The 53,051-nt window shown below is 65.2% G+C and carries 60 protein-coding genes and 1 pseudogene (1 of these 61 cut by a window edge); 28 read left to right on the forward strand and 33 right to left on the reverse strand.

Annotation, left to right across the window (positions count from 1 at the left end):
- Positions 1 to 13: 13 nt before the first annotated feature.
- Entirely contained in the window at positions 14 to 1,237 is a 1,224-nt protein-coding gene (chrA, locus tag ACVMB0_RS24480; RefSeq protein WP_461347944.1) for a chromate efflux transporter, read from the reverse strand.
- A 369-nt stretch (positions 1,238 to 1,606) separates the two neighbouring features.
- Positions 1,607 to 2,101 carry a YciE/YciF ferroxidase family protein gene (locus tag ACVMB0_RS24485; protein ID WP_461347945.1) on the reverse strand — a complete coding sequence of 165 codons (495 nt, stop codon included), beginning with the start codon at positions 2,099 to 2,101 and terminating at the stop codon, positions 1,607 to 1,609.
- Between the two features lie 394 nt (positions 2,102 to 2,495).
- Here ACVMB0_RS24485 and ACVMB0_RS24490 point away from each other — a divergent pair, with 394 nt between their 5' ends.
- Complete coding sequence (locus tag ACVMB0_RS24490) at positions 2,496 to 3,182, forward strand: hypothetical protein (protein ID WP_461347946.1); 687 nt, start codon at positions 2,496 to 2,498, stop codon at positions 3,180 to 3,182.
- 41 nt (positions 3,183 to 3,223) lie between these two features.
- Here ACVMB0_RS24490 and ACVMB0_RS24495 read toward each other — a convergent pair whose 3' ends face one another.
- Positions 3,224 to 4,696 (reverse strand): protein adenylyltransferase SelO, encoded by a 1,473-nt coding sequence (locus tag ACVMB0_RS24495; protein ID WP_461347947.1) that lies wholly within the window; start codon positions 4,694 to 4,696, stop codon positions 3,224 to 3,226.
- 195 nt (positions 4,697 to 4,891) lie between these two features.
- On the opposite strand from ACVMB0_RS24495, the gene aspS reads away from it, so the two are divergent.
- Positions 4,892 to 6,667 carry an aspartate--tRNA ligase gene (gene aspS / locus ACVMB0_RS24500; RefSeq protein ID WP_461347948.1) on the forward strand — a complete coding sequence of 592 codons (1,776 nt, stop codon included), beginning with the start codon at positions 4,892 to 4,894 and terminating at the stop codon, positions 6,665 to 6,667.
- Positions 6,668 to 6,780: 113 nt separating this feature from the next.
- On the opposite strand, the gene ACVMB0_RS24505 is transcribed toward aspS, so the two are convergent.
- The gene (locus tag ACVMB0_RS24505) at positions 6,781 to 8,796 is read right to left on the reverse strand and encodes a hypothetical protein (RefSeq protein ID WP_461347949.1); all 2,016 of its coding nucleotides are present in this window, start codon (positions 8,794 to 8,796) and stop codon (positions 6,781 to 6,783) included.
- Between the two features lie 223 nt (positions 8,797 to 9,019).
- Between ACVMB0_RS24505 and ACVMB0_RS24510 the strand changes: the two genes are divergently transcribed.
- Positions 9,020 to 11,329, forward strand: coding sequence for an NADP-dependent malic enzyme (locus tag ACVMB0_RS24510; protein WP_456755149.1), 2,310 nt, complete (start codon positions 9,020 to 9,022; stop codon positions 11,327 to 11,329).
- Between the two features lie 154 nt (positions 11,330 to 11,483).
- Positions 11,484 to 11,936 (forward strand): DoxX family protein, encoded by a 453-nt coding sequence (locus ACVMB0_RS24515; protein ID WP_461347950.1) that lies wholly within the window; start codon positions 11,484 to 11,486, stop codon positions 11,934 to 11,936.
- Positions 11,937 to 12,049: 113 nt separating this feature from the next.
- Here ACVMB0_RS24515 and ACVMB0_RS24520 read toward each other — a convergent pair whose 3' ends face one another.
- The 4 genes from ACVMB0_RS24520 to ACVMB0_RS24535 all read right to left on the reverse strand — a co-directional run bounded on the left by ACVMB0_RS24520 (position 12,050) and on the right by ACVMB0_RS24535 (position 16,393).
- Entirely contained in the window at positions 12,050 to 12,607 is a 558-nt protein-coding gene (locus ACVMB0_RS24520) for a dihydrofolate reductase (protein ID WP_461347951.1), read from the reverse strand.
- Between the two features lie 81 nt (positions 12,608 to 12,688).
- Entirely contained in the window at positions 12,689 to 13,693 is a 1,005-nt protein-coding gene (locus ACVMB0_RS24525) for a polysaccharide deacetylase family protein (protein WP_461347952.1), read from the reverse strand.
- A gap of 163 nt (positions 13,694 to 13,856) precedes the next feature.
- Positions 13,857 to 14,426, reverse strand: a complete 570-nt coding sequence (locus ACVMB0_RS24530) for a glutathione peroxidase (protein WP_456755145.1) — start codon at positions 14,424 to 14,426, stop codon at positions 13,857 to 13,859.
- 218 nt (positions 14,427 to 14,644) lie between these two features.
- Positions 14,645 to 16,393 (reverse strand): L,D-transpeptidase, encoded by a 1,749-nt coding sequence (locus ACVMB0_RS24535; protein WP_461347953.1) that lies wholly within the window; start codon positions 16,391 to 16,393, stop codon positions 14,645 to 14,647.
- Between the two features lie 223 nt (positions 16,394 to 16,616).
- Here ACVMB0_RS24535 and ACVMB0_RS24540 point away from each other — a divergent pair, with 223 nt between their 5' ends.
- Positions 16,617 to 17,177, forward strand: coding sequence for a CreA family protein (locus ACVMB0_RS24540; RefSeq protein ID WP_461347954.1), 561 nt, complete (start codon positions 16,617 to 16,619; stop codon positions 17,175 to 17,177).
- A gap of 43 nt (positions 17,178 to 17,220) precedes the next feature.
- On the opposite strand, the gene ACVMB0_RS24545 is transcribed toward ACVMB0_RS24540, so the two are convergent.
- The gene (locus tag ACVMB0_RS24545) at positions 17,221 to 17,439 is read right to left on the reverse strand and encodes a hypothetical protein (RefSeq protein ID WP_456755143.1); all 219 of its coding nucleotides are present in this window, start codon (positions 17,437 to 17,439) and stop codon (positions 17,221 to 17,223) included.
- Positions 17,440 to 17,874: 435 nt separating this feature from the next.
- Here ACVMB0_RS24545 and ACVMB0_RS24550 point away from each other — a divergent pair, with 435 nt between their 5' ends.
- Together ACVMB0_RS24550 and ACVMB0_RS24555 are read left to right on the forward strand one after the other, a co-directional pair.
- On the forward strand, positions 17,875 to 18,033 hold the full coding sequence (locus ACVMB0_RS24550) for a hypothetical protein (RefSeq protein WP_461347955.1): 159 nt from the start codon (positions 17,875 to 17,877) through the stop codon (positions 18,031 to 18,033).
- A gap of 39 nt (positions 18,034 to 18,072) precedes the next feature.
- The gene (locus tag ACVMB0_RS24555) at positions 18,073 to 18,468 is read left to right on the forward strand and encodes a hypothetical protein (protein WP_456755141.1); all 396 of its coding nucleotides are present in this window, start codon (positions 18,073 to 18,075) and stop codon (positions 18,466 to 18,468) included.
- 54 nt (positions 18,469 to 18,522) lie between these two features.
- Here the strand turns inward: ACVMB0_RS24555 and ACVMB0_RS24560 are convergent, their stop codons facing one another.
- The 3 genes from ACVMB0_RS24560 to pdxR are packed head-to-tail and all read right to left on the reverse strand — an operon-like array spanning position 18,523 to position 20,479.
- Positions 18,523 to 18,756, reverse strand: a complete 234-nt coding sequence (locus ACVMB0_RS24560) for a DUF6719 family protein (RefSeq protein WP_461347956.1) — start codon at positions 18,754 to 18,756, stop codon at positions 18,523 to 18,525.
- Between the two features lie 11 nt (positions 18,757 to 18,767).
- On the reverse strand, positions 18,768 to 18,917 hold the full coding sequence (locus ACVMB0_RS24565; protein WP_456755139.1) for a hypothetical protein: 150 nt from the start codon (positions 18,915 to 18,917) through the stop codon (positions 18,768 to 18,770).
- 47 nt (positions 18,918 to 18,964) lie between these two features.
- On the reverse strand, positions 18,965 to 20,479 hold the full coding sequence (gene pdxR / locus ACVMB0_RS24570; protein WP_461347957.1) for a MocR-like pyridoxine biosynthesis transcription factor PdxR: 1,515 nt from the start codon (positions 20,477 to 20,479) through the stop codon (positions 18,965 to 18,967).
- A gap of 73 nt (positions 20,480 to 20,552) precedes the next feature.
- Between pdxR and ACVMB0_RS24575 the strand changes: the two genes are divergently transcribed.
- On the forward strand, positions 20,553 to 21,278 hold the full coding sequence (locus ACVMB0_RS24575; RefSeq protein ID WP_461347958.1) for a pyridoxamine 5'-phosphate oxidase family protein: 726 nt from the start codon (positions 20,553 to 20,555) through the stop codon (positions 21,276 to 21,278).
- A gap of 54 nt (positions 21,279 to 21,332) precedes the next feature.
- On the forward strand, positions 21,333 to 22,610 hold the full coding sequence (locus tag ACVMB0_RS24580) for an ArgE/DapE family deacylase (RefSeq protein ID WP_461347959.1): 1,278 nt from the start codon (positions 21,333 to 21,335) through the stop codon (positions 22,608 to 22,610).
- 16 nt (positions 22,611 to 22,626) lie between these two features.
- Here the strand turns inward: ACVMB0_RS24580 and ACVMB0_RS24585 are convergent, their stop codons facing one another.
- Positions 22,627 to 22,854 carry a hypothetical protein gene (locus tag ACVMB0_RS24585; protein ID WP_456755135.1) on the reverse strand — a complete coding sequence of 76 codons (228 nt, stop codon included), beginning with the start codon at positions 22,852 to 22,854 and terminating at the stop codon, positions 22,627 to 22,629.
- Here ACVMB0_RS24585 and ACVMB0_RS24590 point away from each other — a divergent pair.
- Both ACVMB0_RS24590 and ACVMB0_RS24595 read left to right on the forward strand, forming a co-directional pair.
- On the forward strand, positions 22,853 to 23,251 hold the full coding sequence (locus ACVMB0_RS24590) for a PaaI family thioesterase (RefSeq protein WP_456755134.1): 399 nt from the start codon (positions 22,853 to 22,855) through the stop codon (positions 23,249 to 23,251). The genes ACVMB0_RS24585 and ACVMB0_RS24590 overlap by 2 nt on opposite strands.
- Before the next feature lie 140 nt (positions 23,252 to 23,391).
- Positions 23,392 to 24,015 carry a GNAT family N-acetyltransferase gene (locus ACVMB0_RS24595; RefSeq protein ID WP_461347960.1) on the forward strand — a complete coding sequence of 208 codons (624 nt, stop codon included), beginning with the start codon at positions 23,392 to 23,394 and terminating at the stop codon, positions 24,013 to 24,015.
- 81 nt (positions 24,016 to 24,096) lie between these two features.
- On the opposite strand, the gene ACVMB0_RS24600 is transcribed toward ACVMB0_RS24595, so the two are convergent.
- The 3 genes from ACVMB0_RS24600 to ACVMB0_RS24610 form a co-directional block, all read right to left on the reverse strand.
- Positions 24,097 to 24,405, reverse strand: a complete 309-nt coding sequence (locus ACVMB0_RS24600; RefSeq protein ID WP_461347961.1) for a hypothetical protein — start codon at positions 24,403 to 24,405, stop codon at positions 24,097 to 24,099.
- An 89-nt stretch (positions 24,406 to 24,494) separates the two neighbouring features.
- Positions 24,495 to 24,794 (reverse strand): putative quinol monooxygenase, encoded by a 300-nt coding sequence (locus ACVMB0_RS24605; RefSeq protein WP_461347962.1) that lies wholly within the window; start codon positions 24,792 to 24,794, stop codon positions 24,495 to 24,497.
- 16 nt (positions 24,795 to 24,810) lie between these two features.
- Positions 24,811 to 25,494 carry a DUF2161 domain-containing phosphodiesterase gene (locus ACVMB0_RS24610; RefSeq protein WP_456755130.1) on the reverse strand — a complete coding sequence of 228 codons (684 nt, stop codon included), beginning with the start codon at positions 25,492 to 25,494 and terminating at the stop codon, positions 24,811 to 24,813.
- A 143-nt stretch (positions 25,495 to 25,637) separates the two neighbouring features.
- Here ACVMB0_RS24610 and ACVMB0_RS24615 point away from each other — a divergent pair, with 143 nt between their 5' ends.
- Positions 25,638 to 25,982, forward strand: a complete 345-nt coding sequence (locus ACVMB0_RS24615) for a GrlR family regulatory protein (protein WP_050401415.1) — start codon at positions 25,638 to 25,640, stop codon at positions 25,980 to 25,982.
- Here ACVMB0_RS24615 and fabG read toward each other — a convergent pair.
- Positions 25,979 to 26,609: pseudogene (fabG, locus tag ACVMB0_RS24620) on the reverse strand (3-oxoacyl-ACP reductase FabG). The gene ACVMB0_RS24615 and the pseudogene fabG overlap by 4 nt on opposite strands.
- Here fabG and ACVMB0_RS24625 point away from each other — a divergent pair.
- The 3 genes from ACVMB0_RS24625 to ACVMB0_RS24635 all read left to right on the forward strand — a co-directional run bounded on the left by ACVMB0_RS24625 (position 26,556) and on the right by ACVMB0_RS24635 (position 27,820).
- Entirely contained in the window at positions 26,556 to 26,690 is a 135-nt protein-coding gene (locus ACVMB0_RS24625; protein WP_461349800.1) for a hypothetical protein, read from the forward strand. The pseudogene fabG and the gene ACVMB0_RS24625 overlap by 54 nt on opposite strands.
- A gap of 97 nt (positions 26,691 to 26,787) precedes the next feature.
- Positions 26,788 to 27,483: an SGNH/GDSL hydrolase family protein gene (locus ACVMB0_RS24630; RefSeq protein ID WP_461347963.1), complete on the forward strand. Its 696-nt coding sequence runs from the start codon at positions 26,788 to 26,790 to the stop codon at positions 27,481 to 27,483.
- A 130-nt stretch (positions 27,484 to 27,613) separates the two neighbouring features.
- Positions 27,614 to 27,820: a hypothetical protein gene (locus tag ACVMB0_RS24635; protein ID WP_035634033.1), complete on the forward strand. Its 207-nt coding sequence runs from the start codon at positions 27,614 to 27,616 to the stop codon at positions 27,818 to 27,820.
- A 41-nt stretch (positions 27,821 to 27,861) separates the two neighbouring features.
- On the opposite strand, the gene ACVMB0_RS24640 is transcribed toward ACVMB0_RS24635, so the two are convergent.
- Positions 27,862 to 28,605, reverse strand: a complete 744-nt coding sequence (locus ACVMB0_RS24640) for a tyrosine-protein phosphatase (protein WP_456798180.1) — start codon at positions 28,603 to 28,605, stop codon at positions 27,862 to 27,864.
- Positions 28,606 to 28,702: 97 nt separating this feature from the next.
- Between ACVMB0_RS24640 and ACVMB0_RS24645 the strand changes: the two genes are divergently transcribed.
- Positions 28,703 to 29,014, forward strand: a complete 312-nt coding sequence (locus tag ACVMB0_RS24645) for an MliC family protein (RefSeq protein ID WP_461347964.1) — start codon at positions 28,703 to 28,705, stop codon at positions 29,012 to 29,014.
- A gap of 104 nt (positions 29,015 to 29,118) precedes the next feature.
- Here the strand turns inward: ACVMB0_RS24645 and ACVMB0_RS24650 are convergent, their stop codons facing one another.
- Entirely contained in the window at positions 29,119 to 29,328 is a 210-nt protein-coding gene (locus ACVMB0_RS24650; protein WP_461347965.1) for a DUF2735 domain-containing protein, read from the reverse strand.
- 542 nt (positions 29,329 to 29,870) lie between these two features.
- Here ACVMB0_RS24650 and ACVMB0_RS24655 point away from each other — a divergent pair.
- From ACVMB0_RS24655 to ACVMB0_RS24675, 5 genes are all read left to right on the forward strand, one after another.
- The gene (locus ACVMB0_RS24655; RefSeq protein WP_456755122.1) at positions 29,871 to 30,905 is read left to right on the forward strand and encodes a glutamine synthetase beta-grasp domain-containing protein; all 1,035 of its coding nucleotides are present in this window, start codon (positions 29,871 to 29,873) and stop codon (positions 30,903 to 30,905) included.
- 210 nt (positions 30,906 to 31,115) lie between these two features.
- Complete coding sequence (locus tag ACVMB0_RS24660) at positions 31,116 to 31,820, forward strand: GrlR family regulatory protein (protein ID WP_456798179.1); 705 nt, start codon at positions 31,116 to 31,118, stop codon at positions 31,818 to 31,820.
- A gap of 3 nt (positions 31,821 to 31,823) precedes the next feature.
- A complete protein-coding gene (locus ACVMB0_RS24665; RefSeq protein ID WP_456755120.1) occupies positions 31,824 to 32,510 on the forward strand; it encodes a substrate-binding domain-containing protein in 687 nt (228 codons plus the stop codon).
- 32 nt (positions 32,511 to 32,542) lie between these two features.
- On the forward strand, positions 32,543 to 33,364 hold the full coding sequence (locus tag ACVMB0_RS24670; RefSeq protein ID WP_461347966.1) for a tetratricopeptide repeat protein: 822 nt from the start codon (positions 32,543 to 32,545) through the stop codon (positions 33,362 to 33,364).
- Between the two features lie 54 nt (positions 33,365 to 33,418).
- Positions 33,419 to 33,568, forward strand: coding sequence for a hypothetical protein (locus ACVMB0_RS24675; protein WP_016843021.1), 150 nt, complete (start codon positions 33,419 to 33,421; stop codon positions 33,566 to 33,568).
- Between the two features lie 41 nt (positions 33,569 to 33,609).
- On the opposite strand, the gene ACVMB0_RS24680 is transcribed toward ACVMB0_RS24675, so the two are convergent.
- The 6 genes from ACVMB0_RS24680 to ACVMB0_RS24705 all read right to left on the reverse strand — a co-directional run bounded on the left by ACVMB0_RS24680 (position 33,610) and on the right by ACVMB0_RS24705 (position 40,596).
- Positions 33,610 to 34,549 (reverse strand): IS630 family transposase gene (locus ACVMB0_RS24680; protein WP_461345637.1). Its coding sequence is split into 2 segments (ribosomal slippage): positions 33,610 to 34,212 and positions 34,214 to 34,549, totalling 939 coding nucleotides; the frame shifts between segments, so codons are not numbered across the junction.
- Positions 34,550 to 34,714: 165 nt separating this feature from the next.
- Positions 34,715 to 35,332, reverse strand: coding sequence for an Isoquinoline 1-oxidoreductase subunit (locus ACVMB0_RS24685; RefSeq protein ID WP_456755118.1), 618 nt, complete (start codon positions 35,330 to 35,332; stop codon positions 34,715 to 34,717).
- Positions 35,333 to 35,343: 11 nt separating this feature from the next.
- Complete coding sequence (locus tag ACVMB0_RS24690; protein ID WP_456755117.1) at positions 35,344 to 35,868, reverse strand: (2Fe-2S)-binding protein; 525 nt, start codon at positions 35,866 to 35,868, stop codon at positions 35,344 to 35,346.
- Positions 35,865 to 38,639, reverse strand: coding sequence for a xanthine dehydrogenase family protein molybdopterin-binding subunit (locus ACVMB0_RS24695; RefSeq protein ID WP_461347967.1), 2,775 nt, complete (start codon positions 38,637 to 38,639; stop codon positions 35,865 to 35,867). The genes ACVMB0_RS24690 and ACVMB0_RS24695 overlap by 4 nt, the downstream gene beginning before the upstream one ends.
- 142 nt (positions 38,640 to 38,781) lie before the next feature.
- The gene (locus ACVMB0_RS24700) at positions 38,782 to 39,873 is read right to left on the reverse strand and encodes a hypothetical protein (protein WP_461347968.1); all 1,092 of its coding nucleotides are present in this window, start codon (positions 39,871 to 39,873) and stop codon (positions 38,782 to 38,784) included.
- Positions 39,874 to 40,152: 279 nt separating this feature from the next.
- A complete protein-coding gene (locus ACVMB0_RS24705; RefSeq protein WP_461347969.1) occupies positions 40,153 to 40,596 on the reverse strand; it encodes a DMT family transporter in 444 nt (147 codons plus the stop codon).
- A gap of 160 nt (positions 40,597 to 40,756) precedes the next feature.
- On the opposite strand from ACVMB0_RS24705, the gene ACVMB0_RS24710 reads away from it, so the two are divergent.
- Positions 40,757 to 42,379 carry an ABC-F family ATP-binding cassette domain-containing protein gene (locus ACVMB0_RS24710; protein ID WP_461347970.1) on the forward strand — a complete coding sequence of 541 codons (1,623 nt, stop codon included), beginning with the start codon at positions 40,757 to 40,759 and terminating at the stop codon, positions 42,377 to 42,379.
- 68 nt (positions 42,380 to 42,447) lie between these two features.
- On the forward strand, positions 42,448 to 42,984 hold the full coding sequence (locus ACVMB0_RS24715) for an REP-associated tyrosine transposase (RefSeq protein ID WP_461347971.1): 537 nt from the start codon (positions 42,448 to 42,450) through the stop codon (positions 42,982 to 42,984).
- A gap of 97 nt (positions 42,985 to 43,081) precedes the next feature.
- On the opposite strand, the gene ACVMB0_RS24720 is transcribed toward ACVMB0_RS24715, so the two are convergent.
- Positions 43,082 to 43,714 (reverse strand): DapH/DapD/GlmU-related protein, encoded by a 633-nt coding sequence (locus tag ACVMB0_RS24720; protein ID WP_461347972.1) that lies wholly within the window; start codon positions 43,712 to 43,714, stop codon positions 43,082 to 43,084.
- 87 nt (positions 43,715 to 43,801) lie between these two features.
- Positions 43,802 to 43,981: a hypothetical protein gene (locus tag ACVMB0_RS24725; RefSeq protein WP_461347973.1), complete on the reverse strand. Its 180-nt coding sequence runs from the start codon at positions 43,979 to 43,981 to the stop codon at positions 43,802 to 43,804.
- A gap of 91 nt (positions 43,982 to 44,072) precedes the next feature.
- On the opposite strand from ACVMB0_RS24725, the gene ACVMB0_RS24730 reads away from it, so the two are divergent.
- Positions 44,073 to 44,948, forward strand: coding sequence for an MBL fold metallo-hydrolase (locus tag ACVMB0_RS24730; RefSeq protein ID WP_461347974.1), 876 nt, complete (start codon positions 44,073 to 44,075; stop codon positions 44,946 to 44,948).
- 28 nt (positions 44,949 to 44,976) lie between these two features.
- On the opposite strand, the gene ACVMB0_RS24735 is transcribed toward ACVMB0_RS24730, so the two are convergent.
- From ACVMB0_RS24735 to ACVMB0_RS24745, 3 genes are read right to left on the reverse strand one after another with little or no spacing between them, the layout of a single operon-like run.
- Positions 44,977 to 45,171, reverse strand: a complete 195-nt coding sequence (locus ACVMB0_RS24735) for a hypothetical protein (RefSeq protein WP_456755110.1) — start codon at positions 45,169 to 45,171, stop codon at positions 44,977 to 44,979.
- A gap of 37 nt (positions 45,172 to 45,208) precedes the next feature.
- The gene (locus ACVMB0_RS24740) at positions 45,209 to 45,511 is read right to left on the reverse strand and encodes a PilZ domain-containing protein (RefSeq protein ID WP_456755109.1); all 303 of its coding nucleotides are present in this window, start codon (positions 45,509 to 45,511) and stop codon (positions 45,209 to 45,211) included.
- 6 nt (positions 45,512 to 45,517) lie between these two features.
- Entirely contained in the window at positions 45,518 to 46,291 is a 774-nt protein-coding gene (locus ACVMB0_RS24745; RefSeq protein WP_461347975.1) for a DUF2336 domain-containing protein, read from the reverse strand.
- 341 nt (positions 46,292 to 46,632) lie between these two features.
- Between ACVMB0_RS24745 and ACVMB0_RS24750 the strand changes: the two genes are divergently transcribed.
- Together ACVMB0_RS24750 and ACVMB0_RS24755 are read left to right on the forward strand one after the other, a co-directional pair.
- Positions 46,633 to 47,592: an AraC family transcriptional regulator gene (locus ACVMB0_RS24750; RefSeq protein WP_461347976.1), complete on the forward strand. Its 960-nt coding sequence runs from the start codon at positions 46,633 to 46,635 to the stop codon at positions 47,590 to 47,592.
- Positions 47,593 to 47,663: 71 nt separating this feature from the next.
- Entirely contained in the window at positions 47,664 to 47,909 is a 246-nt protein-coding gene (locus tag ACVMB0_RS24755; protein WP_456755106.1) for a PilZ domain-containing protein, read from the forward strand.
- Between the two features lie 110 nt (positions 47,910 to 48,019).
- Here ACVMB0_RS24755 and ACVMB0_RS24760 read toward each other — a convergent pair whose 3' ends face one another.
- Positions 48,020 to 48,268, reverse strand: coding sequence for a hypothetical protein (locus tag ACVMB0_RS24760; protein ID WP_461347977.1), 249 nt, complete (start codon positions 48,266 to 48,268; stop codon positions 48,020 to 48,022).
- Between the two features lie 149 nt (positions 48,269 to 48,417).
- Between ACVMB0_RS24760 and ACVMB0_RS24765 the strand changes: the two genes are divergently transcribed.
- Together ACVMB0_RS24765 and ACVMB0_RS24770 are read left to right on the forward strand one after the other, a co-directional pair.
- Positions 48,418 to 49,095, forward strand: coding sequence for a nitroreductase (locus tag ACVMB0_RS24765; protein WP_461347978.1), 678 nt, complete (start codon positions 48,418 to 48,420; stop codon positions 49,093 to 49,095).
- Positions 49,096 to 49,350: 255 nt separating this feature from the next.
- Positions 49,351 to 50,514, forward strand: a complete 1,164-nt coding sequence (locus ACVMB0_RS24770) for an acyl-CoA dehydrogenase family protein (protein WP_461347979.1) — start codon at positions 49,351 to 49,353, stop codon at positions 50,512 to 50,514.
- A gap of 147 nt (positions 50,515 to 50,661) precedes the next feature.
- On the opposite strand, the gene ACVMB0_RS24775 is transcribed toward ACVMB0_RS24770, so the two are convergent.
- Together ACVMB0_RS24775 and ACVMB0_RS24780 are read right to left on the reverse strand one after the other, a co-directional pair.
- Entirely contained in the window at positions 50,662 to 52,743 is a 2,082-nt protein-coding gene (locus tag ACVMB0_RS24775; RefSeq protein ID WP_461347980.1) for a methyl-accepting chemotaxis protein, read from the reverse strand.
- Positions 52,744 to 52,925: 182 nt separating this feature from the next.
- Positions 52,926 to 53,051 carry the end of a hypothetical protein gene (locus ACVMB0_RS24780; protein ID WP_456755102.1) on the reverse strand. Its footprint extends 126 nt past the window's final position, so only the last 126 of its 252 coding nucleotides appear in the window; its start codon lies off the right edge, out of view; it ends in the stop codon at positions 52,926 to 52,928.

A 53,051-nucleotide genomic window follows, 5' to 3' on the forward strand; every position in this document is an offset into this window, starting at 1 on the left:
GGCTGAGGGCCGTTCACGATTGCAGGAACCCGGTGACGATGCCGGCGGCCGCGCCGAGCACGACCACCACGAGCGGCGGGGCGCGCCATGCCGTGAGCAGCACGAAGCCCGCCAGCGCGATGCCGAAATCGAGCGGGCGCTGCACGCTGCTGGTCCAGACCGGATTGTAGAGCGCGGCGCCGAGGATGCCGACCACGGCGGCGTTGACGCCGCGCATCATCGCCTGCGCGGTGGGCTGCTTGCGGAAGCCGTCCCAGAACGGCAGCGCGGCGAGCAGGACGAGGAGCCCCGGGATGAAGATGCCGACCAGGCCCGTGACCGCGCCGGGCACGCCGCCGATCACGGCGCCAAGATAGGCGGCGAAGGTGAACAGCGGGCCCGGCACGGCCTGCGCGGCGCCGTAGCCGGTCAGGAAGGCATCGTCGCCGATCCAGCCCGGCGTCACCACCGCTTCACGCAGCAGCGGCAGCACGACATGGCCGCCGCCGAACACCAGCGCGCCGGAGCGGTAGAAGGCTTCGAACAGGCCAAGGCCGGGCCATGCGCGGGCAAGGAGCGGCAGTCCGGCGAGCAGGGCAAGGAACAGGATCAGCGCTGCCACGCCAACCCGGCGCGACACCGGCATCGCGAACTGCGTGACGCCGTTGGCTTGCTGTGTCCGGCAGAACCAGAGCCCGGCGATGGCGCCGAGCACGATGGCGCCGATCTGCGCGATCGATGATGAACTGGCGAGGATGAGGAGTGCCGCCACCGTCGCGATCGAGGCGCGTTCACGGTCGGGGCACAGCGCGCGCGCCATGCCCCAGACGGCCTGCGCGACGATCGCGACTGCGACCAGCTTGAGGCCATGCACCAGGCCGGTGCCGGCGGGGCCGCTCAAACTGCCGGCGCCATAGGCGAACAGCACCAGCGCGATCGCCGACGGCAGCGTGAAGCCGGTCCAGGCGGCCAGCGCGCCGAGATAGCCGGCGCGCATCAGGCCGAGCGAAAAGCCGACCTGGCTGCTCGCAGGGCCCGGCAGGAATTGGCAGAGCGCGACCAGATCGGCATAGGCCTGCTCGTCGAGCCAGCGCCGGCGGGTGACGAACTCGTCGCGGAAATAGCCGATATGGGCGATCGGGCCGCCGAAGCAGCTGACGCCGAGCTTGAGGAAGATCAGCAGCACCTCGAGCGGCGAATGCGCGGAGCCCGCAGTGGCGGCCGGGGTGTTGGGCTGCTGGACGTTAGGGTCGTTCAAGCGGCGTCAAATCCCTGACTGGCGTCCCAGGTCCCGGGACTCATCGCAATCAGCATATCGGCATTCGATGACGCCTCGGCGGGATATCATCCGCCGGCAGGCTCACTCGTAACGCATGTTCTTCGACGGCCGGCGTGCGGCCGGCATCGCCAGCACGACGAGACACAGCGCGATCATCGCCAGTCCCATGAATTCGAATGCAAATGCGTCCACCGGCCATTCTCCCCATTAGAAACAGTTAGACTTGTTGGGGGGGCGTTGACGCGCTGTTAAGCCTTATGGTTACCGCGGCCGGGCGCGCAGCATGGTGGAAGGTGAGTTAACGCTCACATCGGAGACACCAGGCGGATTGAGCTGCAGCCTGCAGTGTTACGCGGCCAGAGCGTCCTGGTTGATTTCGCCCTTGGCGAGCCTCGTCAGCAGCGCGTCGACCTGCCGTTCTTCCTCGAGGCTGTCGTGCAGCAGCCGCTGATCGTCGCGCAGATCAAGCTGGCCGGCGAGGGCGGCTGCGCTGCCATAGGCGGCGATCTCGTAGTGCTCGAGCTTCTGCGCCGAGGCGAGCAGGCCGGCATCGCGGAGATAATCGTCGGGCAGCAGCGAAACCATCTTGGCGGTTTCGTGGATCAGTGCCTGCATGGCCTGGTCGGTATGCTCCAGCGGATCGGCGCCGTGCATGCGCAACAGCGATTTCAACCGCTCGCCCTGGACGATGGTCTCGCGGTGATGGCGGTTGAACGCATCCTTGAGCGACGGATGCGACGCGACTTCGGCCATCCGCGCCAGTGCCACGGCGAGCTGGTCCTCGACGCTTGCGAGCTCCTGAAGCTCGGCGACGTACATGTCCTTGAAGCTGGTGATCTTCATCGTGAAGCCTTTCTTGTGTCGGCGACCGAGCTCAGGCGGTGCGACCGCCGGAACCGGCTATCCGGGCCCGCCGGCCCGATCTGCTGCCGTTCAGCGGAACGGAACCTCGATGACACGAGGCCGCGCGTTCCACGTTGTCCGGCCAACGATGTGCGCGCGAAATCGTTGCAAACCAATCGGGGGCGCGGCTACGCCACGAGCCGGATACGCAGGATGGGGGGCAAGAGGTAGCTGCGCAAGCAGCTCGATCACTTGGGAAATCTTGGTTGCGAACCCGGCCTTTTCTTACTCGCCGTTTGGTTGTAGCCTGTCATCATAGTTGAGCATTACGGATCGACGTCCATTGCTGGAGCGTCGATGCCCGATTGAAGCGCAAGTCACTTTGGGATGACAGATGAATTCTCCGACGGTTCGCATTGCGGCCACGCCGAGAACGGCTCAGTGGATCAAGAGTTCGTATGATGCCTATTTTCGCGCCGTGACCAAGAAGGAAATTCCTATCCTGTCCTGTCCGGACGAACTGAAGCCAGATCGGGCAGGTGATACCAATGATCGTCTTTGGGTGATTACCGTGGCGGATCCCTCGCGTGGACATATCATCGATTGGCACACGATGATGGCAGTGCGCGCACGCGATCGACGTATCTGCATCTTCCTGGTGGTTGCCTGGATCGCCGCCTTCTATGCGCTGGTGTTCGTTGTCTTTGAACGCGGAGCGTGGATCACAATCCTCGCATTTTCTGGTCTCATCTGCCTGAGCGCATTGATTGTCTGGTTTGCGGCGATGCCGAATAGGCGGATCGTCGCGTCTCTCACGAGAGTGGAATTTCCCATTGAACTGTCCCAGGCGATCAAGCGAACCGCGCGACGTAAGCAGGTGTTCTCAACGGTTGGGAAGATCGTCGGGAGTATCGGCGGGCTAGCTGCAAGTGGCGCGGTGCGTGCCATCATCGATAGCGATGGCGCGGCAAAAGTTGCAGAGGAGCTATCCAAAGCACTGCTCGAAGCTGGCGGCGAGGTGATGACCGAGACCCTGGCTCCTGGTCCGGTGCCTTCAACATCGAAGATAGGGACCGGATAATTTGGCGGCTCACCCGGCATTTTCTGGGGGCGTGAGTGGCCTCACGTCCCGCAAAACGTCTGCGTCACCAGTTGCTCGGGCAGCGGCGGCTCGGCGTAGGCCGCGAACTGCGGCTGATCTTCGTACGGCTTCGCCAGCACCGCCAGCAACTCCTCGAACGGCGCGTAGTCGTCGTTGGTGACGGCGGCCGCAATCACCGCCTCGATCCGGTGGTTGCGCGGGATGAAGGCCGGGTTGACGGCATTCATTGCGGTCTTGCGCTCGGCCGCGCTCTGCGGCTCCAGCGCGAGACGGGGGCGCCAGCGGGCGGCCCATTCGTCGAATGCTGCGGGATCGGTGAACTGCGCGCGGACATCGGCAGCGTCATCGGCCGCGGCCGCGCCGAGATGGCGGAAGGTCAGCGTGAAGTCGGCGGCGTTCTTGGCCATCGCGTCGAGCAGGTCCTGGATCAGCGCCTCGTCGCCGTCGCGTACGGTGAACAGGCCGACCTTGGCGCGCAGCCCGGCCTGATAGGCCGCGGTGAATTTTTCCGGGAATTCGCCGAGGATGGTCTGCGCCTGCTCGATCGCCTTCTCCTGCTCGCTGTCGAACAGCGGCAGCAGGCACTCGGCGAGCCGGGTCAGATTCCACAGCGCGATGCGCGGCTGGTTGGCATAGGCGTAACGGCCCATCTCGTCGATCGAGGAGAACACCTGCGCCGGGTTGTAGGCGTCGAGGAACGCGCAGGGGCCGTAATCGATGGTTTCGCCCGAGATCGAGGTGTTGTCGGTGTTCATCACGCCATGGATGAAGCCGACCAACAGCCAGCGCGCGACCAGCGCCGCCTGCCGCGCCACGACGCCGGCAAGCAGGGCGTGATAGGGCTGGGCAGCATCCGCCAGCTCGGGATAGTGCCGGGCGATGACATGATCGGCCAGCGCCCGCACGCCGTCGGTGTCGCCGCGGGCGGCGAAGAACTGGAAGGTGCCGACGCGGATGTGGCTCGAGGCGACGCGGGTCAGCACCGCGCCGGGCAGCGCGGTCTCGCGCATCACCGGCTCGCCGGTGACGACCGCGGCGAGCGAACGGGTGGTCGGAATGCCCAGCGCGAACATCGCCTCGCTGACAATGTATTCGCGCAAGACGGGACCGAGCGCCGCGCGGCCGTCGCCGCGCCGGGAGAACGGGGTCGGGCCACTGCCTTTCAGCTGGATGTCGCGGCGGACGCCGTCGCTGTCGATGACCTCGCCGAGCAGGATGGCACGGCCGTCGCCGAGCTGGGGAACAAAGTGGCCGAACTGGTGGCCGGCATAGGCCATGGCGATCGGGTCGGCGCCCTCGGGCAGCCGCTTGCCGGCGAGGATTTCGGCGCCTTCCGGCGTCGACAGCAGGTCCGGATCGAGCCCGAGCTGGAGGGCCAGGGTCCGGTTCAGCTTGATCAGCCGGGGGGCGGCCACCGGGGTCGGCGCGACGCGGGCGAAAAAGTTCGCCGGCAGCGCCGAATACGTGTTCTGGAACGGGAAATGGATGGTCATATCCCGAAGATAGGCCTGCGGGCCGAATAGGCAAACGATTGGCGGCGTCGGCCCTTAAAATCTGCCGTTTGACCCGAAAACCGGGCGTTCCATTGGTTGCCGCACCGGGCCTCGTCGGCTAAACCCTCCGCAACTTCGGATAGGGCATTTGGCCCTGTCGCGATTCGACCCTCCGACATCAGTTTTGGGACTAAAATGCATCGCTACCGGTCACACACATGCGGCGCGCTCCGAGAGAGCGAAATCGACCAGACGGCCAGGCTGTCAGGCTGGGTCCACCGGGTCCGCGACCATGGCGGCGTGCTGTTCGTCGATCTGCGCGACCATTACGGCATCACCCAATGCGTGGCCGATCCGGACTCGCCGGCCTTCGCCGAGGTCGAGAAGTTCCGCTCCGAATGGGTGGTGCGGATCGACGGCAAGGTGCGCCGCCGTCCGGCCGGCACCGACAATCCCGAACTGCCGACCGGCATGATCGAGATCTACATCAAGGAGATCGAGGTGCTGGGCCCGGCGGCCGAGCTGCCGCTGCCGGTGTTCGGCGAACAGGAATATCCCGAGGACATCCGGCTGAAATACCGCTTCCTCGACCTCCGTCGCGAGAAGCTGCACCAGAACATCATGACCCGCGGCGCGGTGGTCGATTCCATGCGCAAGCGGATGAAGGAGCAGGGCTTCTTCGAATTCCAGACTCCGATCCTCACCGCATCGTCGCCGGAAGGCGCGCGCGACTTCCTGGTGCCGTCGCGGATCCATCCCGGCAAGTTCTACGCGCTGCCGCAGGCGCCGCAGCAGTACAAGCAGCTCCTGATGATGTCGGGCTTCGACCGCTACTTCCAGATCGCGCCGTGCTTCCGCGACGAGGACCCGCGCGCAGACCGCCTGCCGGGCGAGTTCTATCAGCTCGACGTCGAGATGAGCTTTGTGACTCAGGACGACGTATTCGCGGCGATGGAGCCAGTCATCACCGGCGTGTTCGAGGATTTTGCCAAGGGCAAGCCGGTCACGAAAAACTGGCCACGGATTCCGTTCGCGGAAGCCGTGCGCAAATACGGCTCCGACAAGCCCGATCTGCGCAACAAGATCGTGATGCAGGAGGTCTCCGAGCACTTCCGCGGCTCCGGCTTCAAGGTGTTCGCGCGGATGCTGGAAGACCCGAAGAACCAGGTCTGGGCGATCCCCGGCACCGGCGGCGGCTCTCGCGCGTTCTGCGACCGCATGAACTCCTGGGCGCAGGGCGAGGGCCAGCCGGGCCTGGGCTACATCATGTGGCGCGAGGGCGGCGAGGGCGCTGGTCCCTTGGCGAACAACATCGGCCCGGAACGGACAGCTGCGATCCGCGACCAGCTCGGCCTGAAGGAAGGCGATGCGGCGTTCTTCGTCGCCGGCGATCCCGAAAAGTTCTGGAAGTTCGCAGGACTTGCGCGCACCAAGCTCGGCGAGGAGCTGAACCTGATCGACAAGGACCGCTTCGAGCTCGCCTGGATTGTCGACTTCCCGATGTACGAGTATGACGAGGAGAACAAGAAGATCGACTTCTCGCACAACCCGTTCTCGATGCCGCAGGGCGGCCTCGACGCGCTGACGTCGCAGGATCCGCTTGATATCAAGGCGTTCCAGTACGACATCGCCTGCAACGGCTATGAGATCGCCTCGGGCGGCATCCGCAACCACAAGCCGGAAGCGATGGTGAAGGCGTTCGAGATCGCCGGCTATGGCGAGCAGGAGGTCATCGACCGGTTCGGCGGCATGTACCGTGCGTTCCAGTACGGCGCGCCGCCGCATGGCGGTATGGCGGCGGGTCTCGATCGCATTGTGATGCTGCTCTGCGGCACCAACAATCTGCGCGAGATCTCGCTGTTCCCGATGAACCAGCAGGCCATGGACCTCCTGATGGGCGCGCCGTCGGAAGCCACGCCGAAGCAGCTCAAGGAGCTGCACATCCGCACCAACCTGCCGGCGAAGGGGTAGGCGCGCGGAGGAGGTGCGTAGCCCGGATGGAGCGAAGCGAAATCCGGGGCTCTCCGATGGCGACACTGTTCCCGGATTGCGCTGCGCTCCATCCGGGCTACGGGAGACGTTGATTACAACCCCGTCGACGCCTCGATCTTGAATTGCGCCAGCGCCGATTGCGGATCGGCCTTGAGCAACTGCATCAATTGAAGCACCGGCGCTTTGGCGCGCGGGGTCAGTCTGATGACCAGCGTCTGTCCCGGCGTCTCGATGAACTGGCTGATCGCAGTGACGAGGGCGGTGGCATCCGGATTGGCGGCACCGATCGCATCGCTCTGCGCCTTGATGCCGTCGAGGATGGCCTTGCGCGCCTCGTCGCGGCCGACATTCCGGGTACGGGCGAACTGGGCGACCGCAATATCGATGACGCCGAGGTCATGGACGGTGAACTCGATCGTGCCGGCCTCGATCTGCGCGGCTGCGCCCATCGACTCCGCCGCGCTGGTCGAAAACGCCTCGCGCGGCACATTGCCGAGCGCGAGCTTCGCCGATGCATTCAACAACCCGGCCATGTTGAGCTTGACCGGCTCGAGCGCGAGCGCGCGTGACGCCTCGGTCCAGACGGCGCCGAGATCGGCATCGATCGCCATCCGGTCGATGCCGGCGGTGACCAGCGCCTGCTGCTGCGGATCGGCGGCATCCAGCGGCGCCGCCATCTTCGCGACCAGGTGCAGTTTGCTCGGGATCGTTCCGACGAACTGCCCCCAATCGAGGCTGAGGACATCGATGTTGATCGGCTTGCCGGTGGCCTTGTAGGGCGACGTGACACCCTTGACCTCGACGCCCTCGATCAGGGGAAACAGCGTGAGCGCCTGTTCAGCCGACGGCTTCTGCGCCGCGAACTGCGCCGAAAGCCGCAGGAAGCTCGCGACATCGAGCGACTTCAGCGCGAAACGTCCGACCTTGAGCGGACCGTTCGGCGCACGGGCGTCCAGTCCTTCGACCGCCAGCTCGCCGATCTTGCCATGCTCGAGATTGAAGCGCACCGCGGACAGCTTGAACGGGCCCTGCGGGGTTTCAACTGAAAGACCGCGGATTTCGGCATTGCCGACTCCCGCGCCGGAATAAAGGCCGGCGACCTTCTCCAACAGCTCGCGCGCCTGTGCCGGGCTCGGCGGCGCGCTGCCCTGCGGTGGGATCATCGCCAGCAGCGCCGGCAACTGCATCCGCGACGGGTTGATTTTGACGTCGTCGACGGTCACGCCCTCGATCCGCATGTTGAGGCCGGGCATGGCGGTGGCGCCATCGGTTTTCGCTGCGATCACATAGGGGCCGGCCGAAACGTGGCCTTGGATCCGATAATCGCGGTCGTCGCTCGCCTTGGCCGGATCGAACATTGCCGCCATCGCACCGACGTCGATATCGGTCGCGGCGAGATTGGCGAGGTCGCCGGTCATCGTGACCGGCTTGCCTGTCTGCGGCTGCGTATTGATCTTGAACGCAACCTTGTCGGTCTTGCTGGAGGCGATCTTGCCGTCCTTCAGATTTTCGATCGCAAGGCCCGAATAGTCGAACGTGCCGCCGGCGCCGTCGCCGGCATGTGCCGCAGTGCTGAAGGTCATCGTTCCGGTCAAGCTGGGCGCTGTGACCGACGACGCGCTGATGCTTGCGATCTGCGTGAATCCAAACCGGTACAGCTCGAGGATCGACGATGAGGCCGGAAGCTGCGGCAGGCCGGCGGGACCGGAATAGTCCCTCACCGTGATCCGCGGCGCCTTGTAGGTGAGGGTGGCGATTGTCGGGGTCGGGTTCACCACGCCGACCTCGACGTCGCTGAAATCGACATTGCTGGCGGAGATCCGCGCCGCGTCCGGCTGGCCGAGGCCGGACATCGTCAGGTTGGCGATCCTGACGTTGATTGGAGATTGCGCGCCCGACTCGATGGCGACGTCCGCAATCGTCAGGGTGCGGCTCTTGGTGTCGAAGGCGATCTTACCGTGGCCAGCCTTGGCGCCGCTGGCGCGGACCTGCTCGAAGGCGGCCTCGACGTCGCGGATCACCCGGCGCTGGGCATAGACGTCGAAACCGAAATAACCGCCGGCCGCGATCACTGCGACGGCGACCAGGCCGAGCAGAATTTTCTTCATTCGGTCAACTCCGGATCATCAGGGGGAAAAAATTGCCAATCCGCGGCCGGAAGGTGCAGCATCGACGAACGGGGCCGCCCGGGCCTGTTGACGGGGGCATTCTCTGATGTTGCATCGAAGCGGCGGGACATGCTTCACATCCGGCTCGATTTGCCGGACAACTGACTTTTGCCTGGATTAGCACAGAAACGAGAAATTTGGGCCGGAAACGCGGGGAGCACGTATGTCGTCATCGTCTGAAGAACTCCATAACGCCGCGCTCGCCTATCACCGGCTGCCGCGACCGGGCAAGCTGGAGATCCAGGCAATCAAGCCGCTTGCCAACCAGCGCGACCTGGCGCTGGCCTACTCGCCGGGCGTGGCCGCCGCCTGCACCGAGATCGCCAAGAACCCGGCCGAGGCGGCGACGCTCACCGCCCGCGCCAATCTGGTGGCCGTGGTCTCGAACGGCACCGCGGTGCTCGGGCTCGGCAATATCGGCCCGCTGGCTTCCAAGCCCGTCATGGAAGGCAAGGCGGTGCTGTTCAAGAAATTCGCCGGCATCGACGTGTTCGACATCGAGATCAATGCCAACACGATCGAGCGGGTGGTCGAGACGGTTGCCGCGCTGGAGCCGACCTTCGGCGGCATCAATCTGGAGGACATCCGCGGGCCGGAGTGCTTCGAGATCGAGACGCAGCTCAAGGAGCGCATGAAGATCCCGGTGTTCCACGACGACCAGCATGGCACGGCCATCATCGTCGCAGCCGCGATCGTCAACGGGCTGCAGCTGAACGGCAAGCAACTGTCGGATGTGAAGATCGTCTGCTCCGGCGCCGGCGCCGCCGCGATCGCGACCCTCAATCTGCTGGTCTCGATGGGCGCGCAGCGCAAGAACATCTGGGTCTGCGACATCGACGGCGTGGTCTATGACGGCCGCAACACCACGATGGACCGCTGGAAGGCGGTCTATACCCAGAAGACCGACGCGCGCGTGCTCGCCGACGTCATTCCGGGCGCGGACATCTTCATCGGGCTGTCGGCGCCCGGCGTGCTGAAGCCCGAGATGGTCAAGCAGATGGGCGACAAGCCGCTGGTGATGGCGCTCGCCAATCCGGTGCCGGAGATCATGCCGGACGAGGCGCGGCTGGCGCGTCCCGATGCGATGATCTGCACCGGACGGTCGGACTTCCCGAACCAGGTCAACAACGTGCTGTGCTTCCCGTTCATCTTCCGCGGCGCGCTCGACGTCGGCGCCACCGCGATCAACGAGGCGATGAAGCATGCCGCCGTGGATGCGATCGCGCAGCTCGCGCGCGATCCGCCGTCGGATGCGGTCGCCCATGGTTTCGAGGCCGGCGAGACGCAAGGGTTCGGCCCGGGCTCGCTGATCCCGAGCCCGTTCGATCCGCGCCTGATCCTGCGCATCGCGCCGGCGGTGGCCAAGGCCGCGATCGAATCCGGCGTCGCGACAAGGCCGATCGCCAATTTCGACGAGTACGCCGCCAGCCTCGAGCGCTTCGCGTTCCGCTCCGGCCTCACGATGAAGCCGGTGTTCGCCAAGGCGAAGACCCAGCCGGTGCGCGTGATCTACGCCGAGGGCGAGGACGAGCGCGTGCTGCGCGCGACCCAGGTGGTGCTCGAGGAGAAGCTGGCGCGGCCGATCCTGGTCGGCCGTCCGTCGGTGGTCGAGACCAGGATCAAGCGGTTCGGCCTGTCGATCAAGGCCGGGCGCGATTTCGACCTGGTCAATCCCGAGGACGATCCGCGCTACCGCTCCTATGTGCAGTCCTATATCGACGTCGCCGGCCGGCGCGGCGTGACGCCCGAGGCCGCGCGCACGGTGGTGCGCACCAACAACACGGTGATCGCGGCGCTGGCGGTGTCGCGCGGTGAGGCCGACGCGATGCTGTGCGGCGTCGAGGGCCGCTACATGAGCCATCTGCGCCATGTCCGCGAGATCATCGGCTTCCTGCCGGGGGTCAGCGACTATGCCGCGCTGGCGCTGATGATCACCTCCACCGGCGCCCATTTCCTCGCCGACACCCAGGTGCGGCCGAACCCGAGCGCGGAAGAGCTCGCCGAAGTCGCCTCGCTCGCGGCGATCCACGTCCAGCGCTTCGCCTTCAAGCCGAAGGTCGCCTTCGTGTCACATTCCGACTTCGGCAGCTATGATACGGACTCCTCGCGCAAGATGCGGCGGGCCACCCAGCTCTTGAAGGACAAGCATCCGGAGATCGAGGCCGACGGCGAAATGCAGGGCGACACCGCGCTGTCGGCGGTGGCCCGGCGCCTGGTGCTGCCGCAGTCGCGGCTGGAGGGCGAGGCCAACATCCTGATCATGCCGAACCTCGACGCCGCCAACATCGCCTACCAGATGATCAAATCGCTGGCCAACGCATTGCCGGTGGGACCGATCCTGATCGGTCCGGCGCGTCCGGCGCACATCCTCACCCCCGGCGTGACGGCGCGCGGCATCCTCAACATGACCGCGGTCGCCGCCGTCGAGGCCCAGGAGCGCGCCGGCCGCGCGCAGCCGACGCTGTTCGGCTGACGGGGTTGTTTGAGCACGTTATGTCCGGAAAGCCGCAGCGCAGTTTTCCGGATCGTGCGTGAGCGAGATGGATTCGATTTGATCGAAGCAGGCGGGGCGGCCATAATCGCTCCGCCTGCTTCGTCCGATTTCCGCCATCCAGTGAGGCCGACCCATGCCAGCTTTCATCACCTTCGGACGGATCCTGTTTGCCGTGCTGTTCCTCTATTCAGGGGCGAGCAAGCTGTTCGGCATCCAGGCAACGGCGGACCTGCTCGCGGCCAAGGTGACGATCCCGGCCGTGATCGCGCCCTATACGCAGCAGATCGAAAGCTTCGTCGGCATGCCGTTCATGCAGCTGCTGGCGATCACGGTCGGCGCCTTCGAGATCATCGCGGGGCTGATGATCGCGGTGAACGTGCTGGCGCGGTTCTTCGCACTCCTGCTGATCATCTACGTATGCGTCGTCACCTTCTACTTCCATGATTTCTGGAATCAGCCGGCGCCCGACAATCTCAGGACGCTGATCGATGCGCTGAAGAACCTGTCGCTGATCGGCGCGCTGTTCATCATCGCCGGCTACGGCCGCGGCCCGCGCCGCGACGACCCGGCGTATGGTGACGTGTAGGGCAGAGCGCAATTGCGTAGGGCGGATTAGCGAAGCGTAATCCGCCGACCGGCACATTGGGCGCGAGAGGCGGCGGGTTACGCCTTCGGCTAACCCGCCCTACGAGAAAGTCTTCAACCCGCGCGCCGCCACGGCGTGACGCTGACATCTTGCACGGCGTCGATCAGCTCTGACGCACCGGCGGCGAGGCCGTGCGCTGCCAGTACCTGCTGCGGGGTGCGGGCAGGGACGCCGGGAAAGCACGGCTCGCCGTCGGGGATATGCACATTCGGTGCGACCGAGAGCCAGAACGTGTCGTAGCGGTCCATGAACATGCCGAACACGCCGGGGCCACCGATGATCGCGACCATGCCCGCGGTCACGCCGGCCGCGCAGCTCGCGGTCTCGAACGGGCAGCCGGCGGGATTCCACAGCAGCGCCTTCGGATTGTCAGGGTCCGGCGCTGTCGCCGCGACCTTGGTCGTCAGGATCAGGCGGCGGCGCTTCGGCGCGTTCGGCTGCTCTTCCTGGGAATGGCGGCCGTGGACGATGAGATCGGCGCGCTCGAGCGCCGCGGTGAAGAACTTCTTGTCGCCCTCGATCTTGAGTTCGTCGGGCATCACATTGCGCGCATTCGCCAGCCGGCCGTCGGCCGAGACGATGACGAAACCCTCGATACGCAACGCTGACATGGGAGTCTTTTTCTGACGCGTTTTCTTCACGCGAACCGGGGGTCCACTTCGCTCGAAAACGCTTTGTGATCGCCGATGCGGCTACTGATCGACCGTGGTGACGACGCTGTTCACCGGCCGCGAGCTCACGGTCGGCAGCTTGACGTCCTTGGCGAGCTCCTGCTCGTACTGCGGCAGCACGGTCGCCGGGAACTTGGCGCGCATCGCGACCACCTTGTAGCCGCCGGCCTTGAGCTGCGTCAGCAGCGTGGGCAGGGCTTCCGCGGTGTGCTTCTGGAAGTCGTGCATCAGGATGATGCCCTTGCCGAGCTTGGCGAGCTTCTTCATTACGGTGTCGATCACCTGCTGCGAGTTCTTCGACTTGAAGTCGAAGGAGTCGAGATCGCAGGAGAAGATCGCGATGTTGCGGTTGCCGAGATAGGTGACCATTTCCGGCGGATGCTGCAGCGCCGGGAAGCGGAAGAACGGCGAGGGCGAGGTCTCGAGCGCCCACTTGACCGCGGCGAGGCCGCGTTCGATCTCGTCCTTCTTCTGATCCTCGGTCAGCTTCTTGCTGTTCAGATTTTCGTGCGACCAGGTGTGCGAGCCGACGGTGTGGCCGGCGGCATAGACCTGACGCAGGATTTCCGGATGGTAGGTGGCGTGTTTGCCGATCGGGAAGAAGATGCCCGTGGTGCACTCGTCCGCCAGCGCCTTCAGCACCGCCGGCGTGTTGCCCGGCCACGGACCGTCGTCGAAGGTCAGCACCACCTCGTGGTCGCGCAGGAAGTCGAGCTGCTTGAAATGCTCGAAGCCGAAGCCGGGACCGCCGGTGGTGTCGATCTCGACGGTGCGGGCGACGCCGAGCGCGTTCGGATTGTTGCAGGCGGCGCGCGCCGGCTGCGGCGGTTGCTTCGGCGGCACGGGGGCGGCCGCCGCAGTGGCGGGCGCGGGCGCCGCGGCGGCAGGCGCCGGAGCTGCGGCCGCGGGAGCTGCTGCCGGCGCTGCGGCGGCGCCCTTGGCGGGCGGCGTCTGCTGCGACCAAGCTGCGCTCGACGCGAGCAACGATACGGTCCCTGCGAAAATCAGACCTGCTGCAATGCGCATGGCGTGTTCCCTGCTGATCGCGCGCCGGGCTGCGGTCTTGCCGCGACCGGGCCGCTTCGCCCCCAACCGATCGTACCCTAGTCGCAGTGGCGACGCCAAGGCAATGAAGGTGGCCGGCGCGACTCAAAAATCCTCAGTTAATTCCGGGGATTATCGCGGCGTCTCAAGCGACCGCCAAGGCCCGTGCGATCCCGGTCTTGATGCGGGTGTCGTCGGGTGTGACCGACTCAGGGAAGACGTCGGCGATATAGCCGTCGCGGCCGATCAGGTATTTGTGAAAGTTCCAGCGTGGCACGTCCTTCGGCCGCGCCTCGGCCGCCCAGCGGTAGAACGGATGCGCGCTGGCACCCCTGACCACCGCTTTCGCCGCGATCGGGAAGGTGACGCCGTATTGGTGCTGCGCGGTTTCGGCGATCTCGGTCGGACCGCCGGGCTCCTGGCCGCCGAAATCATTGGACGGTACGCCGATGATGACAAAGCCGCGCTCGCGGAATTCGGTCCACAATTGCTGCAAGCCGGCATATTGCGGCGTGAAGCCACAGAGCGAGGCGGTGTTCACGATCATCAGGGGACGGCCGGCATAGTCGGCCAGGCGAATCTCGCCGCCGTCGAGGGCCGGGAATGAGAAGGCGTAGGCCGTGATCCGGCTCATCGCGGGCTGCTCGGCATGCAGCGCGCGGGATCCAGCGGCCGCGGCGAACGCCGCCACGATCAGTGTCCTGCGGTCCATCATGGTCTCGTCCCCGGAACAGATGCGCCGGGGATCATAGTCCAGTGGGGCAGGCGCGAGGTTCAAGAAGGCGTTATAGCTGGACGCCAGTAGCCCGGATGGAGCCAACGGGTCGCGCGGACGCGCGCCCGATGACAGGCTCCGCGCAATCCGGGGCCGCGCTTTCAGCGGACGGAGCAGTCCCGGATTACGCTGGCTTCATCCGGGCTACGACCGCTGGTCTAACGCAGCGGCAGGATGAAGTCGGTGCCTTCGCCGGTCTCGCCCTGGTTGACGCCGAGATCGGAGACGATGATCGATCCGCCGCTGCCCAGCGCCTCGTTGATCCGCGCCATCACGTCCGACGGAATCGAGATGCGGTCGAGCGCTTCGGCCGGGCTGTCCGTCACGGGCTGTGGCTTGGCCTCGACCGGCGCCGCGGCTGCCACCTTGCGGCGATGCGCGGCCCGCTCCTCGACGTCGATGCGGGCGGCGTTGCGGCTCGGCAGCGTCACCACCGACCAGCGCAGCAGGTTCGCGTCGCTCTTGTCGGCTTCCGCCGTGAACACATGGGTGCCGAGCGGCCGGTCGCTTGCCGCGATCGTCACCGGCACATCGAACAGCGGCGCAAAGTTCTGCCGCACATAGAGCTTGGAATCCTTGCGGCTGATGAACACGGCGATCTGGCCGGCGCGCTTCGACACGTCGATCTTGGCGAGGCCCGGCAGCCGTGCCGGGTCCTTCTTGGCATCGGGGCCATCGGCTGCGGTCGCTGCCTCGGCGGGATCGGCCTTGGGCGCTTCGGTCTTCGAAGGATCAGCCTTCGATGCATCCACCTTCGGCTCGTCGGCCTTGGGCGCTTCGGCCTTGGGCGCTTCGGCGACGGCGGGCTTGGCGGCGTCCGGCTTTGGCTCGTTGGTCTTCGATTCATCGGCCTTGGCTGCCGCCTTGGCCACGTCATTCGCGGAGACCTCGGACTTCGCCGTGTCAGTGCTGCCGGTGGTTTCACCGACCGTCTTGTCATCGGCGGCGACGGAATTGGTTTCGGCCGGCCTGTCGGCCGCGGTCTCGGGCTTCGTCGGCTGGGACGGATCGGCCGCGATCTTCTCCGCAATGGCATCGCGCGCGGAGGAGGACACATCGGACATCGTCGCCGAGGCGCTCGCCGCCGGCATCGCGCCGCTGGCGTCGGCGGTGTGGGTGTTGTCGCGCAGCGAGGCGGTATGGCCGACGCTGCTGCGCAGATCGAGCCCGGACTGCTTGTCGGCGCCCTTGTCGCTCTTCACGCCGAGCGGCGCATCCATCTTCAGGATGTCGTCGGCAACCGGCTGCTGCGGCGCGACCCGCTGCGTGACCAGCAGCGGATGCGAGAAGCTCTCCGGCGAGATCGTGCCCGGCGTGACGAACACGCGGGCGCCCATCCGCGTCCAGTTGTACATCTTGACCGCAAAGGGCATCGGCATGCGGATGCAGCCATGGGAGGCCGGATAGCCGGGCAGCACACCGGCGTGCATCGCGATGCCCGACCAGGTGATGCGCTGCATGTACGGCATCGGTGCGCCGCTATAGATGTTGGACTGGTGGTACTTCTGCTTCTGGATGACGCTGAAGACACCCATCGGGGTCGAATGCCCCTTCATGCCGGTCGACACCGGGCTCTCGGCGTAGAGGCCGTTCGAGTCGTAGACGCTGACCCGCTGCTGATCGATCGAGACCGAGATGGTGAGAGGACCCTGCGGCTTGCTGCCGGTCTCCTTCTGGGTCGCCGGGGTCTTCTTCGCTGTGCTGCGCTTCGGCTTTTGCCGGTGCGGCTGCGGCGCCGGTATCGGCTCGACCTCGCCGTAAAAGGCGGAGTCGCGGTTCCAGTAATAGAGGGCTGCGTCAGCGTGCGTGGAGGCGGCGACGGTGCCGGCCGCCGTCAGAATTGCAAACTGCCACAACCGCCCACTCGCAGAATCAAAAATCGAAATCCGACGTCCGCTTGCGCGCATATTCCGAATCCCAGTCCAAACTACCTGTTTGTTGTCGCAGACGCACAACGCGTTCACCAGCGCAAGCGATCTAACCCTTCCGTGAGCGGGGTATTTTCGACGAAAGCGTAGCAAAAAAGCCTCACAAGAGGTTAAACGCCCCGGTCTGATCACCGAACTGTCTGCGCCTTCCTGTGCGGCGTTTGCGCACTACATAGGCGGGACCACCCCCGCGGAGACCTCCATGACGTCGAGAACTGTGAGCCTGTGTGACTTGCGACCGTTGTCACGATGGGGGTGCGCGGCGCTCTTGGTGTTGCTGGCGGTGGGGCAGGCCGCGCCCGCGGCCGCGGCTGACGAGCCGGACCTGATCTTCCGCCGCTCGACGGTGTTCAAATGGGTGAGCCCCAACGACAAGCTCGCGACTTATGGCGTCGACGACCCCGAGGTCGAGGGGGTGGCCTGTCACTTCACGGTGCCGGAGAAGGGCGGCTTCAAGGGCTGGCTTGGCCTTGCCGAGGAAGTTTCTGATATCTCATTGGCTTGCCGGCAGATCGGGCCGATCCACTTCAAGAGCAAGCTCGGCCAGGGCGACGACATGTTCAGCAAGCGCCGGTCGCTGTTCTTCAAGAAGATGCAGATCGTGCGGGGCTGCGACGCCAAGCGCAACGTGCTGGTCTACATGGTTTATTCGGACAGACTGATCGAGGGCTCGCCGAAGAACTCGACGTCATCGGTGCCGATCATGCCTTGGGGCGCAGCCGATGCCGCCGCCGTCCAGAAGTGCAGCGAGTTCATTCAGTAGGAGAAGCAGCGGCTTGCCCGGGTCGGCTGATGCGGCGAGTGAGTTAGCTTTTGGGCTGCCCGAACGGCTTCGCCCCGATGGCGAGGCCTGGCTTGAGCTTCGAGTCGCGGCAGCCGACGAGGCGGACCAGCTTCTGCGGTGCGCACTCATTGTCGCCCATCACATACGCGCCCTGCTGCGGCATCGCGGCCGTCATCTGTTGCTGCTGGCCGGATTTGCTCGCCGCGGATTCATTGCCAACACCGGTGTTGCCATTGCCCACGACTGATATCCTTCGTTGGATTGGGATTGCGACAACGTGCCACCGCGAAGTTGGTTGCACGGTGCCCAGATGAGTCGGCCGGCGAGCTGCCCGGTTCAGCAACGCCCTTCGTCGCCCTTGCGGTGCTGCGTCCTGTCTCAGCAGAGGAAAGTTAAGAAAGCGCCGCAGCCCGCTCAATGCGCGAGATAATTCCTAGCGGGGGCGCGCGGCGGTCGCGGCGCGCGAAATCTTGAACGCGCGGACTGTCGCCGCGCCGGTACTGAATACATTGATGTTTTTCGGCTGATGTTTCGTGGTTCCCCGGCCGACGAAACAATTCTCCCGCCGACGAAACCATTTTCGGCTTGTTCCGCAGAACTCCGGAAACGCCAGATCGTTATCAAACCGTCAACACAACGGCGCCGGGCGTCGGATCGAAATGACGGAGACAGATACATGCGGACCATCAGCCTGATCCTCGCCTTCGCGTTCGTGATGGCCGGTTCGTCGATGGCCGGCACCCCGGACAACGGTTTGCCCGGGATCGGCACCTTCTCCTATAACGGCTCGCCGGTCGTCGCCTCGGCCCCGATGGTGATGGCGCAGGCCAACTGAGCGCGACGCGAAAAACAGACCTGCCGGCAAAGGCTCCCCATGTTGCTCCGTATCTGCTCCGCCGCGATGTTCGCATCGCTTGTTCTGGCGGGTTCCGCGCAAGCCCAATCCCAACTCCCGCTGGAGTCGATGCAGATCCGGTCGCTGTACCGGGTGCCTGAGCCGCGCGACGAGTTCGTGCGCCAATGCGCGCCGCACATGCTCGGCCGCTGGGCCCATCCCGAGGCCGTGTGCGGCTGCCTGCACGATCATGCGGCTGCGACGGTTGACGATCCCGATCTGCGCCAGGCGCTGCTGCGCGGCATCAGCGAGACCGGCGTGCCGACCATCGAGACTGACTGGGTGCCGCCGTCCAAGCAAAACGAGATCGGCCCGACCTTCACCAAGATCGCCAAGCCGACGCTGCAATGCATGTTCGAGCCGGTCTCGAACTGAGTGGTGCGTTCGCGATGCAATGACGAAGCAGGCGCCTCGCGGAAGCGGGGCGTTTTACTTTTTGGCGAGGCGCGGCACGCAGCTTTGGGTCCGCACCACGCCGTTCTGGCTGAGCTTGGCGCCGATGACCTGCTTGATCTGCCCGGCCGGGCAGGAGCCGTCGTCGACCAGCACGCGCTGACCGACCCGAAGGTCGACGATATCAGCCTCGCGCATCACCGTTTGCGCGGAAGCGGAGCTTGCCAGCGCGACGGCGCCGATCAGCGCGACCAATCCGATGCGCGGCATCGTGGCCTCCCTCATTTGTTCTGGATCTTGACCCCGTCGGGGCCGACATTGATCTGCAGACCTTCGGGCTGCTTCTTCGCCTGATACAGATTGTATCCGAGCATGCCTGCGATCACGATCAGCGCGCCGATCACGAGATACAGGACGTTGCGATTGGGCATCCGGTATCTCCGTAAGCGGACACTGACCAAAACGCGGGCGACCATAGTCAGATGGCTGCGATTCTCCTAGAGCGCCGCGGCTTGGCAGATGACTTGATGGATACCTTGCGCGCCGCGCGTAGCGCAGTCAGCGTTGTCTTCGCCAGTTGTTCCGCCGACGCGACAAGCTGCGGAACCGGATGACCGGAAAATCCCAGCACGAAGCCGGGCAATGGCTGCGCGCGATGATAGGTCTCGGCGAGCAGCCAGCCGCCGACGCCGGCGTTGGCCTTTGCTTGGGCTGCAACCAGCGGATCGGTCGCGGGATCCAGGCGTGCGACGAGATGCAGGCCCTGTGACGGCACGGGAACCGTGAGCTCGCCTTCGGAAGCACTGGTGAGTGTGGACGCCAGCACATCGCGTGCCTCGCGATAGAGCTTGCGTGCCTTGCGCAGGTTGGCGGCGAAGGCGCCGGAGTTCAGCATGTCGGCCACGGCGCCTTCCATCAGCGTGCCGGGAAAGCGGTCGAGCGCGGCGCGCGCCGCCGTGACCGGACCGATCAAGGCTTCGGGCAGGGCGCAATAGCCGATCCGCAATCCCGGAAACAGCGTCTTGGCAAACGTGCCCATGTAGATCACGCGGCGCAGATGATCGATGCCGGCGAGCGACAGCAGCGGCGCGCCGTCATAGCGGAACTCGCTGTCGTAATCGTCCTCGAAGACGAAGGCGCCGGCGTCGCGGGCCCAGTCGAGCAGCTCAAGCCGGCGCGGCATCGACATCTGCACGCCGAGCGGAAATTGGTGCGACGGTGTGACATAGGCGGCGCGCGCTGCCGGCGCGGATGCGCGTCCCTTGTCGATGCGCATGCCGGAGCCATCGACCGGCACCGACACCGGCCGATAGCCGCAATGCTCGATCGCGCGGCGCGCGGCCGGATAGCCGGGATCCTCGCACCAGACCTGATCGCCGGGCTTGAGGATGGCGCCGAGCACAATACGCAGTGCATGCAATGTGCCCGACGCCAGCATGATCTGGCCGGGGTCGCAGCGCAGCCCGCGCGCCGACAGCAGATGGTCGGATATCGCCGCGCGTAATTCGCTGCTGCCGCGCGGATCGCCGTAATGCAGATGCTCGGAGCCGAAGGCGCGCAGCCTGCGGCCGGCAAAGGCGCGGAAGCGCTGCAGCGCACGCTCGTCGATATGGGTACAGCCGAGCGACAGCGCATTGTGCTGCGGCGGCTCGATCTCGATCCTGGCGTGTCGCGGCGTGGTCGCCTGGGCGGGAATGCGTGCCGCGACGAAGGTGCCGGAGCCGGTGGTCGCCACCGCAAAACCGTCGGCGATCAAGCGCTCATAGGCGGTGGTGACGGCGTTGCGGCGGAAGCCGGTCTGCCTGGCGAGCGCTCGCGACGGCGGCAGCGGCTCACCCGGCTTGACCAGGCCGCCGACGATGGTGTGGCACAGCGCCTGATAGAGCCGCTGCTGCGAGGCTGCGCCGGCCGTGACATGCGGACCGGTGAAGTCGAGCGGCAGCTCCGGCCTGCGCGCCGCGGGCTTGCTGGAATTGGTCGGAATTTTTCGCATGGAATTGGCACTATCGCAGACCAAATGAGCAGCTACAACTCTGGACAGATTCCAGATTTGGCGAGGCTCAACCGTGACCGAAGGCGCATCCACTCCGTCCTACCCCCTATCGTCCCGCAACCGGGTCAAGCGCAGGCACGACCGCGGCTTCTACGACCACGCCACCGTGCACAAGATCCTGGATGCCTCGATGCTGTGCCACGTCTCCTACGTGATCGACGGTCAGCCCTACTGCACGCCGACCTTCTTCTGGCGCGAGGGCACCAGGCTCTATTGGCACGGCTCGAGCGCGAGCCGCATGCTGGAGAACCAGTCGGAGGGGCAGCGCGTCTGCCTGACGGTCGCGCATCTCGACAGCCTGGTGCTGGCGCGCTGCGGCTTCAACCATTCGGCCGACTATCGCGCGGTGATGGCGTTCGGCTCCGCCTATCTCGTGACCGATCCCGCGGAGAAGGAGCGGGCCATCGTCGCGATGGTCGATCGCTTCTTCCCCGACCGCACCGCGGGCCTGCGCGCCAGCAACAAGCAGGAGATCAAGGCGACCTCGTTCATCGCGATGGAGATCGAGGAGGCTTCGGCCAAGGTTCGCGCCAAGGGCGTTGCCGATGACGACGAAGATTACGAGTTGCCGATCTATGCCGAGCGCATTCCGGTGCGCACCGTGCTCGGCGCGCCCGAGCCGTGTCCGCGGCTGCTCGACGGCGTGACGCGGCCTGCGACGCTCGATGGCTATTCGGAAGGCCGTCTGCTCGAAGATGCATTGCGGGATGCCTATTTTGCGCAATACCCCGCCGGGTGAAATCGGGCTACGCTGCGGCTCCCGCCTTTTCTGATGTCCCCATGGAGCCAAAGCATGACTGCCGAGACGCAACAACGAATCCTTGCCGCCGTTGACGAAGGATTCGATGCGCAGCTTGCGACGACGCAGGCCTTTGTCGCGATCCCCTCGACCCGCGGTGCCGAGGGGCCGTGCCAGGACATGATCGGCGACCTCTTGCGCGAGCGCGGTTATGAGGTCGACGACTGGCACATCAATCTCGACGATCTCAGGGATCTGCGCGGCTTCGGCCCGATTGAGCATGATTTCTCCAGGGCGCGCACGGTGGTCGGCACCTACCGTCCGGCGACGAATGCCGGCAAATCGCTGATCCTGCAGGGCCACTGCGACGTGGTGCCGACCGGTCCGCTGGAGATGTGGGAGACGCCGCCGTTCTCGCCCGTGATCAAGGATGGCAAGATGTACGGCCGCGGCGCCTGCGACATGAAGTCCGGCACCATCGCCGCGCTTTATGCGCTCGATGCGATCAGGAAGGCCGGCCTCAAGCCAACGGCACGGATTCATTTCCAGTCCGTGATCGAGGAGGAGAGCACCGGCGTCGGCGCGCTCTCGACCTTGCAGCGCGGCTATCGCGCCGATGCCTGCTTCATTCCGGAGCCGACCAACGGCAAGATGATCCGCTCGCAGGTCGGCGTGATCTGGTTCCGTCTGAAGGTGCGCGGCTTCCCGGTGCATGTGTTCGAGGCCGGTGCGGGCGCGAACGCGATCATGGCGGCGTATCACCTGGTGCACGCGCTGGAGAAGCTCGAGATCGCCTGGAACGAGCGCGCCAAGGCCGACCGCCATTTCAAGGACGTCAATCATCCGATCAACTTCAATCCCGGCATCATCAAGGGCGGCGACTGGGCCTCCAGCGTGCCGGCCTGGTGCGACGTCGATTGCCGCATCGCGGTGTTGCCGGGCTGGTCGATCGCCGAGTGCCAGAAGGAGATTCTGGCCTGCGTGTCGGCGGCGGCGCGCGACCATCGCTTCCTGTCCAACAATCCGCCGCAGGTGGAATGGTCGGGCTTCCTGTCGGAAGGCTATGAACTGGTGAACTCCGAGGCGCCGGAAGCCGCCTTCGCCAAGGCGCATCAGGCGGTCTATGGCGGCGCGGTGGAAGATCGCGCCTTCACCGCACTGACCGATACGCGCTTCTACGGGCTGAACCACGACATCCCGAGCCTCTGCTTCGGCGCCAGCGGCGCGGCGATGCACGGCTTCAATGAATATGTCGAGCTGGACTCGCTGCGGAAGGCGACCAAGGCCATGGCGCTGTTCGTCGCGGAATGGTGCGGGGTGGAGAAGGGCTAGCTTCGTTCTCTCCCTGTCATTGCGAGCGAAGCGAAGCAATCCATTTCACCACATACAGAGACATGGATTGCTTCGTCGCTTCGCTCCTCGCAATGACGGCGGTTGGATTCATGCGCGCTCCGCCCACAACGCCTTCACGAACGTCATGGTCGCCATTACCTCGGACGTCATTGCCGGGCTCGGCCGGGCACTCCATCATGCCGGTACCAATCTCGAAGAAGGCCACGAAGCAGGGAGTGTCCATGACGCCGCTCGAAAAGATCCAGTCGATGAAGATGCCGTTTGCGGAGTTGAAGGGCGTCAGCTTCATCGAGGCCAGCCAGGATCGCGTGGTCGCGAAGATGCTGGTGCGGCCGGAGCTCTGCACGCTCCATCACACCATCCACGGCGGGGCGGTGATGGCCTTCGCGGATTCGGTCGGGGCCGCCGCCACCGTGATCAATCTGCCTGAGGACGCCAAGGGCACCACGACGCTGGAGAGCAAGACCAATTTCATCGGCGGGGCCAAGGAGGGAGCGACCGTGATCGCGACGGCAACGCCGGTGCATCGGGGGCGGCGGACCCAGGTTTGGCAGACCAGGCTGGAGACCGAGGATGGCAAGCTGGTCGCCGTGGTCACTCAGACGCAATTGGTATTATGATGAGGCAATGATGTGATTTTACGATCACATCATTGTTTACTTAAATGAATCTAGAGACTTGAATTGTATGCTGCGACGCACAATATAGGGCCTGCTAGGGACTCGACGCCTCCTCGAGGGCTACCAAGAGGAGTTATGAAATGAACTATGATTCCATCCGTGCGACGGCTGCCACGGGCACCGTGCGGACGTTGAGCCAGCAGGAGGAACTTCCTCTGCTGCGCGATCACCTGCTGCGACTGGACCGTACCAGCCGCCATGATCGTTTTCATGGCTTCATCGACGACAGCTTCATCCGCCGCTATGCCGAGCGTTGCGCCAACGACGGCACGGTGATCATCGCCTATTTCGAGGACGGGGTCGTCCGCGGTGCGGCCGAGCTGCATCCGCCGGAGCAATCTCCGGATGCGCAGCCCGAGATCGCCTTCAGCGTGGAGCGGTCGGCCCGCCGCAAGGGCGTCGGCAGCACGCTGTTCCGCAAGCTGATCGCCGAGGCCCATGCCAAGGGCTATGAGAGCCTGCGCATCACCACCGGCGCGCAGAACGATGCGATGCGTGCGCTTGCCACCAAGTTCGGTGCGCAGCTGACCTTCCGTCACGGCGAGTCCACCGGCAGCATTGATCTGACCGAGCAGCGCCAGGCTGAACCGGCGCCGGCCGCTGCACCGGTGACACCGGTCGAGGCCGCCCGCGCGATCGTCGACATGAACCGCGCCTATTGGCGCATGGTGATGCAGATGTCCGGCTGGGGCCGGGCCGCCTGAGTACATGCTTCACATCGAATGCAAAAAGGGCAATCCGCTCAGCGGATTGCCCTTTTTCTTTGAGCTAACGGATGTTGTTTCTCAGGTGCCGGTGCGCTTGGCGGGCGCGAGACGGCGAACCACGCGGCGCTCGACCACGACAGAGCGCTGCGCGCCCTGTTCGCCGGCGATCACGCGGGTCGCGGTGCCGGTGCGGGCGCTGACGCGCGCGGTCTTCTTCACCTCGGCCAGCACGTCGTCATAGGGCAGGCCCATCAGGGACGATGCGATCTCGGCCTGGGCCTCCACGTCATCGGTGATGCCGATGGCCGCGAAGATTGCCTCCTCCAGCGTCGGCGGATCGTGCCGCACGCGCCTCGTGCCGTATTTGGTGTTCCAGTCTCCGCTCATCGCCGCCTCATCCTTGAATCGCGGGAGATACGTAAGGCGCCCAATGTTGCATTGCAATATGAATGTGGGATGGCAATCCAGCCATGCAGCTAGAGTCTCTCAATCTTGTGAGCGTCATAAAGTTCGATGGTGGTCGCGGCCGCCGCGAGAGATTGCAGCGATCGGACAAAATCGCGTGACGCGGGCACCGCGAAGTGCGCCGCCAGCGCGGCCCGGTCGGCCCATTGCTCGAAAAACACCAGCCTGAGCGGGTTCTCGCAGTCGACATGGACCGCGTGCGAGATGCAGCCGGGCTCGGTGCGCGAGCGATGGACGTGTGCGAGGCTCAGCCGTCGCACCTCGTCGAACGTCTCGGGGCGGGCGGTGATGTTGCCGGTGACGACGATCATGATCTCCCCCAGTCGGTTACGGGGCGGCTTCGGCCCCTGATGCAGTGATCGGCTGCTGCGGCCAGCGCTTCAGCGCGGCCCGGCCGGCATCGGTCAGCACATAGATGCCGCGCTCGGCACGGTCGAACCAGCCATAGACATTGTGCTGCAGGATCTTGCCGGCGTCGGGAATATCCGTGCGCAGGTCCCGCACCCGGCGCGGGCCGCCCGACATCGCAGAGGCGCAGGCCAGCGCCTGCTGGCGGTAGGCGGTCATGATCGGCGCACGGGTCGAGCCACCCATGGCCGGATCGCCCTTGCGCTTGCGGTGCTCGGCGATCAGGCGCGAGCGCTTCTTCGGATTGCGCCGGATCGCCGTGGTCGGCGGCGGCACCAGCACCTCGACGTCGCCGCGGTCGGTGACCCCGAGCATGCCGAAGCCGAGCCGCCGGCACAGATTGCGATAGCGCGCGTCGCTCTCGCGGCCCTTGCCGCGGGCCGACACCTTGGCCGCGATCCAGACCTCGTCGGCGGCCGCAGCGCGATCGACCGCCTGCAGGATCAGTTCGAGATTGAAGGCGAGTTTCAGTTCACCGATCACGACGATGGGCGGATCGTCGCCGCTCAGCGCCACGAGGTCGCAGCCGCCGATCTCGCCCTTGACCGCGAAGCCGAGCTTTTCCAGGAAGTGCTTGACGGGCAGATAAAGCGCGGTTTCCAACGGTAAGGGCTCCGGCGGCCGATCTGGCCGCGACTCAATTCGCAGCAGCATAGCCCGGATCGACCGCTGCCGACGTGGACGGAATTTGCTCAGATCGTGCCCGAGCGGCTATTGTGAGGCCGGGACAACGGCGTGACCACATCATGATCCGGAACGGGCTCTATCACATCACCGTCGAATTTCTCGACGGCGTCTCTGGCGGCAACCAGGGCGTCATGGTGCTGCGCGACGGCCAGATGCGCGGCGGCGACTCGTTCTTCTTCGCCCATGGCAGCTACACCGCGGCCGATGGCAAGTGGAAGGGCGAGGTCACCAACGAGGAGCATTCGCCGACCTATGGCGAGCGCCCGGTGTGGGAACGCAAGGTGGTCACCATCGGCTTCACCGGCACCTATACTGACCAGACCGCCGAGGGCGACGGCATGGCACTCGCCGGCAAGCAGAGTATCCGCTTCAGGTCGAAACTGCGGCTGCTGGTTGCGGACTAAACCCGCCCGTTGACCGGCAGCAGCGCGCCGGTGACGGCGCTGGCGGCATCGCTGGCGAGGAACAGGATCACCTCGGCGAGTTCCTTTGGCGTCACCCATTTGGAGATATCGCCCTTCGGCATCGCGGCGCGATTGGCCGCGGTGTCGATGATCGAGGGCAGCACGGCGTTGACCGTGACCTTGCCCTTGAGCTCCGCGGCGAGCGACTCGGTGAGACGATGCACGCCGGCCCTTCGAGGCGGCGTAGGGGCCCATGCCGGAGGCGGCCTGCAACGCGCCGAGCGCGCCGATATTGACGATGCGCCCGGCGCCGGACCTGACGAGATGCGGGATGGCGGCGCGCGACGTGTTGAAGGCGGTCATCACGTTCATCGCATGCATGCGCTGCCAGGTCGCGGGATCGCCGTCGCTCACCGCTTCGAAGGTGAAACCGCCGGCGATGTTGATCAGCCCGTCGAGCCGGCCGAAATGCGCCGCCGCCTTGTCGATTGCGGCCGCGGCCTGCGCCGTGTCGGTCAGATCGATACCGCCGAGCTCGATGCGCTCGGCGGTCGCCGCAAGCGTTGACGCCGCATGATCGATGCCGGCGACGCGCGCGCCGCGCGCCAGCGCTTCCTCGGCGACCACTTTGCCAAGCGCGCCGAGGGCGCCGGTGATGACGATGGCTTTTCCGTTCATGGCGGGTCTCCGTACGCACGAGCTGGCTGAGTGCTCACTATGATCAGGCGGAATTCATTTGCAATGCCGCCAAATTCGTCTCCTACTGCGCGCATTGATAATTTCGTTCACCTCAAGGGTGTTTGCGATGCCGACACTGAGGCCCTGCGAATCCCATCTCGACATCGTCAAGTTCAGCTATCCGATGCCGCATTTCGCGGAAGCGCTCCGGCATCAGCGCAAGATCAAGGTGGTGGCGCTGGGATCATCGTCGACGGCGGGCGCCGACAATGTCCTGCCGTTCCCGCCGCGGCTCGAAATGCTGCTGCGGCAACGCTTCTTCGGCCGGATGATCGATGTGATCAATCGCGGGGTCGGCGGCCAGGAAGCACCGGAAGAGTATTCGCGCATCGAGTCCGATGTGACCGCCGAGGCGCCGGTGCTGGTGATCTGGCAGGTCGGTACCAACGCGGTCTACAAGAGCTACAATCCGGCCGAGGTGCGCGCCACGCTGGAGGCAGGTCTCGACGTGCTCGCCGCGCTGCCACTCGACGCGGTCGTGATGGATTCCCAGTACACGCAGGCGATCGTCGGGACGCAAGCTGCGCTCAATCTCGCCAACGTGATCATGCCTGTCATCGCGGAGGTCACCGCGAGCCGGAAGGTGAATCTGTTCAGCCGCTTCATGCTGATGAAGCGCTGGGTTGATGACGGCATTCCGCTTGGCGAGCTCGACGACGGCGGGCAGCTTCACACCAGCGAATGGGCGACCAATTGCGTGACCCAGTCGCTGTTTGCCGCGATCGACGAGGCCTTGAAGCCGGAAGCGATCACGTCGGGCTGATTGCGTGACGTCCGACTACGTAAGACTACGGGGTAGGGGCGGTTGCGTAAAATTTGCGGCAGTTCTGTAAGTCGTTTGCAGAACCCTGTCCCGTAGAAGCGGACCTCCAGCCAAGGTAGGGGTTATGCGAATGGGAAATCTTCCGGACCACGGTTTACCGCTCGTTCAGCTTAAGGAGCAGCGGCGCGATCTCGTGGTGGCACTGCAGAATCGCAAGGGGCCAGTGGGCAGCTGGGAATTGATGCAGATCGCAGCGATCCAGCAGGCGATCTCGGCATTCGAGGATGTGATTGCCGACCTCGATGCGGAGCTCGAGCTCGAGGCCGCGGCGGCCTGAGCCGATTGAACCGATCAAGTGATCTGATCAGGGTGATCTGATCAGGCTTGCAGATAGCGGTCTTCAAGCGCCTTGCGCTCGGCCCGGCCGAGCCCGAGGCCTTCACGGAAATAACCGTCGAGGCTGCCATAGTCGGCATCGATCGCCTCGAACGCCGCCTCCAGAAATGCCGCGCGCACGGTGCCGAGCACCTGCTTGACGTCGTCGGGCAGCTCGGTGCTGTGGGCCGGATCGCGTTTGTAGTACTGATTGGTCAAGAGATAGTCGTCCGCGATCACCTGCTCGGACACGCCGAGCGCGTGCAGGATCAGCGCGCAGGCAAAGCCGGTGCGATCCTTGCCCGCGGTGCAGTGGATCACCAGCGGCGCGCGGTCTTCCAGCAGATGGGCGAACAGCGTGCGGTAGCGCGCCGTGTTGTCCTGCACGTAGCCGCGATAGGATTCCCGCATCACGTCGATCGCATCGGCTTCGGATAGTGCACGGTTGCCGGCGATCGCGCGCAGCGCGGCCACCACCGTCGGCTCGACGGGGAGCGAATGCACGGTCACCTCGCTCATGCCGCACAGCGCCTCGGCGCGCTCGGCGACGCCGCGGAAATCGAATGCGCTCCTGACCCCGAGGGAGCGCACCACGGCGACGTCCTGCTCGGTGAGATGCGCAAGATGGTTCGAGCGGAAGATCTGCCGCCAGCGCACCGTCCGGCCGTCGCGCGTCTGGTAGCCGCCGAGGTCGCGGAAATTGCTGGCGCCGGCGAGATTGAGGTGACGGGCAGGGGCTTCGGACATCGGGCGGGCCTGTTGCAGCTGTTGGGATCCTGGCTCAACCTTGGGCGCAGGAATGACGGCGCAGACAGGTCTATAACGGGCCTCTCGGGGGGAGAATATGACTTATCGCGGAGGCGCCATTCTGGCCGGCGCATTTGTTCTCGCAATTCTTGGTTCCTCGGCGGCATCGGCGCAGTCCGCCTTCCGGAATTATCATTGTGCCGACGGCACGCAGTTCATTGCGGCGTTCTTCAACGACGATACCCGCGCGCATCTGCAGCTCGACGGCAAGGCGGTGACATTGACGAAGCGGCTGTCGCTGACGGGCGTGCGCTACAAGGGCGGCGGCGTCACGCTCGAGTTCACGCGGGCCGGGCTCACCAGGCTCCGGCATGCGAGGAGGCCGGTGACGGCCTGCGAGCTGGCATGAAACGGGCTGGCATGAAAAAGGGCCGAAACGCTGTGTTCCGACCCCTCTCTATTGTCTTGATGCTGTCTGACGTTTTTGCGTCACGCCTCGCCGCTGTTTCGACATCAGTGATCGCGGCTCGGCTCGGCGTCGTCGATGGCGGCCTGATGGTACCAGCTCTCGCTGCAGGCTGAGGTCTCGACCTCAGCGAATTCGCGCGCTGACCGCATGTCGCCGTAGCGGCGTCCGCCGAGAGCCGCACGGCCCCCTGCCGGGAATTGATAGATCGTCGCCGATCCCTGGATTGGCCCTTGGTTTTGGCCCGTCGTGATCATGTCAAAGTCTCCTTTGGCCGGAGCGAGCCTCCATGGTGCGCCCGACTCATTCGCGTGTGGTTACCGTGATTTTGATATCGGCCCGAGCCCGGTGCGGTGCAAGTTGACCAATAAATAGTCATTATCTGTCTAATTCGTGTGCAAATCCAGGTTTGCCTCCTGCGGGGCAGGATGCAGCTGACCAACGCTTGAGCCGTGACGATGGTTGCTGGCCCGCCCGGCGGTCGGACACGAACTGTCACACAGCGCTGCCGCCGCATTAATCGGCTGATGCGGCCGTAGCCGAATTTGCTGCAGAAACGGGCGGCGGCGGGGGCGGAGAGAAGATTTTGGCTGACCGCGGCGCATGCCAGCCGCGCTGCTATGTCGCAGCAAAAAATGCGAGGTCCGCTGTGGACAGCCGCGAACAGGACGGGTGCCGCAGTGCAGCGACTGGCATTTTAATTGCTTAGTAAGAGCCGGCCGATGGTGGCCGGGTACGCGTGCGGCGACCGACTGGCTTTCGGTTCCTCACGGTTTTGCATCATCAACAGAGAGGTTCAATGACCAAGTACAAGCTCGAGTATATCTGGCTCGACGGATATACGCCGACGCCGAGCCTGCGCGGCAAGACGCAGATCAAGGAATTCGCATCGTTCCCGACCCTCGAACAGCTTCCGCTGTGGGGCTTTGACGGTTCGTCCACCCAGCAGGCTGAAGGCCACAGCTCTGACTGCGTGCTGAAGCCGGTCGCCTGCTATCCCGACGGTGCGCGCGAGAACGGCGTGCTGGTGATGTGCGAAGTCATGATGCCCGATGGCAAGACGCCGCATGTCTCGAACAAGCGCGCGACCATTCTGGACGACGAAGGCGCCTGGTTCGGGTTCGAGCAGGAATACTTCTTCTACAAGGACGGCCGTCCGCTCGGCTTCCCGGAGCAGGGTTATCCGGCTCCGCAGGGCCCGTACTACACCGGCGTCGGTTACAAGAACGTCGGCAGCGTTGCACGCAAGATCGTTGAAGAGCATCTCAATTTGTGTCTGCACGCCGGCATCAACCACGAAGGCATCAACGCCGAAGTGGCGAAGGGCCAGTGGGAATTCCAGATCTTCGGCAAGGGCTCCAAGACCGCCGCTGACCAGATGTGGATGGCTCGCTATCTGATGCTGCGTCTCACCGAGAGCTACGGCATCGACATCGAATTCCACTGCAAGCCGCTCGGCGATACCGACTGGAACGGCTCGGGCATGCACGCCAACTTCTCGACCAAGTACATGCGCGAAGTCGGCGGCAAGGAGTATTTCGAGAGCCTGATGAAGGCCTTCGACAAGAACCTGATGGACCACATCGCGGTCTACGGCCCGGACAACGACAAGCGTCTGACCGGCAAGCACGAGACCGCGCCGTGGAACAAGTTCAGCTACGGCGTGGCTGATCGTGGCGCCTCGATCCGCGTGCCGCACTCCTTCGTCAACAATGGCTACAAGGGCTATCTGGAAGACCGCCGCCCGAATTCCCAGGGCGACCCCTACCAGATCGCTTCGCAGATCCTGAAGACCATCTCCGAGGTGCCGACCGGCGCCAAGGCTGCTGCGTAAATGACTGCGGCTTAATGGCCGCGGCGTAAGCCGCGATCAGACCCGGATGGAGCCATCCGGTACCGCTATGGGGTCCGCCAGGGCGACAGCTTTGGCGGACCTTTGCGTTTAACGACAGGGTTTGCAGGCGGTGTTCCGCCGAAAGCGGTTTCGCCGCGTTATGAACCGCGCTAGATAACGATTGGATATTGGCTGCCGGGGACGCGGCGCTTGTTTGAGGGGTTCTATAAGGTCCGGTTCGAGCTGGGCGGCGCCGTCGGCCGCAGCGTGATGTATGTCGGCAACGGCAAGCTGCTCGGCGGCAATTCGGCGTTCGCCCATATCGGCACCTACGCAAGGGACGGCGACGAGGTCGCAGTCGAGATCCAGACCGTTCGCCACAATCCGGATCCGAACTACCGCGCGATGGCCGGTACCGATGACGCGACGCTGATCGCCAAGGGCCGTCCGGACGGCGAGCTCTATCGTTTCAAGGGCGAGCTCAAGGAGTTGCCCGGCGTGCCGTTCCAGTCGGTGATGACGCCGATCACCGAGGCCGACATCCCGATCGCCGGCGGTGTCGGCGACGGCGGCATCGTCAACGGGCTCTATTCGATCCACATTCGCGTGCTCGATGGGATCGACGGCGGCCTCACCGGCGTGATGCTGCTCAACGACGGCCGCATCCTCGGCGGCGACGCGTTCTTCTACTATCTCGGCAGCTACACCTCCGAGAAGGGCCGCTGGAAGGGCCAGATCCTCAATCAGGAGCACACCTCGGCGATGGGCGAGAACCCGGTCTTCGGCGGCCATGAGGTCGGCATCGGTTTTTCCGGCACATGCGACGCGGAGGGCGCGGTGCTCGAAGCGACCGCACTGGCCGGCAAGCGCAGCCTGCGCCTCACCGCCGCGCTCAAGCTGATGCGGCGGGCGTAAGCGATGGACAATTCGGTTCGCGTGCTCTCGACGCTGGCGCTGAAGGGCGCGGTCGCGCGCCTTGCCGAGGCCTATCTGGCAGCGAGCGGGGTGCGGATCGATGCCGATTTCGCGCCGACGCTGGCGCTGCTCGACCGCCTGCGCGGCGGCGAGGGTGCCGATCTCGTGATCCTGACCCGGGAGGGTCTGATTGAGATGATCGGCGAGGGCCGCATCGCGCGGGACAGCGCGGTCGACCTCGCGCGCTCCAATGTCGGAGTTGCGGTGAAGGCGGGTGTCGCGCATCCCGACATCGCGACCGAGGCCGCGCTGCGTGCGGCGCTGCTCGGCGCGCGGGCGGTCGCCTATTCGCGGCTTGGTGCCAGCGGGATCCTGTTCGCGCGGCTGATCGAGCGTCTCGGCATTGCGGAGGCGATCAACGCCCGCGCAGTGATCATTCCGATGGGCTTCACCGCCGAGAAGCTCGTCAGCGGCGAGGCGGATCTTGCGATCCAGCAGATTAGCGAGTTGAAACAGGTGGGCGGTATCGAGGTCGTCGGGCCCATCCCGCGGAGTTTGCAGACGCCGGCGGTTTTCTCCGCAGGCCGCATCGCGGCCGCGCAGCGTGCAGAGGCCGCCGATCAACTGCTGCGCTATCTGTCGTCGGCGGATGTTGCGCCGGTGCTGCGCGAGACCGGGCTTGAGCCTTGAATTTGCCCGCACCGCGACGCAACCTGCCGCCCATGTTCAGACCTCTCCATGCCATTGTCGTGGTCGCTGCGCTGGCCGCGCCGGCGCTTGTCCACGCGCAATCCGCCGACCTCGTGCTGTGCGACCGGGTCGCCGCCGATCCCTCGGATCCCGACAAGCCGGCCGACGTGAAGGGCGTCGGCGACATCGCATCGGCCGATGTCGCGACCGCGATCAAGTATTGCGCGGTGGCGGCAAAATCGTCGCGCCGTGCGATGTACGAGCTCGGCCGCGCCTATGCCGCCAACCGGCAGATCGCGGAAGCCGCAGGAGCCTGGCGCAAGGCGGCCGACAAGGGCTCGACGTCGGCGATGGTCGAGCTCGGCGTGCTCTACGGCAACGGCACCGGCGTCGCCAAGGACGAGGCGCAGGCACGCAAGCTGTTCGAGCGCGCGGCGCAGGCCGGCAACGCGCGCGGCGTCAGCAATCTTGCGGCGCTCGGCGGCGGCGGTCCGGCGGCCGACCCGGCACGCGCGCGCGAACTGCTCGCCAAATCGGCCGAGACCAATGCGGAGGCGCAGTACCAGCTCGGCATGATGCTGGCTGAAGGCAAGGGCGGCGCGCAGGACGATGCCGGCGCGCGGGCGTTGTTCGAAAAGGCCGCGGCGCAGAACCATCCGGGCGCTCTCGAGCGGATGGGCGCGTTCGCGCAGGCCGGCCGCGGCGGGCCCAAGGATAGTGATGCCGCAAAAGCCTATTACGAGCGGGCGGCCGCGCTCGGCGACGAGGATGCCAAAAAGGCGCTGGAGCGCGCCCGCTGTCCCTATGTGATCAAGGACAAGCGCGGCAATCCCGTGACCAATCTCTGCTTCTAGGAACGCCCGCGCTTGCATGTCGTTGACGTGCGAAAGCACCGGCGAGGCGATGTCATGATCCGCAAGCTGCGTTCCGGCGAATACCGGCTGTATTCCCGCAAGGTCAATCCGAAGACCGGCAAGCGCCGCAATCTCGGCACCTTCAAGTCACGCGCGGCGGCTGAGAAGCACGAGCGCGACGTGCAGTATTTCAAGCGACACTAGAGCTTCGGTCCTCAGAACCGAAGCTCTAAAGCGCGATGAGATTAAGTTCGATAGCCTGAATTTTTGAGGTAGTTGGCGCACTCCTGTGAGGTGAAGGCATCGAGTGCATGGCCGATTGCGGCACAGACGGCGTCGGCGGTTCGCGCGGCAGCTTTACGGACCAAGTGCTTAAGCTTGGCAAAGACTTGTTCGATCGGGTTCAGGTCGGGCGAGTATTTTGGCAGGAAGAAGAGTTTGGCGCCGACCGAACGGATAAGCTGGCGAACCGCTTTGCTCCTGTGGCTGCCGAGGTTATCCAACACGACGATGTCACCGGGCTGAAGGGTCGGCAGGAGGACCTTCTCGACATAGGTGCGGAAGCTCACGCCATCGATCGGCCCCTCGATGAACCATGGCGCATCGATCCGGTCATGGCGCAGGGCTGCCAGAAAGGTCATGGTCTTCCAGCGGCCGTGGGGAACCTTGGCATGAAGTCTGCTCCCGCGCGGCGCCCATCCGCGCAAGGGCGCCATATCGGTCCTGGTCCAGGTCTCGTCGATGAAGACCAGCCGTTCAGCTTCGACGCGACCTTGATACTTTGCCCACTGGGCTCGCCGCCGCGCCACCTCGGGACGATCGCGTTCGCCAGCCGCCACGCTTTTTTTTGAAGCTGAGCTTCTCGGCATGCACGAAGTCCCACACCGAGTGGTAGTCGACCTTCAGGCCACGGTCGGCAAGCTCGGCAACGAGACCGCGTATCGTAAAATCGCCGTCCTTGATCCGTTGTGACAGCCAGACCGCGTGCTCGCCCGAAATTGCCTTCGGCTTGTAGCCGCCGATCTGGCCAGGCTCGACGCTGCCGGTCTCATCGACCCGCTTCATCCAACCAATCGCCGTGCTGATCGCTACCCCAAACTGCTTGGCGGCCCGATTGCGCGACATCCCGCCCTCGATCGCGGAAACAACACGCTTGCGGAGATCCAGAGAATACGGCTTCCCCATCCATGCTGGCCTCCTATCCAGCCAGCATGGTGAATCAGAAACGCACTGATTTGGGAATCCCAAATCGATTCAACCTAACCCCATCCCGCTCTAGCCTTTTTTTGACGCGTTTTCTTCACGCGAACCGGCGTCCGCTTCGCTCGAAAACGCTATGGTCTCTTCGCGCTAGGGCGGCGGGCACGTTGCGCCCGTCTTGACCCAGGCCTCGACCAGCGCGCCGGCCTGCGCCTGCGTGCCCGGTGCGGGCGAGCGGCCGAAGCCGGGATGCCAGGCCCAGCCCACCAGCGTGTCCTTGCCGATATGCTCGATCAGCTCCTCGACCTTGCGGCCGCCATTGCGCGCGGGGTCGCGGATCTGGGCGCAAATCTCGCCGACGGTCTTGCCGGCCCATGCCATCTCGCGTGGTGCCAGGTGCCATTCCGGGTGACCAGGCACGCGGCCGGGATCGAAATTGGCATGCTGGTGGCAGATCGAGCAGCGCATCGCGTCCTTGCCGTGGCCATCGGCGCCGCGGGTGACCGGCGGCTGGTGCATGCGGCTGATGTCGCCCTGCCGCGGGCTGTCGCCGGCCGGATGGCAATTGGTGCAGCGCGGATGGGTCAACACCTTGCCGAGCTCGGTGAAGATCGCAGCCGAGCGCTGCTCGACGTTCTCGATGCCGGCAAAGCTTTCCGGCGAGGCGAGGGCGTGGCTCGCGCTCTCCGATGCCGCATAACCTGCGCACAGGCTGGTCGCGAGCGCCGTCGCGACTGCAACGATCCGAAACCGCGTGTCCGGTGGCATCGCGCGCAGGCTCATTTGTTGGCGGTCAGATAGCGGTTGGAATCGGCGAGGATCACGTCGCGCACCGCCTGGTGATACTTGATGTAGCCGGTGCAGCGGCACAGATGACCATCGAGCGCGTCCGCAATCACGGTCTCGAGCTGGTCGCGTGCGACCGGCGTCTTCGCCAGCCGTTCGAGCAGCACTTGGCCCTCGTTGAGGAAACCGGCCGTGCAATAGCCGCACTGGAACGCGAAGTGGTCGATGAAGGCGCGCTGCAACGCCGAGAGCTCGCCGTCCCTGGCGTGACCCTCGACGGTGCGGATCGTCATGCCGTCGAAATTCGCCGCCGGCACCACGCAGGTCGGGCTGGTGATGCTGGTGCCGTCGGGGTTATCGATGATGATCGCGCAACTCAGGCATTGCGCGGCGCCGCAGCCGAACTTGGTTCCGGTCATCCCGAGCATTTCGCGCAGGAAGTCGTTCATCGAGAGGTCGTCGCGGACCTCGATCGGACCGTGCTTCTGGCCGTTGATGGTGAGGTTGAGCGTGGTCACGCAAGCGCTCCCTTGAGCAGGGCTGATGTCACCGGCAACGAGCGGAAGCGATGGCCGGTGGCGTCGTTGATGGCGTTGAGCAGCGCCGGCACGATCGGGATCATCACCACCTCGGCCATGCCCTTCGGCGGCTCGTCCGGCGTCAGCGGCGGCAGCATCTCGATCTCGAGATCGTGCAGCGGCAGATCGGAGCCGCGCGCGATCAGGTACTGGCCGAGATTCCATTGCCCGTTGCCGGGCCCGCCTTCGAACGGCGGCAGGGTTTCGAGCAGCGCGTAGCCGACGCCCATCGCGAACCCGCCATGCGACTGGCCGAGCACCACTTCGGGCACCAGCGCCTGGCCGCATTCGAACACGCTGTAGGCCTTGGCGATGCGCAAGGTGCCGGTCGCACGCTCGATCTCGACACGCACCAGCGTGCCGCACATCGAGGTATAGGCGGTGCCGATCCGGTTGTTGTCGGTCGGCGGAAACTTGACGCTGACACGGTCGATCCGCTCGAACCGACCGCGGCCGCGGCGGATCGCCAGCGCATCGATCTCGGCGCGATACTGCTCGCCGAACAACGGGAAGCGGGCGCGCGACCATGCCCAGCGCGAGAAGCTGTGCGCGATTGCGCCGGTGACGAAGCCGCGCGCATGCGCGGTCGCGGCGAGCTGCGGCAAAGGCAGCGGCGCGAGCTCGTCGAGCACGAGTTGCCCGTCCTTCCAGCGCGCCTTGTCCCATTGCCGGGCGCGCGGATCGGCCTTGCCGATGTGCCAGAGCTCGAGCGCGGCCGGCCACAGCCCGAAGCGGAAGATCACCCGCGCCGCCTCGGCCGCCGAATGCGTCCCAACATGGGCGCCGATCGAGGCGCTGGTGGCCGAGCTGATCGCGGGTACCCAACGCGGGTTCTTCTCGGCGAGGTCCTGGGTCTTCTGATCCATCGTGTAGGGATCGCCCGAGGTGACGAGCCCGAGCGCATCATAGCTGTCGACCCGGGAGACGGCGACCTCGTCGGCCACGCCGCCGAGATGGCCCGCCACCCGGTTCGCCAGCGCGGTGCCGACGCCATTGCCCATCTCGACGTGATCGCAATGGATCGCGATCCGCCCCTCCGGATCGATCTCGACCCGGCCAAGCGAGCAATCCGCACCCGAGCCGTAATCCTTGGTGACGCAGGCAACCCCGGTGCCGACCAGGCGTCCTTCGGGGACCTTCTGTTTGAATGCGGCGCGCTGCTGCCAGATCGGATGCGTCTCGAGCTTGTCGAGGATGTCAGGCGTGCGCACCGACACGATGTAGGGATTGCCGGTCATGGTCCGGCCGTTCTGTTTCAGCGCGTTGTTGCGCCGGAACGCGATCGGATCGACCTTCAGCTCGCTCGCGGCCTCGTCGATCAGGACTTCGAGCGCGGTCATGGTCTGCAGCGTGCCGTAGCCGCGCATCGAGCCCGCGGTGACGCCGCGCGAATGGAGCGCCACGGTGGTGACGTCGACCTTCGGGATATCGTAGATGCCGATCGCGGCGGTCGCGGCCACGACCGCGACATTGGCGGAGAAGTTGGCGAGCCCGCCGCCATCGAGCACATGGTCGGCGGCGAATGCGGTGATCTTGCCGCTCTTGCGATCGATCCCGATCCGCGAGCGCATCTTGATCGGGTGGCGTTTGATGCCGCCCTGGAATTGCTGGTAGCGGTCGTGCGCCAGCCGCACCGGCCGTCCCGGAAAGAACATCGCCGCCAGCGCGACGTAAAGCACGAACGGCGTATGGTCGCGGCCGCCGAAGCCGCCGCCGACATGGGCGAATTGCGCGTTCATGTGCGAGGGCCGGAACGGCGGGCGAGCCTTGCCGAGCAGATGAGCGATCGACTCGGTCGCCTCGTAGGGCGACTGCACGCCGAGCACCAGTTCGAGATTGCCGCTGGTCTCGCTGTACCAGGCGAGCCCGCTCTCCGGTTCGAGGAACATCGGATCGACCGACTGGGTCTCGAACTCGCGGTCGAGCACGAGCTGCGACGGATCGTCCCGGTCGAGCTGGGCGCGGATTTGTTCGCCATAGGTCGCGGCCTTGGCGTAGTCGGCCTTGGTCTCCGTGGCGAGCGGCAGCCAGACCGGCAGCGCCGCGTTCTGGATGCGGCTCGGCGACACCCAGCCGGCTTGGATCGGCGAGTAGATATCGGGCGCATCGGGTGTCGCGCCGGCGACGCGCGTGAAGCGATACGCGCCAAAGTTCGGCAGGACGACCGGGCCGGTCTCGTCGCCGAACTTGACGAAGCCGACATCGCGCAGCGCGAGGCGCGCGCGGTCGAAGGCGTCGAACTGCTCGAAGATCAACAGCGCGACCGGCTGCCCGAGATAGATCGGCGTCTTGCCGAGCGGGCAGAACAGATCGCCGGCGTGGAACTCCGGCACCCGCGCGCCGATCCGGTCGAGATCGGCTGCGGTGACGACGACCGAGGGCTTCGCCGGACCATCGAGACGGGCGAGGTCCATGCCGGCATAGACATGCGTGGCATCATTGGCGCGGACCAGGATGGCGTGCGAGGTGGTCGCGGGCCAGCCCGGCATGTCGGCGGCACGAAAGTCTGACGCGTAGAGTTTTGCGCCGGTGACCTTCGCCACGCCGTCGACGCGGCCGGCGCCCTTGGCCGCCGGGTTGAACTGGCCGCGCCCGGGCAGCGTCTCGCGGCAGGCGAAAGCCGGTTCCTTGGCAAGCGCCAGATGCGACAGGCTGACCGTGATGCCGCCTGCCGACAACCACTTCACGAATTCGCGTCGCGAAGACCGCATGGTCTGATCTCTCATCGACATCTGAACGGCATATCGCGCCGGGGTTTAACGATTGGTGCAATACACGCCAAAGTATTGCGGCAAAGCGAACGCAACTGCAACGCCGCAATAGGTCGTAGCCTTCTCACTCGTCGCCTTGGCCTCACTTGAGGTCGGCGATGGTGGCCGGTCCCGGACCCGGCGTGACCAGCGTCGGCCATTGCTTGGAGCCGAACGGCACCAGCGGGGGCAGGAAGGTCGTCATGCCGCGCTTCTTGGTCTCGGCGATGATCGCCTCGCGCGCATCGCCCCCCATCAATTCAAAGTCCATCAGATGGTAGCTGCCGAAGAACAGCGCACCGACCGAACGGTCGGCGATGATCCGGGTCAGCGATTCCAGCATGTCCGACGGCGTGGTGGTGAAGGAGATCGTCTCGATCAGCATCAGGCGGCTGTTGATGGCGTCTGGCCCGAAGAACTGCGCCAGCACGCTGAAGATCACGTTGTTCTGCCGCGCCACATAGATCGTGTTGCTCGCGCCGTAGGTCTTGTCCCAGTCGGCGCCGAGCTGGCTCTTCCAGTCGGCCATGACCGTCATCCAGTGCGCGACCTGGGTCTGCGCGGCCCAGGCGACGTTCTTGGCGAGCAGCGGCGCCTGCTTCTTGCCGAACGCCTCGAGCGTCGCGAAGGGGATCGCGCCGGCGGTGAGACATTCATCCATGAAGGCGAGGTTGTTCTTGAGGATGGCGCGGTTGTTGTCGCGCCAGTCCGCCTGCATCGGCGTGGCATCGAGCCCGTCGAGCGCCGACTGCATCCGGCTGCGATAGGCCTGCATCGATCCGCGCCACGCCTTGTCGTCGGGATTGTCGACATAGGGGCCGACCACCTCGGCCAACGCCATCGTGCTGTGGCCGACCGACTTGAGCAGCTGATAGACGATCGGCACCTGCGGCGCCTCGGTCGGCGGCCTGCCCGGCCGGTACAGGATCAGGCGGCCGCCGGCGCCGGAGAACAGGCCGAGGATCACCGGATGCTTGTCGAGGATGTTCTTCTGGAAGATGCGCGCCGCATCGCCATAGAGCTCGAACATGCCGGTGTTGAGCGCGAGCACGTCCTTGGTCGCGACGTCGGCCGGCGTCGATGAGGTCTTACCCGAAATCGGTGCCATGTAGTCGGGCAGCGACTGGGCGAGCGCGGCATCGCCGCTGCCCAGTAGTACCACCAATGCGGCGACCAAACGGAAACGATGAGTCATGTTATGCTCCTCGCAGCCGCCGACCCACGACGAAGTCCGCGATGCGGCCCCCTCGACGCTGGCGGGATGCGCAATTGTTTTTGACGCAAATGAACTGGGATGGTCGATCCCGCAGGACGCAACACGACGAGGGCGGGTGCTTACAGCTAAGCGACGAATCGGCGGGTGTCCACACCCGAAGACTACGCGGGTGGTTGCGTCATAACGTCATTCGGCGCTGGATTCAGCGGCGCTTTCTCATTCAGGGAATCATTCGCGTCGGCCGGCTTGCCGATGGCCTCAATCCTTGATCAGGAGCACGCCGCCGATGATCAGCGCGATGCCGGCCAGCCGCGAGATCGACACCGGATGCTGCGCCAGCCCGAACATCCCAAAATGGTCCATCGCGATGCCGGCGATCATCTGGCCCGCGACCACCAGCGCCAGCAGCGTCGCGGCCCCGAGCGACGGCAGCAGCAGGATCATCAGGAGGATGAAGACGCCGCCGAGGATGCCGCCGCTCCAGGCCCACCACGGCACAGCCGAGACCAGCTTCCAGGACGGCACCGGCTCGCGCGTTGCGACCAGCACGACCGCCATCGTCACGAGCCCGCCGAGATAGCTCACGAGCCCGGCCCAGGCCGGCGAGTTCAGGGCGGACCTGAGATTGCCGTTCAGGACCTGTTGAACGGCCACGGCAATGCCGGCACCGAGCGCGAGGAGATAGAGGAACCAGACTTGCATGTGACGCCCCAAATCGATCGCCGAAGGATTTCCTTGTCATATTCGATCGGCAACGATCGTGGCATGCATTGGCGCGCGGCGCGCAACCCGCGGAATGGGCTTCCACCCGCGTCCGAGATCGAATAAGAGGCCGCACCCCCTAATTCCCCAGTATTTGAGCATGATCCGCCTCGATAACGTCTCCAAGCAAGTCGGCCACCAGATCCTCTTCATCGAAGCCTCCGCGGCGCTCCAGAAGGGCGAGAAGATCGGCCTGGTCGGGCCGAACGGCGCCGGCAAGACCACGCTGTTCCGCATGATCTCGGGCCGCGAAATCCCGGATGAAGGCCAGGTCTCACTCGATCGCGGCATTTCGATCGGCTATTTCAGCCAGGATGTCGGCGAGATGAGCGGCCGCAGCGCGGTCGCCGAGGTGATGGACGGGGCAGGGCCGGTCAGCGTGGTCGCGGCCGAACTCCGGGACCTCGAGGCCGCAATGGCCGACCCCGACAAGGCGGACGAGATGGACGACATCATCGCGCGCTATGGCGAGGTGCAGCACCAGTTCGAGGAACTCGACGGCTACGCGCTCGACGGCCGCGCACGCGAGGCGCTGGCAGGCCTCGGCTTCAGCCAGGAGATGATGGACGGCGATGTCGGCAAGCTCTCGGGCGGCTGGAAGATGCGGGTGGCGCTGGCCCGCATTCTCCTGATGCGGCCCGACGTGATGCTGCTCGACGAGCCGAGCAACCATCTCGATCTCGAAAGCCTGATCTGGCTCGAGCAGTTCCTTAAGGGTTATGAGGGCGCGCTGCTGATGACCTCGCATGACCGCGAATTCATCAACCGCATCATCAACAAGGTGGTCGAGATCGACGCCGGGCAGCTCACCACCTATTCCGGCAATTACGAATTCTATGAACAGCAGCGCGCGCTCTCCGACAAGCAGCAGCAGGCGCAGTTCGAGCGGCAGCAGGCGATGCTCGCCAAGGAGATCAAGTTCATCGAGCGCTTCAAGGCGCGCGCCTCGCACGCAGCCCAGGTGCAGAGCCGGGTCAAGAAGCTCGACAAGATCGAGCGGGTCGAGCCGCCGCGGCGGCGCCAGACCGTGGCGTTCGAATTCCAGCCGGCGCCGCGCTCCGGCGAGGACGTCGTCAGCCTGAAGAACGTCCACAAGGCCTATGGCACCAAGCGGATCTATGACGGGCTCGACTTCATGATCCGTCGCAAGGAGCGCTGGTGCGTGATGGGCATCAACGGCGCCGGCAAGTCGACGCTGCTGAAGCTGGTCGCCGGTTCAACCGAGCCGGACGACGGCGCGGTCGCGATCGGCGGCAGCGTCAAGATGGGCTATTTCGCCCAGCATGCGATGGACCTGCTCGACGGCGAGCGCACCGTGTTCCAGTCGCTGGAGGACGCATTCCCGCAAGCCGGGCAGGGCTCGCTGCGCGCGCTCGCCGGCTGCTTCGGTTTCTCCGGTGACGATGTCGAGAAGAAGTGTCGGGTGCTGTCGGGCGGCGAGAAGGCACGGCTGGTGATGGCCAAGATGCTGTTCGATCCGCCGAACTTCCTGGTGCTGGACGAGCCGACCAACCATCTCGATCTCGCCACCAGGGAGATGCTCATCAACGCGCTTTCCGAGTTCGAAGGCACCATGCTGTTCGTCTCGCACGACCGGCATTTCCTCGCCGCGCTCTCCAACCGCGTGCTCGAGCTGACGCCCGATGGCATCCATCAATATGGCGGCGGCTACACCGAATACGTCGCGCGCACCGGCCAAGAAGCGCCGGGTTTGCGGAGCTAGGGCGTCCAAAACTCGCCAGCCTTTGTAGCCCGGATGCAGCGAAGCGAAATCCGGGTTAGTCTGTCCGTATGGTGCAATATCGGCGTAACTTCATACCCGGCGGCACGTTCTTCTTCACGGTCACCTTGGAAGATCGGACCTCGTCGCTACTGGTCGAGCACGTCGGGCTGTTACGCGCTGCCTTTCGCGCAGCGCGCGCTAAGAAGCCGTTCACGCTGGATGCCATCGCGGTCCTGCCAGACCACCTGCATACGGTGATGACGCTTCCACCCGTCGACAGCGACTTTCCGGATCGCTGGCGGCAGATCAAAAGCCTTTTCACGCGCGCCGTTGTCGCCTCCGGCGTGCCGCTCTCCGCAAACCGCCGCGGCGAATACCCGCTTTGGCAGCGACGGTTTTGGGAACACACCATCCGCAACGAACGCGATCTTGAGCGTTGCGTCGACTACGTGCACTACAATCCGACCAAACACCGGCTCGTCTCGTCGCCTGCCGACTGGCAACACACGTCTCTTCACCGATACATCCGGAATGGGACGTTGCCACCTGATTGGGGCGGCAGCGGTGCGATGGACAATAGCGACTTCGGCGAGCGGAAGGATTGACCCCGGATTTCGCTTCGCTCCATCCGGGCTACAGAATAGAGCCATTTGACTTCGTAGCCCGGATGGAGCGAAGCGAAATCCGGGTCTGTGCTCGTGGTCACGTCCGCCACCGCGCGCAGAATGCCTCGACGTCGCCGGACTGAAACTCCGGCAGGCGCTCCCAAATGGTTTCCGGCGGCCAATTCCACCAGGCGATCTGCGACAGCTCGGCCGCGATCTTGCGGCTGAACCGCTCCTTGATTGGCCGGGCAGGGACGCCGCCGACGATGGTGTAGGGCGCGACATCGCGCGAGACCACCGCGCCGGCCGCCAGCACCGCGCCGTCGCCGACGGTGACGCCGGGCAGCACGATCACGCCGTGGCCGATCCAGACGTCGTTGCCGATCACGACGCGATCCGCGCGTCTGTTCTTGAAGAAGTTATGATCGCGCTCGGCGGCGTCGGTGTAATATTCCGGGCAATAGGTGAAGCGATGCTGGGACGGGCGCTCGAGCGGATGATTGGGCGCACCGATCCGGACCTGCGCCGCGATCGCGCAGAAGCGGCCGATCACGGCGTCGGCGACCATGCAGCCGCTGCCGAGATAGGAGTAATCGCCGAGCTCGCTGTATTCGATGGCGGTGTCGCCGAGCACTTCGCAGCAACGTCCGACCTTGACCTCCCGCAGCTTGACCGTCGGCTCGATGACGGTTTCGGCAATCTTGGGGCGGGAAGGTTTTGGTGCGGTCATGGCGTTGTCCTCGATAGGGCGAGCCGCTTCAGTCGCACGATTTTTGTTACGGTGAGATGACAGGAAAGGAGAACAGGCGCCCGCGGTCTAGTTTTTCAGGGTATCCGCCGCGACAATCGCCCGGACCATCGTGTCCTTCAGCGCCGCGCTGTTGGCGGGGTTCGATTGGCGCTTGCCGCCGGGGTCGTCGAAATCGCGCGATGGGTCATCGGTGCAGCATAGACGACATTTCGGATGAAATGCGGCATCGCCGTTTCCCGCCAGCAATGCAAAGCGGCATGGGGCGCTGCGTAGCGCTCGGCTTGTGGAGCCAAGTACCGCCCGCTACGCTTCGGAAAAAAAGCGGGAGCGGAACGGCATGAAGCAGATCAGGATCGGCGACATCACGATCGACGCGGTGATCGAGCGCGAGGGGCCGTGGCGGCGGCCGCAGGATTTCTTCCCGACCTATGACGACGCCGTGTTCAAGCATCACCTCAGGACGATGGAGCCCGAGGTCTTCGACGCTGCGCGCGGCATGATGGTGATCACCTACCAGACCTTCGTGGTGCGGACCCCGCGTTATACCATCCTGGTCGACACCTGCACCGGCGAGGACAAGGGGCACCCGCCACCGTTCGACTTCCCGGGCAAGGAGCGTTGGCGCAACGAGCTGTTCGCGCTCGGCATCTCCTATGAGCAGATCGACTACGTGTTCTGCACCCATCTGCATATCGACCACACCGGCTGGAACACGACGCTGCGCGACGGGCGCTGGGTGCCGACCTTTCCGAACGCGAAATACGTCTTCCATAAAGGCGAGTACGCGGCCTGGGAGGCCGAGAATGCGAAAGGCGCCAATCCACCCGGCACGGTGTTTCGCGACAATTGCCTGCCGATCGTCGAGGCGGGGCAGGCGCTGCTGGTCGACGACCACTACGCGCTCGACGACACCGTCACGCTGACGCCGACGCCGGGCCATTCGCCCTGCCACTGCTGCATCAACATTGTCTCGAAGGGGCAGCGCGCGGTGGTCGCCGGCGACCTGATGCATCACGCGATCCAGTGCCGCGAGCCGGAGTGGTCGGCTAAGCCGGATTGGGATCCGAAGCAGTCGGCACGGTCGCGGCGGAAATTCTTTGCCTCGGTCGCCGGGACCGATACGCTGATCCTGCCGATCCATTTTCCCGCTCCGACGGTCGGCCTGATCACGGCCGACGGCGATCGCTTCGACTATCGCTTCAAGCGGGAGTAGACGCGGGCGGCCGGGAGCCCAGGTGTTATCAGAACCGCGCCGTGCGGGCCCGGCGCGGGGCCTGGGTCAGAAAGCGCTCCAGATCGGCGCACAGGCGATGCGCGAGCTCCTCATCGATCGCGAAGGTCGAGGCGGTGCCGGCGCAGTCGATTTCGATGGTTCCGCGCAATGGCGCGGCGGAGGTGGTCGACACCTCGATGTCTGTCGCTCTCTGCACGGTCATCTCGTCAACCTTCCCTTCAGGCGGTGGCCGCCAATCCTCATCTGGGGATGACGGGGCGTCCCTTTCGCCGTCGTTCTTCGATGAATCTCACGCCGATCTCGGTGCCGTCGACACGAACCAGCTCGCAGCGCCGGAACGCCAGCCCCCGCGAGGACAGCACCAGAAAGAATTCCTGGGCCTTCAGCACGTCGAGTGTCCCCTCGACCTCGAGCCGGGCACCGCTCTGCGAGACGTCGAGCAGGATGCAGCTCCGCCGCCAGGTCCCGTCGACACCCATCAGATTGACGGGATGGCGCGTGTCGAGCTTGACGCGCTCCGCCCTGCGGTCGCCATATGTCATGCACACTCACACGGCCTGGGTGCGCTTCGTCGTCACCATGGCCCGCGCCTCCGCATCGTCGATCGTGGCTGGCGGGTTTGCGGAGGCGCGGGCCGCACCGGCAGCGTTGGCGGCGCGGATCGTGTCCCGAAGCTCGGGCCGCACGAGCTTGAGCAGCCGGGCCTGCCGGGGCGGCGTCGACCGCATCACGAGGTCGGCAAGGACGCGGTGAGGCAGGTCGCTGCGCGAGATCAACGCGTCTGCGATGTCGTCGTCGCGCTCGGCGGCATCGACCATCATGGCAAGGCCGGCGCTGGTCATATCCGCGCCGGGATTGCGCGCCAGCGCGCGAAGCACATTGCTGTCGCCGCGCATCAGCAGAATGTCCGCGAGCTCGGCGTTGACCTGCTTGCGGCCGGCGATCGCGCAGAGATGTCCTTCGGCCCGCATCCAGGCGATGTCGATCAAATCGGCATCCGGAATGCAGTCGCATTTTCTCAGGATCGGCGCGGCGACATCGGCGTCGTCATGGTTGGCCAGACGACGCGCCAGTTCGCACGGCACCAGGTGCAAGTCGGCAAGCGAGCGGCTGAGCGTGGTCAGGGTCCGCAACTCGACGTCGTCAGTCAGGCGGATCAGGATCCCGTCGAACATCTCGACCTGTTGCGCGCTGAGCCGATGAGCGTCGTCGAGAAAAAGCCTTGCCACCTCCTGCAGCATACGCGTGCGGAGATCGGGGGAGCCGGCCTTCAGGACGTGGTCGAGCTTGGCAATAAGTTCTGGCGAGGCAATGGCTGTCATTGCGGTACCTAAAATGTTCCGCGACGAGGAACGTCATTGTTCCCAAGGTCAATCTGCCCGCCGAATCTTTAATAGGGGTATAGAATTCGATGGGGAGGGCCACCCCGACGGTGGATATCCCGGCAAACACTATCGAAATTCGGCAGCGGCGAACCTTTGCCTGATTGTCCGGCTGGGCGCATGACCCGCATTTTCCCTGATTGAATTTGTCGGACGATTCGCATCTGGTGCTTGGAATTCATCAATGAGCCCGGGCGCGAGGTGGGCGCGGCCGACAAATTTTGCAGACCAGTTCATTTGAAGACCAGTTCATTTGAAGAACATGTCATAGGAGCGGTCATTTGACGGCGCCATTGCTGGTGCCGAGAGTCTTTCGTTTTGACGATGTTGATGCATTCCGGAGTTCGATCCGAAATCTGGATGTTGATTTCACGCCACTCGTGCGGAAGATTTCGGCCGAGCAGGTCATCCTGAGCTTGCCGGGATGCGAGCTCAATTACACCCAGTCCTTTCCACGGATCGTCGACGCACAGCTTGGGCCGCACACCACCGCTGTCGGCTTCACGATGGACGATGGCGTTCCGATGCGGTTCAACGGCGTCGAGCGTGATCGTGCGGTGATCGTGCTCGGCGGCGGCGGCGCGTTCTACACCTCCGTGGAGGAGACGGCGCGCCAGTATGCCTCGGTGATGTTCACGCCCGAGATCGTCGACCGCGGTTGGCCGAACCCCGGTCTCCATTTCAGCATCCACGAGATTTCTCAGCGCGCGCAGGACCGGCTGCGCGAGGTGGTCAGGCAGGTCCTGCTCGTCACGTCGGAACAGGTTGCGATCGCGGAATTCGCTTCGGGGGCCTCGATCAAGGAGACGCTGCTCGCCGCGATCGACGACGCGTTCGCCGAGATCGTGCCGGCCAGATGGGCGACGCGCGCCAACACGACGCGCCAGTTCAAGGTGTTCAACGACGCGCGCGCCATTCTGGCCGGCGATGTCGCCCATCCGATCTACAGCGGCGAACTCGCCAAGCAGATCGGCGTGTCGGTGCGCACGCTGCACGACGCCATCCAGCGCTACCGGGGCATCAGCCTGCATCGCTATCTGCGGCTGCGCCGGCTCTGGCTGGTACGCAAGCAACTGCTCGCCGGGGCGCCCAGCGTTAAGGCCTGTGCGCTTGCCTACGGCTTCTGGCACCTCAGCGATTTCTCGCGGAGCTACCGGTCGCATTTCGGGGAAGCACCGTCGGAGACGCTGGCGGCCGCCCGCCTCCGCGCCGATCCGTCATCGGACAGACACGAATCGTAACAATCCATCTGAACGGAATCTTAACGCGGGCCGGGGAATCTGTCGGTACGATTCCACCAGAGGCGGCCCTGATGCACCCCCGGCGATTTGCGCGTGTTCGACCGTCGGGTTGCGTCTCCAGTGTGGTCAAGCTCCAGCTGGACCCGAAGACGCCGCTGATCGAATGCCGGCTGGTGGACTATTCCGCCGGAGGGGCCTGCCTGGAGTTTTCCAAACCGATCCAGCTGCCCGAACGCTTCGAAATGCTTCACGGCAACACCAGGAAGCGCTGCCGGCGGGTCTGGAGCAGGGGCGTGCGGGTCGGGGTCTCATTCTGAGCGCCGAAGGGAGGGTCGCTCGCCACCGCCAACAGCCGTTCGGGCCGCGCGCCGCGCGACCCGATGGTCTGTCCCCATTGAAATGAGCGAATGAGCGCCGGCGAGGGGGCTCAGGCGCCGCTCTGGCACTTCTTCATGAATGAGGTCTTGGCCGCGCCGGCGAGCTTCTTGCCGTCGGAGCCGACTGCCTTGGTCTCGCAGGCGTCCATCGTGCACTTCTTCATGAACGAGGTCTTGGCCGCGCCGGCCAGCGGCTTGCCGTCCTTGCCGACCGCCTTCGTCTCGCAGGAGGCGTCCTGAGCAAATGCCGAACCGACGGCAAAGGTCGCGATCACGGCCGCCAAGAAAATCCGCTTCATCTGGGTTCTCCCTAAACCAAACCAGTGGCCGGATTGGATATCGGATTCTTGGCCCGATCAAGTTCCCACAGCCGATTTTGTCTATAAAATACCCGGTTAGCTGCGGGAAAATTCCGTGTGCAGCGCGGAACAAACGGGGGAAACGCGGAATGGAATTCGAGACGCTGGTACAGACACGCAAAAGCGTGCGCGGGTTCAAGAAGCAGCCGGTGTCCCGGGCGACCGTCGAGGAGATCATCGAGGTGGCCAAGCGCGCGCCGTCCTCGATGAACACCCAGCCTTGGCACGTCCACGTCCTGACCGGGGCGCCGCTGGAGGAAGTGCGCCGCCGCAACATGGAGGAGATGATCGCCGGCGCCAAGGCCAAGCGCGACATCGTCAGCCATGGCGAGTACCAGGGCGTGCACCGCGGCCGCCAGGTCGACATCGCCAAGAAGCTGTTCGGCGCCATGGGGATCGCCCGCGACGACAAGCCGATGCGGCAGGACTGGGTGCTGCGCGGCTTCCGCCAGTTCGACGCCCCGGTCTCGCTGGTGCTGACCTATGACCGCATCCTCGATCCCGGCGCGGTCTGCCATTTCGACCTCGGCGCGCTCTGCTACGGCATCGTGCTGGCCGCATGGGATCGCGGCCTCGGCAGCGTGATCAATGGCCAGGGAATCATGCGCTCCGACATCGTGCGCGAGGTCGCCAACATCCCCGAAGACCAGGTGATCATGACCTGCGTCGCGATGGGCTATCCCGACGACAGCTTTGCCGCCAATGCGGTGCGCTCCGACCGCGAGGCCAATAGCGACTTTGTCAGCTACGTCGGGTTTGCCGAATAAAGTTAGGCCAGGGCGAAGCGCCGCGTGCGTGCGGCGATCGCCGGTCGTTTGCTGGCTGCCAACAACCTCGTGCTGGCGATCGATTGCTCGACGCGCCATCTCGTCCGGTGCGATTCAGTACGCGCTGACCGCGCCGCGGGATATTGAATTCCGCGCGGTGAAACCATCGCGCGAGCGTGTGTTTCCGCTATTCCCGCCGAGAAGAAATGCGCTACTGGTTTTCTGAAACATAACAGCGCAGGCGAGGAATCTCCGATGAGCGATGACGAACAGACAGCCATGATCCGCGAGACCGTCGCGCGATTCGTCGATCGCGAACTGATCCCGCTCGAGCCGCAATATCTGAAATCGAAACTGCCCGGCAGCGATCATCCCGAACTCACGCCGGAACAGCGCAAGCGGCTGCGCGACGTCTCCAAGGAGCTCGGCCTCTGGGGCCTCGATGCGCCCGAGAATCTCGGCGGCCACGATCTACCGACGCGGACGATGGCTGCGGTGCATGAGGAACTCGGCCGCAGCTGCGTGCCGTTCGTGCTGCCGCCGGACTCGCCGAACCTGCGCATGCTGCAGGCGGTCGGCACCGACGCGCAGAAGAAGAAATACCTGCAACCCTATATCGAGGGCCGGATGGCTTCGGCGATCGCGATCTCCGAGCCCGGCGCCGGCGGCGATCCCGCAGGAATGAAGACGCGCGCGGTGCTCGAGGGCGACCAGTGGGTCTTGAACGGCCGCAAGATCTGGATCAGCAATGCGCGCGCCGCCGACTTCATCATCGTCATGGCGCGCGTCGGCAACGATCAGCGCCAGGGCGGCATCACCTCGTTCATCGTCGAGAAGGGTACCGCGGGCTTCATCATCGAGCGCGAGATCCCGATGGTCGGCGGCGGCTCGACCTATGAGATCGTGTTCGAGGACTGCCGCATCCCGAAGGACTCGGTGCTGGGCGAGGTCGGCAAGGGCTACGCGCCGATGCAGCTGCGGCTGCGGACGCGGCGGCTCGAGATGGGATCGACCTGCGTCGGCATCACCAAGCGCGCGCTCGACATGATGTGCGAGCACGCCAAGCAGCGCGAGACCTTCGGCGTCAAGCTTGCCGAGCGCCAGGCGATCCAGTGGTGGATCGCCGATATCTCGACGCGGATGCATGCCTGCCGTCTGATGGTGCGCGAGGCCGCCGACAAGACCGATCGCGGCGAGGACATCCGCCACGAGGCCTCGATGATCAAGGTGTTCGCGACTGAGATGGCCTATGATGCTTGCGACCACGCCATGCAGACGCTCGGCGCGCTCGGCGTCACGCTGGAATTGCCGCTCAACGCGCTGTGGCAGAAGGCCCGCCTGATGCGGGTGTACGAAGGCCCGAGCGAGGTCCATCGCCAGGCGATCGCCCGCCGCGTGCTCGGCCTGCGCGGGGGGTAGTAGGGCGCGAGGCTCTCGACGTCATTGCGAGGAGCGACAGCGACGAAGCAATCCATGCCTCCACTTGCGGCACAATGGATTGCTTCGCTGCGCTCGCAATGACGTGGATAGAGCCATTGCCGCTCCGCGATCGTGGCACGCGGCTGATTATGCCGCCCGCACGTCGGAGAGGAAGCGGTTGACCTGGCCGGCGAGGTCTTTCGATTGCGACGAGAGCTGCTCGGCCGCGCCCAGCACCTGGGTTGCGGCGGCGCCGGTATCGTCGGCGGCGCGCTGCACGCCGGAGATGTTGGAATTGACCTCCTGGGTGCCGCGCGCGGCTTCCTGGACGCTGCGCGAGATTTCCCTTGTCGCCGAGCCCTGTTCCTCGATCGCCGCCGCGATCGCGGTGCCGATCTGGTCGATCTCGGTGATGACGTCGACGACGCTGCGGATGGCGGTGACGGTCTCGTCGCTGGCGGTCTGGATCGCGGTGATCTGCTCGGAAATCTCCGTGGTCGCCTTCGCTGTCTGGCCGGCGAGCGACTTCACCTCCGAGGCGACCACGGCGAAGCCGCGGCCGGCCTCGCCGGCGCGGGCCGCCTCGATGGTGGCGTTAAGCGCGAGCAGATTGGTCTGTGCCGCGATGCTCTGGATCAGCGTCACGACGTCGCCGATCTTCTGGGCACCTTCGGCCAGCGAGCGCGCGGTGTCGCCGGTCCGGCGGGCATGGTCGACCGCGCGTGCGGCGATCTCGGTCGAGGTCGCGACCTGGCGGGCGATCTCGGAGATCGACGACGTCAGTTCCTCGGTCGCGCTCGCCACCGTCTGGACGTTGGTCGAGGTCTGATCGGAGGCCGCGGCGACGACGGCCGCCTGGCGGTTGGTTGCGGCGGCGGTCGCCGACATCGATTGCGCCGTGTCCTCCATGACCGAGGACGCCGCCGACAATCCGCCGACCAGCTCGGTGACCTTGGCCTCGAAGGCGCGGGTCAGGTCGTCGAGCACGCGGGCGCGGCGCATCTTGACGTCGTTCTCGGCTTCCTTCTCGGTCGCGAGGCGATCGGCTTCGATCCTGTTGTCCTTGAACACCTGCACGGCGGCGGCCATCGCGCCGATCTCGTCATTGCGCGCGGCGCCCGGGATCGCCTCGGCGACGTCGCCGGCGGCAAGCCGCGACATCCGGCCGGTGAGGGCGGCGATCGGGTTGAGGATGCGGCGGCGGACCATCACGATGAGGCCGGCGCTGACGGCAATGACCGCGAGCAGCCCGATCAGCGCGATCACGAAGCTGACGCGCGCCGACGAATAGGCGCTCGCGAGCCCGTGCTCGGCATTCTCGTAGAACGCCTCGCGCACGGTGATGATGGCGGCGAGGCCGATCTGCGATTCGGGATAGTAGGTGTCGAGATCCAGCTCGTATTTGCCGGTCACGGCGCCTTCCTTGGCGAGCTTCAGCGCCTTGCCGAACCGCTCGACATAATCGGCCTGCATCTTGCCGAGCGCCGTCATGACGTTCGCGGGTGTTGCGGGATTGTTGCGCAGCTCCTGCAAGGTCGAGAGGATCTGCTCGGTGCGGCCGGTCGAGCGATAGAGCTCGAGCTTCTCCGGCTCAGTCGCGACACGTTTGGCGCCGACCAGCGCCTTGTGCAGGCTGGCATTGAGGCCGCCGATGTCGCGCAGCGTCCAGGCGACGTTGGCGTAGTTGGCCTGGCGATAGGCATTGCCGTCGAGGCCGGCGAGCCGGCGCACCTGCTCGTCGAGCAGCGTGGTGACGCCGGCGTTGAACACGGAATTGTCGGCGACGATCTTGCCGGCGGCGGCGCGGCGAGCATCGACCGGACCGGCGATGGCAGCCGCGATGGCGTCGCGCAGCCCGGTGAATTTCGTCTTCAGCGCGTCGATCTGGCTCGCGACGGCCTCGCCGTCGTCGAGCGATCCCGGCAGGGTGGCGCGCACCTGGTTGACCTTGGCAAGCGCGCCGTCGGTCAGCTGACGCTGACGGTCGAGCTCGGCGATCTGCTTCGGATCGATCGTGCCGGCTGCGAGCAGCAGGTTGGTGGCGTAGCCACGCTCGGGGTTCATGTAGCGCGGGATGTCGCCAACCGCGCGGACGATTTCGAGCCGGCTCTGTGCGGTCGAGACCTTGTCCATGATCTGGTACTTGGTGACAGCGACATAAGCCGCGAGCCCGCCGCCGACCGCGGACAATGAGACGATCGCGGTCGTCAGGAGAGTACCGATTTTCATGGGATGCGCGCCATTCTGGACGAGAGGAGAGACCTCAACCGTACCGGGTGCGCATTAAGCTTGGGTTTATGATGCGGGTCCGCGGCGGCCGCGGCGGTCCCGATCATTCGAAAGTCGAAGGCGCCGCACCGCCCGGCCGACACTGGCGGCAAGGCGGTGTAAGCGCGGGCGAGGCGCGACGATCAGTGCTCGTCGTCGTCAGCGCCCTTGGTCGCGGCGCGGTGCTGCGTCGCGCCATTGGAGCCCGCTTCGCCGCAGGGCAGCTGGTTCCAGGTGCCGTCGGCGGCCTGCTGATAAGCCTGGCAGCC

This window comes from Bradyrhizobium sp. USDA 4451 (assembly GCF_054822585.1).

Excerpts from the sequence above, each read along its gene's own strand:
- ACVMB0_RS24615 (WP_050401415.1), top strand. The coding sequence starts at position 25,638 with ATGATCCGGAACGGGCTCTATCACATCACCGTCGAATTTCTCGACGGC.
- ACVMB0_RS24735 (WP_456755110.1), bottom strand. The coding sequence starts at position 45,171 with ATGACCGTGCAGAGAGCGACAGACATCGAGGTGTCGACCACCTCCGCC.
- ACVMB0_RS24720 (WP_461347972.1), bottom strand. The coding sequence starts at position 43,714 with ATGACCGCACCAAAACCTTCCCGCCCCAAGATTGCCGAAACCGTCATC.
- ACVMB0_RS24510 (WP_456755149.1), top strand. The coding sequence starts at position 9,020 with ATGTCGTCATCGTCTGAAGAACTCCATAACGCCGCGCTCGCCTATCAC.
- ACVMB0_RS24685 (WP_456755118.1), bottom strand. The coding sequence starts at position 35,332 with ATGCCACCGGACACGCGGTTTCGGATCGTTGCAGTCGCGACGGCGCTC.
- ACVMB0_RS24745 (WP_461347975.1), bottom strand. The coding sequence starts at position 46,291 with ATGACAGCCATTGCCTCGCCAGAACTTATTGCCAAGCTCGACCACGTC.
- ACVMB0_RS24530 (WP_456755145.1), bottom strand. The coding sequence starts at position 14,426 with ATGATGGACCGCAGGACACTGATCGTGGCGGCGTTCGCCGCGGCCGCT.
- pdxR (WP_461347957.1), bottom strand. The coding sequence starts at position 20,479 with ATGCGAAAAATTCCGACCAATTCCAGCAAGCCCGCGGCGCGCAGGCCG.
- ACVMB0_RS24710 (WP_461347970.1), top strand. The coding sequence starts at position 40,757 with ATGATCCGCCTCGATAACGTCTCCAAGCAAGTCGGCCACCAGATCCTC.
- ACVMB0_RS24655 (WP_456755122.1), top strand. The coding sequence starts at position 29,871 with ATGACCAAGTACAAGCTCGAGTATATCTGGCTCGACGGATATACGCCG.
- ACVMB0_RS24695 (WP_461347967.1), bottom strand. The coding sequence starts at position 38,639 with ATGCGGTCTTCGCGACGCGAATTCGTGAAGTGGTTGTCGGCAGGCGGC.
- ACVMB0_RS24485 (WP_461347945.1), bottom strand. The coding sequence starts at position 2,101 with ATGAAGATCACCAGCTTCAAGGACATGTACGTCGCCGAGCTTCAGGAG.
- ACVMB0_RS24740 (WP_456755109.1), bottom strand. The coding sequence starts at position 45,511 with ATGACATATGGCGACCGCAGGGCGGAGCGCGTCAAGCTCGACACGCGC.
- ACVMB0_RS24550 (WP_461347955.1), top strand. The coding sequence starts at position 17,875 with ATGCGGACCATCAGCCTGATCCTCGCCTTCGCGTTCGTGATGGCCGGT.
- ACVMB0_RS24765 (WP_461347978.1), top strand. The coding sequence starts at position 48,418 with ATGGAATTCGAGACGCTGGTACAGACACGCAAAAGCGTGCGCGGGTTC.
- ACVMB0_RS24770 (WP_461347979.1), top strand. The coding sequence starts at position 49,351 with ATGAGCGATGACGAACAGACAGCCATGATCCGCGAGACCGTCGCGCGA.
- ACVMB0_RS24560 (WP_461347956.1), bottom strand. The coding sequence starts at position 18,756 with ATGCCGCGCATCGGATTGGTCGCGCTGATCGGCGCCGTCGCGCTGGCA.
- ACVMB0_RS24595 (WP_461347960.1), top strand. The coding sequence starts at position 23,392 with ATGAACTATGATTCCATCCGTGCGACGGCTGCCACGGGCACCGTGCGG.
- ACVMB0_RS24535 (WP_461347953.1), bottom strand. The coding sequence starts at position 16,393 with ATGCGCGCAAGCGGACGTCGGATTTCGATTTTTGATTCTGCGAGTGGG.
- ACVMB0_RS24760 (WP_461347977.1), bottom strand. The coding sequence starts at position 48,268 with ATGAAGCGGATTTTCTTGGCGGCCGTGATCGCGACCTTTGCCGTCGGT.
- ACVMB0_RS24625 (WP_461349800.1), top strand. The coding sequence starts at position 26,556 with ATGATCGATGCCGGCGACGCGCGCGCCGCGCGCCAGCGCTTCCTCGGC.
- ACVMB0_RS24540 (WP_461347954.1), top strand. The coding sequence starts at position 16,617 with ATGACGTCGAGAACTGTGAGCCTGTGTGACTTGCGACCGTTGTCACGA.
- ACVMB0_RS24525 (WP_461347952.1), bottom strand. The coding sequence starts at position 13,693 with ATGCGCATTGCAGCAGGTCTGATTTTCGCAGGGACCGTATCGTTGCTC.
- ACVMB0_RS24515 (WP_461347950.1), top strand. The coding sequence starts at position 11,484 with ATGCCAGCTTTCATCACCTTCGGACGGATCCTGTTTGCCGTGCTGTTC.
- ACVMB0_RS24775 (WP_461347980.1), bottom strand. The coding sequence starts at position 52,743 with ATGAAAATCGGTACTCTCCTGACGACCGCGATCGTCTCATTGTCCGCG.
- ACVMB0_RS24705 (WP_461347969.1), bottom strand. The coding sequence starts at position 40,596 with ATGCAAGTCTGGTTCCTCTATCTCCTCGCGCTCGGTGCCGGCATTGCC.
- ACVMB0_RS24605 (WP_461347962.1), bottom strand. The coding sequence starts at position 24,794 with ATGATCGTCGTCACCGGCAACATCACCGCCCGCCCCGAGACGTTCGAC.
- ACVMB0_RS24640 (WP_456798180.1), bottom strand. The coding sequence starts at position 28,605 with ATGTCCGAAGCCCCTGCCCGTCACCTCAATCTCGCCGGCGCCAGCAAT.
- ACVMB0_RS24630 (WP_461347963.1), top strand. The coding sequence starts at position 26,788 with ATGCCGACACTGAGGCCCTGCGAATCCCATCTCGACATCGTCAAGTTC.
- aspS (WP_461347948.1), top strand. The coding sequence starts at position 4,892 with ATGCATCGCTACCGGTCACACACATGCGGCGCGCTCCGAGAGAGCGAA.
- ACVMB0_RS24590 (WP_456755134.1), top strand. The coding sequence starts at position 22,853 with ATGACGCCGCTCGAAAAGATCCAGTCGATGAAGATGCCGTTTGCGGAG.
- ACVMB0_RS24585 (WP_456755135.1), bottom strand. The coding sequence starts at position 22,854 with ATGGACACTCCCTGCTTCGTGGCCTTCTTCGAGATTGGTACCGGCATG.
- ACVMB0_RS24565 (WP_456755139.1), bottom strand. The coding sequence starts at position 18,917 with ATGCCCAATCGCAACGTCCTGTATCTCGTGATCGGCGCGCTGATCGTG.
- ACVMB0_RS24665 (WP_456755120.1), top strand. The coding sequence starts at position 31,824 with ATGGACAATTCGGTTCGCGTGCTCTCGACGCTGGCGCTGAAGGGCGCG.
- ACVMB0_RS24755 (WP_456755106.1), top strand. The coding sequence starts at position 47,664 with ATGCACCCCCGGCGATTTGCGCGTGTTCGACCGTCGGGTTGCGTCTCC.
- ACVMB0_RS24490 (WP_461347946.1), top strand. The coding sequence starts at position 2,496 with ATGAATTCTCCGACGGTTCGCATTGCGGCCACGCCGAGAACGGCTCAG.
- ACVMB0_RS24645 (WP_461347964.1), top strand. The coding sequence starts at position 28,703 with ATGACTTATCGCGGAGGCGCCATTCTGGCCGGCGCATTTGTTCTCGCA.
- ACVMB0_RS24520 (WP_461347951.1), bottom strand. The coding sequence starts at position 12,607 with ATGTCAGCGTTGCGTATCGAGGGTTTCGTCATCGTCTCGGCCGACGGC.
- ACVMB0_RS24650 (WP_461347965.1), bottom strand. The coding sequence starts at position 29,328 with ATGATCACGACGGGCCAAAACCAAGGGCCAATCCAGGGATCGGCGACG.
- ACVMB0_RS24600 (WP_461347961.1), bottom strand. The coding sequence starts at position 24,405 with ATGAGCGGAGACTGGAACACCAAATACGGCACGAGGCGCGTGCGGCAC.
- ACVMB0_RS24635 (WP_035634033.1), top strand. The coding sequence starts at position 27,614 with ATGGGAAATCTTCCGGACCACGGTTTACCGCTCGTTCAGCTTAAGGAG.
- ACVMB0_RS24670 (WP_461347966.1), top strand. The coding sequence starts at position 32,543 with ATGTTCAGACCTCTCCATGCCATTGTCGTGGTCGCTGCGCTGGCCGCG.
- ACVMB0_RS24700 (WP_461347968.1), bottom strand. The coding sequence starts at position 39,873 with ATGACTCATCGTTTCCGTTTGGTCGCCGCATTGGTGGTACTACTGGGC.
- ACVMB0_RS24730 (WP_461347974.1), top strand. The coding sequence starts at position 44,073 with ATGAAGCAGATCAGGATCGGCGACATCACGATCGACGCGGTGATCGAG.
- ACVMB0_RS24495 (WP_461347947.1), bottom strand. The coding sequence starts at position 4,696 with ATGACCATCCATTTCCCGTTCCAGAACACGTATTCGGCGCTGCCGGCG.
- ACVMB0_RS24505 (WP_461347949.1), bottom strand. The coding sequence starts at position 8,796 with ATGAAGAAAATTCTGCTCGGCCTGGTCGCCGTCGCAGTGATCGCGGCC.
- ACVMB0_RS24580 (WP_461347959.1), top strand. The coding sequence starts at position 21,333 with ATGACTGCCGAGACGCAACAACGAATCCTTGCCGCCGTTGACGAAGGA.
- ACVMB0_RS24675 (WP_016843021.1), top strand. The coding sequence starts at position 33,419 with ATGATCCGCAAGCTGCGTTCCGGCGAATACCGGCTGTATTCCCGCAAG.
- ACVMB0_RS24715 (WP_461347971.1), top strand. The coding sequence starts at position 42,448 with ATGGTGCAATATCGGCGTAACTTCATACCCGGCGGCACGTTCTTCTTC.
- ACVMB0_RS24555 (WP_456755141.1), top strand. The coding sequence starts at position 18,073 with ATGTTGCTCCGTATCTGCTCCGCCGCGATGTTCGCATCGCTTGTTCTG.